Genomic DNA, 57,258 nt, shown 5'->3' on the forward strand with positions numbered 1-57,258 from the left:
CCTCACCGGCCGAACGGACGACGAAACCGATCTCGACGCCCTGTTCGGCGCCCTCGCCGACTCGCGACGCCGAACGATCCTCACCGTTCTCGGGAACCAGTACCATCCGCTCTCGACCGAGACCCTCGCTCGAGACGTCGCGGCTCGCGAGGCGGAGACCGCCGAGCGCGACGTGTCTCAGGAACGCGTCAAACAGGTGCTGACCTCGCTCGTCCACGTTCACCTGCCACACCTGAACGACGCCGATCTCGTCGGCTACGATCACGAGACGAACAGCGTCTCCTACGAAGGGCACCCGACCCTGCGCACCGAGTGGCTCGGCAGCGATCCCGACCGCCTGCAGACGGCCACCGAGTCGGCTCCTGACGAATCGATCGAAACCGACTCGAGCGACGATGTTCGGACGCTGCGAGGACGAGAGTCGATCGTCACGACCGGTCAGTCGCTCTGTGAATCGGCCGAGGAGGAACTGTTCATGATGTTCACGACGACGGGGCTGCTCGAGGAAGGCTGTTTCCGTCGGGTCGAAGACGCACTCGATCGCGGCGTCGACGTCTACGTCGGGTCGCGGGATCCGCGCGTTCGCGAGATCGTACGCGACCGCGCGCCGGAGGCCGTCCTCTGGGAGCCACAGTTGGACTGGCTCAACCTGCCGCCGAACGGCGAGTCCGTCGGTCGGCTGGTGTTTGCGGACCGCAAAGCGGTCCTGCTGGGGACGCTCGGAACGCCGGCAGCCGACGACGAGTACGACGAAACCGCACTCATCGGTGAGGGACCGGACAACGGGTTCGTCGTCCTCATGCGACAGCTGCTCGGCTCGCGACTCGACCACCTGGATACCCCCAGCGAGACCGGTCAGTCGGAGATTCCGCTGTAACGCGACGGTACGGAACGATCGCAACGAACGACCGCGTGCCGACCGCCGACGGTTCGGATTACTCTCGATCCCCCGCTTTGGCCCTCCCATCCGCGTCCATTTTGTATCGGTCCAATTGACGCCGACCACGGTCCGTCGAGACAACAACACTTACCCAGTCGGTCCTCGCACGCACGCATATGACCCAAAGCGACTGGGGAGACTGGCTCGTTCGTGACGTCGAAGACGCTTCGCCCGACGGAGTAGCCGTCTGGTATCTCGGCTGTAACGGCTTCGTTCTCAAGGGAAGCGAGGGAACGACGGTCTACATCGATCCCTACGTCGGACTGGGCGATCCGCCGCGAACCGTCCGGATGATTCCCGTTCCGTTCGATCCCGCGGACGTCACGGACGCCGACGCCGTTCTCGCGACGCACGAACACACCGACCACGTTCACGGCGAGAGCCAGGCACCGATTCTCGAGCAGACCGGAGCCACCTTCTACGCACCCGACGACAGCCTCGCCGTCGCCCGGGACGACGAGGAGTGGACCGCAGAGTGGGATCTCACGGACGAGCAGTTCGCCGAAGTCGACGAGGGCGACAGCCTCGAAATCGGTGAGTTCACGGTCCACGTCGAGGACGCCAACGATCCCGACGCGACCCACCCCGTGAGCTACGTCTTCGAGCACGACGCCGGGACCTTTTTCCACGGCGGCGATACGAAGCCGTCCGACGAGTTCGAACGGATCGGCGACGAATACGATATCGACCTCGGCGTCCTCGCTTTCGGCACCGTCGGCCGAATTCCCGACAAGGAGACCCGCGAGCCCAAACGGACCCGCTGGTACAACGACGAGAACCAGATCGTCGAAGCCGCGTCGGCGCTGGGACTCGAGCGACTCCTCCCGAGTCACTGGGATATGTGGCGCGGACTGACCTCGGACCCGAAGGTGCTCCACCACCACGCGAAGAGTTTCGAGTACCCGACGCGACTCGATCTGGTCGAGATCGGCGACCGCGTCGATCTCTAGACGCGCTATGTGAACCAGATCTGATACTGTCCGTATCATTTATAGTAATGGTGTGGTAACGTTGGCCTCATGAGTAGCACCGCCGACACGGACGACGTGATCGAGGTCGATGCTGACGGGTTATCCGTCCGGAAAACGTTCGCGGCGGACGAGTTTCCCGTCCCTGCGATCCGCTTCGAGATCGAATCCGAACGTGACGAACAGGTTGCATTTCGACTCTCCGAATCGATCCCCGAATCGTTCCCGATGGACAAAGTCGGGTTCCACCCCGAGTACAACAGCGACGACTGGACCGCCTTTCAGGACAACCACGTCGAGTTCACCGGCACGCTCGAGTCCGGCGAAGAACTCGTCACGGTCTACGGCATCCGTATCGACGACGAGAGCGATGCCGATCAGTTCCTGACCGAGCCGGAGGTCGTCGAGGTCAGTTCCGACGGCGACGATGGCGGAACGGAGGCCGAAGAGGTCGCTGACGACGTCATCGGAAACATCGTCTCGGAGGACCGAAATCAGGCCGTCAAGGATATGATCGCCGGCGAATCCGAGTCCGTTCCCGGACTCGAGGACGACGAATCGGCCGAGGCCGACGGAGACGACGGCGACGTCGAGGCCGCTGCCGACGCGGACGACCTCGAGGACGAAGCCGACGGACTCGATCTCGACCTCGGCGACGTCGATCCCGAACCGGAGCCGGTCGACGAGGAAGCCGACACGGACGAAGACGACACGCCGGACATCGATCTCGGCTTCGAAGAGGACGAGATACCGGAACCCGACGACGCTGACGACGAGGAGACCGACCTCGAGATCGATCTCGGCGTCGACGACGACGACGAGGACGTTGCTGGAGACGAACCCGAACTCGAGGACGAGGAGGAGACGGACGCCGAACCCGAGATCGAACTCGATCTCGAAGCCGCTGCAGCCACCGTCGAGGAAGACGAACCGGACATCGACGACGGTGCAGACGAAGCGGACGACGACAGTGTAGACGAAGACGAACCGCCGCTGGCTGAGTCGAGCGAGGACGTCGAGGCCGATGCCGAGACGCCGTCGGCCGACGATAGCGACCTCGTCGACGCGGAACCCGACTCGTCCGTCGAACCCGAACTCGAGCACGACGAACCGACGACCGAAGGGACGGACGTCGACGAGCCATCGAACGCGGTCGACGAATCGGCCGCCGATGCCGAGGTAGACACCGCAGATGCCGCAGACGACGTTCAGGACGGCGAAGCGAGCACGACAGACGCCGATTCGGAAACGGACACCTCGGAGACCGCGTTCGATGGCTCTGTCGCTGCCCGACTCGCGACGGAGATCCGCGAGGATGACGTCGACGACGACGATCTCGAGGCGCTCCGCGCCGAACTCGATCTCGAGCCGTCGGGTCCAGACGTTGCCAAAGTCGACCACCTGCAGCGCCGCGTCGAGGAGGTCACCGCCTACACCGACGCACTCGAGCAGTTCCTCGAGGAGAACGGGACCGGGAAACAGCTCATCGAGGAGCTCACGGCTGATATCAGTCGCCTCGAAGACGACTTCTCGTCGATGGATGATCGGCTGGATGAGACGGCATCGGGCGTCGACGCCGTCGAAGCCGACGTGAGCGATCTCTCCGAGTGGAACGCCGACCTCGAGACCGGGATCGGCGCCGTCGAAACGGACGTCGACGAACTCGGGGACGAGCTCGACGACGTCACGGAGGACGTTTCGGCTGTCGAAGCGGAGGTCGAGACGGTCGCGGACGACGTGACCGATCTCGAGGAAGACGTCGACGACGTCGAAGCCGACGTTGCAGACGTAGCCGAGGACCTCGACGATGTGGCCGACGACGTCGAAGACGTGGAAGACGACGTCGAGTCGATCGAAGGCGACCTCGAGGACGTTCAGGCCGAAGTTTCCGACATTCAGGAGTGGCGCGATCAGCTCGGTTCGATGTTCACGGACTGAGACGGTCTGCTGTATCTGGATACCGGTGTGACCGCAGGACGGTTTGCGGTCTTCGGAACTGACTGACGGTCGTCCGTATGAACGACGCCGATTTTCGGGGACGGTCTCGACCCATATTCTCACTCTCGTTTTCGAAACGCAACGCGTTTATCCGTCGCCGGTCGAGGATTCGTCGATGGGCGAGACGATACCGATCGCTGTTCCACGCAAGGGGCGACCGCTCGAGTCGGTGCTCGACCGGTTCGCGCGTCGACTCGATGTGGCCGATCTCGCGGACGATATCACGTCGACGCTTCGTCACGAGAAGGCACTCACGAAGGGGACGGTCGACCCCGAAGACGACGCCGAGGAACACGTCTACCATCGTCTCGCAGCGTACAGCACCGTCGAAGATCCGACCGAGCCCGAGTACACGCTCTTGCGAGACGATCGAGCCGGGAAACCCCGACGGATCGTCTTCGACAGCGTCACGATCCCACTCAAAGGGATCGACGGCGTCCCGGACGATACGGAAATCCAGCTCGTCGGTCGCGAGGAACCGTTTCGAGCCCTGCGAACCCACGAGTTCGCGCTCGGGTTCGATAGCGCCGATCTCGTCTTAGAGGAGGTCGTCGAACTCCGTCCGGAACCGCTCGACCGAATCGCCGACATCAACGCCCGAATCGATCCGTCCGATACCGACGTTCGCGTCGTCACCGGTCTCGGCGATACCGTCTATCACACGCTGATGGCCACCCCTGAGGTGTCACCATCGACGGGATCGCTCGACCGGGACTTTCTCGAAGCGTACGACGGCCCGCTCTGCATCGAACCGCGGTACGAACGGCTCGTGCAGGCCGTCCTCGGCACGCGGACGCTCGACGGCGTCGACTTCGCGTATCCCGAGGAGGGCCGCGAGGAGGAGGCCGCGATCGCCGACACCGGGTTAGGTGTCTATCTGACCGTGACGGGATCGACGGCTCGAGAGCACGGGCTGTTGCTGGGCGAACAACTGTTCCCGAGCGAGACCGTGCTCTTAGAGAGTACGCCGGAAGTCAGCGAGACGGTCGACGGCGTTCGCGCGCTGTTGAACGGAGCCGACCTCGAGACAGCGCTCGCGGTCGAACAGTAGAACACGCTTCGAAACGGACTTTTTCGCGGAATAACGGTTAATTCGACTTAGCTAACACCACCGACGAGTCACGGACTGCTCGAAAGTGGCACGACGTACGCTTCGATGATGTTTCTAATCGACGTCCCCTTGTACGTCGTGAGTCCGGCCATCGTTCTGCAGATCCAGACCACTATCAGGTAACCGTTCATGTCTTCTCAGTGTCTTAATATCGATTAAGCCTAAGTGCCACGGACGACTAGAGACGAATATGAGCGAACGAGCGGTCCCGACAAACCAACGAACGGCCACCCAGGACCGCATCGAGTCGGAACTCCTCGAGGGAACGCTCGACCTCGAGCGGGAAGCGAACCGACTGTCGGTGATGGGTGAGCCCACTCGGTTTACTATTCTCTATCTGCTCTCCGAAGAGGGTCAGGTGCGAAGTGGCGAACTAGCGGAGCTGCTTGACCGTCGACAGAACGACCTGTATCACCATCTCAACACGCTTGAAGACGCAGGACTGGTAGGAAAGTTCCGTGACGGCGGGAGTCGCGTCTACGAACTGTCGCCGCTCGCGGAGGGGTTCGTTCCGCGAATTTTCGACGCGGTCAACGCTCGCGCCGAAGCCGTCTGAGATCGGCACAACCGGGGCGGTTCGATACTGATCCGCCAATCGAGATTCGATCCGAGACGAGACCGACTCCAAACGTCGGTACACGGTACCTCCATTATTCGTCGAGAAGCCCCAGAGTGGTCCCTATCGTCCGATTTCGAACACCCGATCGTTGAACAGCTCACCACCAATTGGATATAGCGAAATACAGTTTAATAGGCTACTTTCGAGCATAGGGAAGTACTACAATAGTAGTAAATACTGGCGCCAATGCAGTCAATCGCCCGAGAATTGTCGCGAGAGAGTTTGGGTCTCGGTGATGCTTGTGGGCTACTCCGCGGTCGGTCGATAGCGCTCTCCGCGATTTATCGATTGACGGCGTAGATGTGCTCGAGGTACGTCTCTCGGACACGATCACCCCAGTTGTGGGTGTAGGTGTCGATCACGTCACCGGCGACGTCTCCCCGGAGATACTGGACGATACCTCGGTCCCCGGTTCGGTCCCGCAGGTGGGTTGTGAAAAAGTGCCGGAAGTAGTGAGGGGTAACGTTCTCCTGGGTTCCGCCACCCGTGCGATACCAGCCGCGTTCTCGAGCGTGTTTCTCGACGATATAGCGGACGTCCGACGGAGTCAGGCGCTCACCCCACGATTCGCCGGTATCGAGAAAGAGCGGGTCGGCGGCAGAAACTGGGTCCGGGCGGATCGCCAGCCACTCGAGGAGCGCCCGCCGGAGTTCGTCGTCGACGGGAACGACCGTGTCCCGCTTTCGTTTGTTCGACGCCGTTCGCTCCTCGCCGTTGACGGTCGCACCACGAGCGGGCGCCGCGGCGACGAACACCGACGAGGGTCGCCGCTCGAGGCCGACGCGAGGGTCCCACTCGCGGTCAATTTCTGGCATCTCGAGGTTCAGATCCTGCAAATCGAGGTTACAGCACTCGCCGACGCGCATCCCCGTTTTCAACAGTGTGACGACGACGGCCCGCTCGAGCGGGTGATCGATTTCGGCGACGAACGATCGCATCTCTGGGACCGAAATGTCCCGTCTCGTCGGGTTCGTGTCGATCGATTCGGACAGCTCCTCCATCACCAGGGCCATCGGATTGTCGTCGAAGACGCCAACTCGGTTCATGTAGTCGTAAAACCGGTTGAGATACGAGGCGTAGGTCGCGATCGTGCTCGGTTCGAACCCCCCTCGGAGGGAGTGAATCCAGGCCATACACTCCCGTCGCTGGGCCGATCCCACCCGATCGACGTCGAAGCGCTCGCTCACAAACGCCTCGAACCGTCGGAGGACGCGCTCGTAGGCCTCGAGCGTCCGTTCGCTCTTGCCGTGATAGCGCTGGTCGTCGAGGAAGTACGCGATCGGATCCGTGACGTCCGACGGGACGTCGGTCCCGCGTTCAGTCGCCATCGACACCACCGTCGACGGCAGTGTATCCGCCGTGGCGTCCGCTGTATCGAACCCGGTTGTTCGCCTGGAGATTCTCGAGTGTTTCGTCGAGTCGCGATTCGATGTCGTCCGACACCGCTTCGAGGAGTTCATCCCACGAGTACGTGTCAGACTCGAGTAGTTTGAGGATCCGTGTTTCGAGGCCGTTACCCCCAGGGTCTGGGTCCGGAGAATGGGGTTCCTCTCGGTCGGTGTCGAACCCCGCTCGACCGGCCTGGACCATCGTCCGAACGAACTCGGCCTGATTCATCCCCAGATCGTCGGCGTGAGACTGCCATTCAGATTTCTGGTAGGACGGGACGTAGGTTTTGACGGTGGTTCGCTCGGTGTCCGCCGAATCGCTCATACGACACCAATCAAACGCGGTGATAATCAATCTACCCATTATTCGAGCTAAGTGTTTTTATCTCTTTTCGTGGACCGAGTTTTGCGCCAAATATAGGCCTATTTTTTCGGATTGGATTTTGAAAGAGGACACAATTTGAGATTGAAACTGGGTGGTTTTGGGACCACAGTTTGAGATATTAGATATAGTTGCGGCAGCTGGAGTTGACTATTGGGCGAGCAAACTCGAGAATAGAGGCCTGATTAGCGCGCCAAAATAACTATCACACACATGGTAGCTCGTGTGTTTTCGAGTGGTAAATAGCGCGGAAACAGTCGTGAAAATTACCGAATTGTTCCAAATATAGCTGTGAGAAAAATATGTTCGGGTTTGTCTCTCGATCAAGCGAGAACGGTGGGGTGTTTTCGCGGTGAATTTCGGCGAGCGATCGCGACCCAATTCAGCCCGCTGATGGGGCCGGAATCTCACTCGAGATTTCGAGACCATCACTGAACCGAAACCAGAGATACCACTAGTCGAGCACTTCGTCGTGGCGGGCTGATGTCGGCACGGGCGGAGCCGCCACATCCGCCGCTCGGTCGGTCGTGGCGCTCGAGGGCATTCGGTTCACGAGAGTCATTCGAACGAGACTGAACCGGTTCGACGCTCAGGAGGCGTCGATCAGCCTGTACTTGGACGGTCAGAGCCGCCTCGAGTCGTATCTCCAACCCGTAGCGAGCCAGCGGTGTCGGTTCACGACGTTACGCGGTAGATGGGGTGTGCACTGCTAGCTCGGGACGAACCCATCTCACCTCGTTCGTCGGGGAGTGACTGCGACTTGGCCTCAGCTGAGCCCGTTCTCGAGGTTACGTAGGGCGTCGAAACGCAGTTCCATACTACACGGTTCAGAAATAGATAAAATCGCCTCAGCGGCCATATAGCGGCGTTGGGAGTGACTGGTGCGATACAGCACCGATACGGGACGGCAGATCACGTAATCTGGTGGTGTTCGAGAATCAGTTCAATCTCCATCGATGGCTCCGTCGAACTAACGGAGCACGCTAAGATCATCGCGGAGTCACGCAGGGTCGTGCTGACTACCTGGAACGGTGTTCTGGGCGCCTCGAGGCGTCCTCGGTGATTGTCTACCACTACCGACGGGGAACAGGTTCGCGGACGAACAGACGCGGTCTCGGGCCGCCTGAAACGGGGTCTCCCCTATCGACTGTGAGACACCGAAACGATTCGTCGATCGAAACTCGTCACAATCTCGGAGACATATTCACTCTCTTTGCGAGCAGACGGCAGTGGTTCGTGTGATAACACGGTGGAGAACGCGATAGGCGAGTGCGACCAGTGAGCCAGTGTCGGTCGTTTCACTATCGGTCTCGGCCCGGGTCTCGAGAAGAGAATAGTGCCATCGCGGTTCCGGTTCCGTACCACGTATCCGGACGAGATCTTCCCACCGTGTCTCGACGTGGTATACTACGCTTCAGGGAGACAGCCACAGTGTCGGTAGCAGCCCGTTCGTGTACGGAGTGTGGTCCGGACGAGAGTGCTATCGCCACGTACCCGCTCGAGGCTGTCAGCTGCCAGGAATCGTCGTCGTGTATCGAGGCAACCGTTCTTGGAATACAGTCCGTCTCTGACGACCGATACAGTCACTGATTGTTTTATGGTACCATATCACTCTTCTCGTGCCAGGCGGTAGCTACACGACTAGTGAACCATATAATGCTATATCGAAATGGGGCCCGGTAGCTCAACTGGAACAGCCCACAGCGACTCGAAAAACGGATTCAGTCCCGGAGTAACGATGGGGACCGACAGCCTCCGTTTTACGGGACCTCCGATTAGCGGACGATAGCTGGCCTACTGAGGAGATGGGCGTTTTCGACCCAAATTAAATAGTCTCTCTTGTGGTTTGATAGCATAGTATCGATATGTCTCTCCCTTATCTAGCACTCCAGTGGACGCCCCATACGCCGATACTCTTCGCGTCGTTTGTGATCTGTAGCGCCCTCGCGATCGCTGGCTGGTGGTACCGCGATCAGCCGGCCACACGCCCGTTCGCGATTATGATGTCCGGCTGTGCGTTCTACGCCGGGACGACCGTCATCGAGTACTCGATCGTCGCTCTCGAACCGAGCCTGTTCTGGTGGCGCGTCCAGTATCTCGGCTGGGTGCTCATTCCGCCGGCGACGCTCGTGTTCGTCCTCGAGTACACCGGACGAAACCGCTGGATAACACCGAAACTGTTCGTCGCGCTGGCGATCGTGCCGACTATTACGCTCGTGCTCGCGTTCACTCCGCTGGCTCCCGATCTCATCGTCCAGAACCCGCAGGTGGTCGACGAGGGTGGTATCGCGTACATGGACTACGACGTCGGTCCGTGGTACACCATCGACGGACTGTACAGTGACGCCGTGATGACGATCGGCTTCGTTCTCCTGGTGCGAACGTACCTTCGGACCACGATGGGACAGCGGAGTCAGATTGGAGGACTCGTGATCGCTCTCGCACCGTACGCAACGCTCATACCCTTTTATTACTACGTCGGGCCGACCGTGTTCGACTTCGGAGCGACGTACGAACTCGAACCGTTCCTGTACGCGTTCACCGGCTCCATCTTCGCGTGGGTCCTGTTCAAGTATCGATTTCTCGACACCGTCCCCGTTCCGTTCGACATGATGCTCGAGACGACGCCGAACGGGGTCTTAATCGTCGGGACGGAGCGTCACGTCGTAGAGTGCAACCGGACTGCGCGCGAGTACTTAGACGTAGCCGGCCCGATCGCCGGACGACCGCTGAGAACGCTCTCCGAAGCGGCCGAACGGGTCGACGCCATCATTGCGAACGGGGGAGAGTCGGAGTTGCGAATCGGCAATAGCGTGTACGCCGTCTCGACGACGCGACTCGTCGACCTCCGGGGTGTCGAGTACGGACATCACGTGGTCATCCAGAACGTTACCAAGCGCGTACAGTACGACCAGCTACTGGAACGTCACAACGAACAGCTCGAGACGCTGAACCAGATGCTTCGCCACGATATCCGCAACGACACGATGGTCGCGCTCGGCTGGACCGAGATCCTCGACGAAATGGTCGAAGAGTCGTCGCTCGAAGCGGACGCGGCACCCATTCTCGATCGCATCGATACCTCCGTCAGACACATCGCAGACCTCACGGAGATCGCGTCGGAGCTGTCACAACCGCTCGAGCAACCGGATGAGGACTGGACCCGCTCGATATCGCTCCAACGGGTACTCCGAGAGGAGGTCGAGAAGGCGGCCGAGGCGTTTCCACATGCTGAGTTCACGCTCGAGGAACCACCGGACGTCGAGGTTACCGCGGACATGGCCCTCGCGTCCGCGGTCAGCAACATGCTTCGAAACGCAGTACTCCACAACGACAAGGAGGTGCCGACGGTCCACATCTCTGTCGCCATCGACGACGGTCGTGCGTGCGTTCGAATCGCGGATAACGGCCCGGGAATTCCAGCGGAGTTACAGGATCGGATCTTCGACCGAGGCGTAAAGGGCGAACACAGCGGCGGCAGCGGACTGGGATTGCATCTGGTACAGACGTTTCTGAGTTGGTACGGCGGATCGGTCGAGATGGAGGACAACGAACCGGAGGGAACGGTGTTCAAGATCGAGCTCCCGATCGCCGCGTAACCGGGTTCGTCACGCGCGCGATGCCGTGTCACCGCGAGTGTCTCTCGCTCCGTTTCGAGTCGCCTCGCGTCGGTGTCGAGTCGTTCCGCGGGGAGTTAACAGCGACCGGACAGATAGAGGAATATGGCTTCGTCATCACTCGTCGACGTCGATTTCTCCGAGGGAATCGCGACCGTCACGCTGAACCGACCGGAGAAACTCAACGCCGTCACCCTCGAGTCACTCTCCGCCGTGCGAGACGCGCTCGTCGACCTGCCCGAAGACGAGATCGGTGGACTCGTCATCACGGGTGCCGGCGACGTGACCTGTGCCGGAATGGACCGGGAGATCGTCGCCGACCCCGCCTACGACGAGAAGTACGCGGACGAGATCGGTGCGTTGACCGCCGAAATCTACGAGTTCCTCGTCTCGAGACCGTATCCGACCGCGGTCGCGGCCCGCGGTGCCCTCATCGGGATCGGGTTCATCCTCTCCTTGCGGTGTGATTTCCTCGTGCTCGGGGAGGAGACCAAACTCGCGCTGCCTGAGGTGCAGTTCGGTATCGCCCCAACGGGATCGATGCCGTACCTCGAGGCGATTGCAGGAACCAGAGTCACGAAAGAGATCGCTCTCACGGGCGAGCCGGTCGCCCCCGAACGGGCGCAAGAACTAGGTATCGCAAACCGGGTCGTTCCGAACGACGAGGTCGAAGAGGGAGCGCGGGAACTCGTCGGCAAAATTGCCGAGAACGATGCTGACGCCGTCCGAGAGCTCAAGAGTGCAACGTCGAGTCCCGAGTAGCACGTGCACGCCGGCACAACGAGTCGACCGACGTTCAGAGGACGTTTCGAGACCGCAGGAACGATACCTGTCTGTACATCCGGCAGCCGAGACAGAATCCGGTCGTGGCCGCGAGCCCCGCGAGGAGTGCGACCACCGCGGCGATCGCGTAGCCGACTGTCGGGAGCCCGACGACGAGGAGCACCGACGCGAGGCCGGCGCCGACGGCGCCGAGCAGCTTCGCGAACCGGTGCGGTGCTGCGGGTTCGGGTTCGTCCGGACGACCCAGTATGGGGATCACGACGTGCTCCCAGCACAGGCGGTAGGGATCAAGTCGCCACCGTGAGACCACTGCTAGTCCGAGAATCGCTGCCACGGCGTAGACGAGCACCGGTTGCGTAAATACGACACCGATCAGCAACAGCGTCGCCGTGATCGATTGGCCGAACCGCGGTGCTCGCGGGTCGACGTACGCGATACTCGAGTTCGACGACTGTGAGTCCGTCGTCTCGCTCGAGGAAGGAGAGTGGTGTTCGGTGGCCATAGCTCGTGTATGGGCCCAATGTGCAAGAAGGTGTGGACGCGACCAGTTGCAGTCGAAGACTGAGTCGGCCAGAAATCGATCGTCGCTCGATCAGTGAGTCGCTGCTCGGACGTCGTCGACGCGATACAGGTCCTCTTGCAGTCCGTCGCCCTCACACTCCTCGTTCGGGCACTCGAAGTGCCACCCGTCCTGAGTCGCATCGCCTTCCCGGAACCGGTCGCCACATACCTGGCAGAAAAGCTGTCCCTTTTTGCACGTATCGCGGTGTAGTTCGAGGGCGAGCTCCGTCTGGAAGGACTGGTTACAGTTGCGACAGGTGTGCATATTTCGTCTGACGCGAGCATCCATCAAAACTGCTTGGGTTTGTTTCTTACGTCCGAAACGGACGTGATTCGGCTTCACTGTGCCGATTTACCCGAGGTAGTCCGGGAAGAAAGAACGACCAATCGACCTGTTTACTCAGTCTCGGGTACTCCGTTTCCTGTCACGTCTACGCACAGCAACGTCGTGCGACTCGGTTGCACGACACAGTATCAGGAAAGTGCCAACTACGAATTATCCGAAGGAGGTCGTTCCCGAAATATCGGTTCAGGGAGCGACTCGAGTCAGTCGTCTTGACCGAGAATGCCGCGTTCGGTCATCTTTCGGGGGTCGAGGACCTCGTCGGCTTCCGCCTCGCTGAGGTAACCCTTCTCGAGGACGACCTCGCGAACCGTCTTATCCTCCTTGAGTGCGGTTTTGGCGACTTCGCTGGCCTTGTCGTATCCGATGTGGACGTTCAGCGAGGTGGCCATCGCCATCGACTGTTCGACGCGCTCCGCACAGTACTCCTCGTTGGCCTCGAGCGGGCCGACGAAGCGCTCGGCGAACACCTGACTCGAGTTCGAGATCAGTTCCGCGGACTCGAGGAAGTTGTGCGCGAGGACGGGCTTGTAGAGGTTGAGGTCGATCTGGCCCTCGGCGGCGCCGGCGGCAACGGCGGCGTCGTTGCCGACGACCTGCTTGTGGACCTGATTGACGGCCTCGGCGACGACCGGGTTGATCTTGCCGGGCATGATCGACGAGCCGGGCTGGTTCTCGGGCTGTTCGATCTCGCCGAGTCCGTTTCGCGGACCGGAGGCCAGCAGCCGCAGGTCGTTGGCGATCTTGTTCAGCGAGCCCGCAATCACTCGGAGCGCGCCGTGGGCCTCGCTCATCGCGTCGTGGGCGGCCTGGGCCTCGAAGTGGTTGTCGGCCTCGCGGAACTGGACGCCGGTCTCTTTGGTGATGTACTCGGCGGCGCGGCCGGGGAACTCCTCGTGCGTATTGAGGCCGGTCCCGGTCGCGGTGCCGCCCAGCGCGAGTTCGGCGAGGTGTTCGCGGACGTTGTCGACGCGACCGAGTCCCTTCTCGACCTGCGTGCGGTAGCCGCCGAACTCCTGGCCGAGGGTGACCGGCGTCGCGTCCTGGAGGTGCGTGCGGCCGGTCTTGACGACGTCATCGAACTCCTCCTCTTTGCGCTCGAGCGCCTCGCGGAGCGTGTCGAGTGCCGGAATGACGTCCTTCTCGACGGCCTCGAGGCTCGCAACGTGCATCGCGGTCGGAATGACGTCGTTGGACGACTGACCGTAGTTGACGTGGTCGTTGGGGTGGACGACGCGGTCGCCGATCTCGCTGCCCATGAGTTCGGCGGCGCGGTTGGCGATAACCTCGTTGGCGTTCATGTTCGAGGAGGTACCCGAGCCGGTCTGGAAGACGTCGACCGGGAACTGATCGTCGTGTTCGCCGGCGATGACCTCGTCGGCGGCCTCGATGATCGCCTCGGCGACGTCGTCCTCGACCAGGCCGAGGTCGCGGTTGGCCTGTGCGGCACCCTTCTTGACGACGCCGAGCGCGCGGACGAATCGTCGACTGAAGGAGATGCCCGAAATGGGGAAGTTCTGAATGGCCCGCTGGGTCTGTGCGCCCCAGTAAGCGTCCTTGGGAACCTGCATCTCGCCGAGACTGTCCTCCTCGATCCGGTAGTCCGTGTCTTCGTCTCCCATAGGGAGAGCGTCGCTGTGAGCGTGGTAAAATCCACCGAAACGACGCCGGCGACGGGTGGGAAAACGAGACCGCGTCAGGTGAAGTCTACCGACAGACCCAGCTCGTCGTCGCGGGCGCGTTCGCGGAGCGCCGACTGCAGGCGTTTGCGACTGGCCTGCTGGACGCCGCGTGCGTCCTCGAGGTCGACGTCGTAGATCGTCGGCGTCGCCCAGAAGAGCGTCCGCGAACTCGCCGTGTCGACAACCAGCGACGCCAGCCCGAGTCGACGCTGGAAGATGGATCGTTGCGTCGAGACCGTCTGGATCCGATAGTAGGGGATCACGGTGGTTCGGCGACTCCAGAAGCCGCGGCGGACGACGAGGTGATCCTCGCCGACGTAGTAGCCGAGGTGGACGTACTTCAGGTGCGCCGCAGGGGGCACCGCCGCGAAGACGACCGCGGCGAGGTACCAGCGCTCGAGGCCAGTCACTTGCGCAATGGCGAAGAAAATCGCGACGATAGCGGCGGCGATCATCGAGTACCGGGCGAGGTAGCGGCGGCGAGCCATCGTCGGCGGGCTCCGGAATTTCGGCGTCTCGACGTCGGTCAGGTTTTCGGTAAAGCGGTGAACGCGACCCTGTTTGGCCAGCGGCACGGCCGACTGACTGCCGCCGTTGCTGTCGGGGCCGTAGCCGGCCGTCTCGACCCAGAGCCCGGCGTAGCCGATGAGCCGCTGGAGCGGGTTGGCCGTCACCGTCACCGACTGTACCTTCTCGACGGGGATCGAACCGCTGTAGCGCTGGAGAAGCCCTCGTTCGTAGACGAAGTCTTCGTCGGCGCGGCCGAGCTGGAAGTCGTAGTAGGTCGCGAACGTGTAGGCGACGCTCAGCATGTACGTGATGATGATCCCGTTGATCATCGAGACGAGCGTCAGAATGCCGTAGTTAGTAGTCGTCCCCTCGCCGATCGATTCGGGACCGCCGACCGGCTGAGCGATCGTCACGAGCAGTTGAATGAACGTGTCCGTCGCGATGAAAAACAGCCCCAGCACGGCCGCCGCGGCCGCGGGTCGGAACGACGTAAAGGAGTAGAGCAGGAGCTCCCGCGACTCGAGGTCGAACAGTCGCTGGCGGCGCGGGCGCTCGTACCCCGGCGCGCGATCATCTCGACTCTCGGTCGGGTCCGAGGACGGAACGGTCGGGTCCGAATCGACGGACCGCTCCGTGTCGGACGGTGTTCCCGTTTCGTCGGTCTCGTTCGGAGCTTCGCCCATTTCGTCGACCGATTCTCGCCCCTCGGCCGTCGACGACTCGCGCTTGCGCCGACGGTCTTTCGCGTCGGCCGTTCGGCGTCGAATCTGCTCCTGGAGCCGGTTCGCTTCGGACTCGCTGACGAAGTTCAACGTGGCTTCGGTGGCGCCGCCACCGGCGGTTTCGATCGAGAGGGTCGCGAGGCCGAACAGCCGCTGGAAAACGCCCTGACGAACGTCGACGTTCTGAATGCGGCCGTACGGAATTTCCCGGGACCGACGCGCGAAGACGCCCGAGGCGACGTCGAACGTGTCCGGCGTGATGCCGTACTCGAACCGGTAGTAGTAGCCGACTCCGTAGGCGACGCCGGCGGCGAAGCCGAGCGGTGCGGCCACGGGGAACCAGGTCGGACTGATTGGATCGATGATCCCGCCTAGAACGAGGACGAGCACCATCGGGACCCACAGCCAGATGAAGCCGTACTGGAGGCCGTACGCGACCGCACTCAGTGGATGAAGTCGATTCATGGTCGGTCAGACCGCGTCGTCGGCTTCGCTCTCGACGGCGAGTTCGCGAAGCGTATCCTGCAGATCCCGGGCACGATCGGGCGTCAGTCCCGGAATCCGAACGTCTGCGTTTCGCGAACCCGCGGTGTAGACGACGACGCTCGAGAGCCCGAGCGCGCGTTCGATCGGTCCGAACTGCGTGTCGACGTGCTGGACGCGGACGAACGGGACCGCGGTCTCGACGAACGTGATGACGCCGCGCTCCAAATAGAGCGCGTCGTTCTGGAGTTCGAACTTCCATACCTGATAGAGACGGACGGCGTAGACGATCCCGAGTAGCAGTGCGAGCGCGGCGACGCCGGCGATAGCGACCGTGGGAACGTCCGTGATCCACTGGTCGACGAGCGCGAGGACGACGCCGAGGACGACTGCCGTGATCGCTCCCTGCGCGATCCAGAGCAGCCTGATGCGGGGGTGAAGCGATTCCATACGCATATCCTATCAGGTAGGGAGGATAAAGCTGCGGTTCCGGCTGCGGTGAGCGAGACGCTGACTCGCCGACCGAACCACCCCGTTCACCCTTCGTACTCGTCGTACTCCTCGGGCGTGTACGTCGAGAGCTCGAGGGCGTGGATGTCGGTCGTCATGTGGTCGCCGAGGGCGTCGTAGACCTGCTGGTGTTGCTGGACCAGCGGGACGCCGTCGAACGCCGGCGAGATCACGGTCGCCGCGAGATGGTCGTCATCGTGCTTGTCGCGTGCGTGCGTGACCGTGGCGTCTGCGTCCTCGAGGTTCGATTCGATGAGCTCCTCGATATCGTCAAGATCCATAGTCGTGGGTTGGGCGCTCGAGGCAAAAACGCCGCGGTCCGACTTCCCCGTCTCACCCCGGTCGGCTGACGCCGTCGAATTTATAGTGGCATGGTTCGCTGGCTGTGGTATGTCACTGGCAGCCGAAACTCGCCGTGCCGCCGACGGGCATCCCTTTCTTCGCACAGCACTGCGAGCGGGGATCGTGAACTACACCGCCGCTGCCCGGTTTCTCGAGATCGACGGCGAGGTCGACGCGGTCGCGACGGCGCTGCGGCGGTACGCCGAGGAACTGCCGGCGTACGAACGCGACGCTCGCGACGTACGGGTCAGGATGGAGAGCGGAATTGGTTCGGTCGACGCCGGATCGGACGACGCGCTGATCGCCGTCGGCGGGGAATCGTTCGGCCCCAGCGGCGGCGATCGGACGGCGATCGTCGCGACGGGGGACACCGACGCGGCCGCCCTCGCTGCGGTCCTGCAGGGACTGAATCTCGAGGCGATCACCCCCACTGTGGCCGCCGTGGGCGGTGATTCGATGGTCGTCGTCGTCGACCGACTCGAGGGAGCGGACGCGTTACGAGCGATCGAGGGTGCGCTCGAGGCTGTTCCGTCGAGCGGCGAGTGATTGGATCGAGGCTCGAGCCGCCACCGGGGGTGGACGACGGTCATCTCGCCTTCAAGAGCGAGACGATGAACCTGACTGGCGAGTACACCGCCTCCGACTCGACAGAAGGGGAACCCACGGCGTTAGCCGTGGATAGATGACACGCTTTAACTTTCGGCCGCGGGAAGTGAGCGTCATGACCCTGCACGTGACGAACACGTTAACGGGCGACCGCGAGCCGTTCGAGCCACAGGATCCCGAGAACGTTCTCCTCTACTACTGTGGCCTGACGGTTTCGGATCCGCCACATCTGGGCCACGCGCGGTCGTGGGTCCACGTCGACGTCATGCACCGGTGGCTCGAGTACCTCGGGTACGACGTGCGTCACGTCGAGAACTTCACCGACGTCAACGAGAAGATCGTCGCCCGCGTGGGCGAAGACGACCTCGGCGAGGACGAAGCGGAAGTCGCGGAGAGCTACGTCGAGCACACGCTCGAGGATATGCGCTCGCTCAATCTCCTGCGGGCGGAGGTCTATCCCCGCGTCTCCGAGCACGTCCCAGAGATCGTCGAGCTCGTCGAGACGCTTATCGAGAAGGGCTACGCCTACGAGTCGAACGGCTCGGTCTACTTCGACGTCACCAGTTTCGACGAGTACGGCAAGCTCTCGAATCAGGAACTCGACGAAATCGAGTCTCAGGGTGACCCCGACGAGCGGACCGAGAAGCGTCATGCCGCGGACTTCGCACTCTGGAAGGCTGGCGGCGTCGACGAGGCGGCGATCGAAGAACACCGCCACGAGGGCGCTTCCGACGCCGGACACGCCTGTGGGACGGCCCAGACCTGGGAGTCCCCGTGGGGCGAGGGTCGCCCGGGCTGGCACATCGAGTGCTCGGCGATGAGCATGACCCACTTAGACGAGACGCTGGACCTCCACGTCGGCGGCCGGGACCTCGTCTTCCCCCACCACGAAAACGAGATCGCGCAATCGGAGGCCGCGACCGACCAGCAGTTCGCGAACTACTGGCTCCACTGCGAACTGTTCCAGATGGACGACGAGAAGATGTCCTCGAGTCTGGGCAACTTCGTCACCGTCGACGAGGCCGTCAACCAGTGGGGGACGAACGTGTTGCGGACCTTCCTCACCGCGGGATCGTACAACAGCAAACAGCTCTACTCCGACGAGACGATCGCCGAGGCCGAGGAGCGCTGGGACCGACTCGAGCGCGCCTACGACTCGGCCCTCGAAGCGGTGGATTCGGCCGCTGCACGAACGAAGGTCGACGACGAGTCGCTGCGGACGGCCGTCGACGACGCGCGCGACTCGTTCGTCGAGGCCATGAACGACGACTTCAACACGCGAGAAGCGCAGTCTGCCTTACTGTCGGTCGCGACCGCGGTGAACTCCCACCTCGAGGACCGTTCTGAGTACGATTACCGAGGGCTCCGGCGGGCCGTCGAGACGCTCGAGGAACTCGGGGCCGTCCTCGGGCTCTCGTTCGTCGGCGAGACGACGGGTACGGCCGATCTCGCGGGTGACGTCGTCGACCTCGTTCTCGACGTCCGCGAGCAGGAGCGGGCCGACGGGAACTACGACCGGGCCGACGAGTTGCGCGACGAACTCGAGGCGCTCGGCATCGAGGTGCAGGATACGGACGACGGGGCGAGCTATCGACTGCCCTCCGGAGAGTAGAAGGGGCTGACCCCTCTCAGTGGCGGTACCGGATCGCTGCTCGTTAGCAAAACAGTTCAAGTATTATGCGGCCCTATACCAGACAATGGGAACTACGGCCTCCTTCGTCGTCGGGGGATTCGACGCGCTTCCCGCGCACGTCGCGATCCTCAACGACGAGGGGGAGATCGTCTACACGAACCAGTCGTGGGACTCGTTTGCGGCTTCTCAGGGACTGGACGCCGACGAGTGCGGCGTCGGGACCGACTACCTTGCAGTCTGTGACGACAGTACGGAAACCGACGGACCGGACGCCGCAGAAGGGATTCGAGCAATCGCCGACGGCGAGCGCGACTCGTTCACGCTCGAGTACCCCTGCCACTCGCCGTCGACGCGGCGGTGGTTTACGATGCAAGCGAGGTCGTATCACCACGACGACGAGCGGTACGTACTCGTCATGCACGCCGATATCACCGAACGGCGGCTACTCGAACAACAGGCCCGGGATCAGGCCGACCGGATGGAGGCGTTCGCGACGCTGCTCTCACACGATCTTCGAAACCCGCTCGCGGTCGCGATAGCGGCGACGGAGTCGCTCGATCTCGAGTCAGAGAGAGAGTCGCTCGAACGCATCGGGACCGGCGAAATCGGCGATTCGACGCTCCGCACGTCCCTCGAACGCATGGAGACGATCATCGACGATGCGCTGGTGCTCGTCAAGACGGACCGCGTCGAACACCCGGAACTGGTTCGCCTCGACGACGCCGTCGAGAGTGCGTGGTCGAACGTTCGAACGAACGACGCGACGGTGTCGGTCCTCGGTTCGATCGCCGTTCGGGCGGACCCGTCGCTTCTGGCGCACGCCTTCGAGAACCTGTTTCGAAACGCGACGGAGCACGGGGGAAAGAGCCCGAGCATCGAAGTCGGACCGCTCGAGCGTGCGTCCAACGGCGAGTCGGCGACGGAGCCGGCTTCATCCCCGTATCGGGGGTCTGGGAGCGAGAGGGCGGAGGAACGGAAAATCATCGACGGATTTTACGTCGAAGACGACGGACCCGGGATACCGTCCGAGTACCGGGAGCAGATCTTCGAGTCCGGCTATACGACCGACAACGACGGCACCGGGTTCGGACTCGCGATCGTCGCCCGCGTCGTCGACGCCCACGGCTGGTCTATCGCGGTATCGGACGCCGATCACGGTGGGACGCGGTTCGAAATCCGTGACGTGGTGGCGCTCGCCCTGCCGTCCGACGACACGTCCCACGAAAGCGGGTGATTACGGCGCAGGGATCCCCGAGCGGCCCGATTTCTGGCCCTCCCACGCCGTGACGATGACCACGAGCTTTTTGTCCGAGAACACGGTCGACCCGACTAGTATGAATCGACGACAGTTCGTTGCCGCGGCTGCGGTCGGTGCCGCGGGTGCATTTGCGGGTTGTGTCAGCGATATTCTCGACGACGTCACGACGTTCGAGGCGTCACCGATCCGCGTCTCGGCGGACGCCGCAGACGACGCCGGGTACGAGTATCGAGGCACCGAAGAACGGGTCGAAGAGCGGGAGTTCGGCGGTGAGACCGTCGAAACGACGAACTATATCAGCCAGTACGTCCGGACCATCGACGTTCCGTTCGCCGGTCTCAGTTCGGAGGTGGACGCCGGTGTCTTCGCGCTCGTCTCGACGCCACAGGTCGCCGTCGCGGGAGAGAGCTTCAACCCCGTCGGCGACATGAGCGAAGCGGAGCTCGCTGAGTACGTCCAGGAGGAGTACGACGAACTCGAGATCGACAGTAACGTCGGCGGACGAGCGATCGAAGCGGAGGAGCTCGAGTCGACGATCTCGCTCGAGACGTACGACGGGACGGCGACGCTACAGGGCGAAACGGGCATCGACGTCTACGTCGACATCGCCCAACTCAGTTACGACGAGGATCACCTCGTGATCATCGGAGTCTATCCCGACGACGACGATGTTCCACTGGACGACGAGCGAGAGCGTGTCGATACACTGGTCGCCGGCATCGAGCACGGCGACGACGTCGAGGTCGATATCGTCGAGAGCGATACCGACGGCGACGAAACCGAATCAGATGACGGTGGCGAAGACGATGCTGAAACAGACGATAGCGACGGAAACGATGGCGAGGCGGACGACGCCGATGAAGACGGTGCTGATGCGGACGACACCGGCGAAGGCGATGCGGACGAGAACGGGGAGGACGAGTAGCTCGAGACGACCAGCACACACAGTCCAACGCACGTCGGTTCACCACCGTACTGATCCTGATCCCGCCCGTTCTTCCGAGTCGATTATCGCGAAAAAACGGCTTACAGCCCGAACGCCGCAGCGAGCGAGAGCCCGCTCGCGAGCGCCCCGAGCAGGTAGCCGCCGATCGCGCCGCCGTTGAGCAGCGGGAGTCCCGCGTGTGGTCGGCCCTTGAGGACCATGTACATGAGGACGAGAAGGCCCGCGATGGTACCGACCAGCGCGCCGAGGGCGGGAACGTTCAGCGCGATGCCGGGGACGTCGATCGTTCCGACGTCGAGGAAGTAGGCGGCACTCGCGACGAGAATCGTCGGGATAACGGCGTCGCCGAGCCCGATGAAGAGCGCGTCGCGCTCCTGTTCTGCTTCGGATAGCTCGTCAGTGTCAGTTACGGACTCGCTGTCGTCGGGATTCGGGGTCGCATCGTCCGCGCTCGACTCGCTGACGGCGTCGGCGTTCGAGCCGTCTACCTGGGCCGAGTTATCACCGTCGTCGGCATCGTCGTCCTCGAGCACGCCGTCGGTGCTGCCCGACGCGAGATACGAGTAGGAGAGGCTCGTCGGGATGACGAGCACGACGGGGATCTTGAGGTCCATCACGCCCTCGGCCAGATCGAGCATGTGTTCGGTGCGGTAGACGCTGATGGCGTCGTAGACGGCGAGGACGGCGAGCAGCAGGATTGCCGGCAGGAGGCCGAAACTGATCCCGAAGAGCGCGGCGGCGCCGGCCCCCATGACGACCCCGGTGGTGTCGATGACGTACCACTCCGGGTAGAACAGGAGGGCCGCACCGACGACGAGCGCGGCGAAAGCGGCGAGAGCGTTGACCCCGCCGACGGTGACGACCGGCGGCACGAGTTCGGCGAAGACGAACCAGGCGAGCATCACGCTGACGCCGACGATCAGGGCCTTGATCAACCACTGCACGTCGTACTTGAACGTCACGAGCATGAGCGCGGTCGCACCGAGAATAATGCCGAAGTAGACCGCGCTGTTCGTCGGATCGTCGGGATCCTCGACGGCCTGATGGCCGGCCTCCTGGAATGGCTCGACCAGGGCCAGTGCACCGAGCTGGACACCGAGAAAGAGCGCCACAGTAAAGCCGACGGCGAGGTAGACGCGTATCCGATGGTTCATGAAGCGGCGTTTACACCCTGCTCCTATGGGTGTTTTCGTTTCCACTCGAGGCGAACGAATCGATCCGTGCGGAGCTGAACCGTGATCGAGACAGTCCGGAACGGGTCACGAGACGACACGAGTGACGGCCCTCGAGCCGCGACTCCGAGCCAGTTCGGCCTATCGAGCGTAGAGCGTCGAGCCGACGAGCGACGGCAGGTGGACGCCGCTGTCCGGCGTCACCGCGATGTACGGACGGTCGACGGGACCGAAGACGTCGACGACGCGACCGACCGTCTCGAGCGAGTCGTTCAGAACCATCGTGCCGATTTCGTTCCGGATCGCGTCGCTCGAGTCGGATGCGTCGCCGTCGGTGCCGTCCGTTCGCAACACGGCGAGTCCCTGTGCGGTTCGGACGACGGAGCCAACCCGGCGCATCAGTCTCGCATCGCGGCGACGTACGCCGCCACGGCCTGGACGAGGTCGTTCTTCGTCGAATCGTCGGCCCCGCGGACGACGACCCGGCCTCGGTCTGCCCAGTGTTCCCGGGAGTAGGCTTTGTCCCGCTCGATCGTGGCGTCGTACCCGATCTGCTGGACGGACTTGGCGATTTCGTCGACCGTCGGCTCTTCGACTGCGAGATCCTGGGACACGCGCCGGCCCTCGGCCCGTGAGAGGCCCGCATCGAGATAGGCGGGCCAGATGACGTTCTCGACCATACGTTCGTCTCGAACAGCCGACGAGTAAACACTTTTCAAAACGGGACGGCCGCGAGAAGGTTATCGACGGCCCAGGAGGAAACCGGCGACGGCGACCACTGCGGCGACTGCGACGGGGATCCCGAAGCCGGGAATGGAGTCGTCGTCGCTCGTGTCCGTGTCTTCGTCCCCTTCAGCGGTATCGTCACTTCCGTCTTCTTCCAGTCCCTCGCTCGCGGCCTCGTAGGCGTCGGGGTGAACCGCCTCGACGATATCGACGACGGCGTAGACGACCTGCGGTGCGGGCTGGTTGAGCTGGTTCGCGTCGACGGCGACGACGTTCCCCTCCTGGTAGGCCGTCGTCGCTTCGGCGATGTCAGGCATGAGAACCTCCGGTTCGGCGTCGTCGGAGTGGATAATCCAGTCGGGGTCCTCGTCGACGAGCGTCTCCTCGGAGAGCGGTTCGTACCCCGAGATGCCCGCTCGTTCGGCGATGTTCTCGACGCCGGCGGTCGTCAGCACCTCGTGGACGAACGTCTCGGTTCCGGCCGTCGTTCCGTCCTCGCCCATCGCGTAGTACGCGAGCGGTCGGTCGGCGTCCTCGAGGGCCGCATCGACGACGTCGAGGCGCTCGTCCATCCAGTCGACGGTCTCTTCGGCGCCCTCGCACTCGCCGGTGAGTTCGCCGGTTCGGAGGACGTTATCACGGACGTCACCGATCGACTCCGCTTCGTCGAAGTGGTAGACGTCGAGTCCGGCCTCGCGCAGCGTCTCGATATCGTCGTCGAACGTCGCGTTTGCGGCCAGAACGACGTCTGGCTCGAGATCGATCACGCGCTCGTGGATGATCTCGTAGCCGTCGGTGATAGCCTCGCGGTCGCCCATCTCGAGGTCGGCGGTCGCCTCGTTGTCGGGCATGCCGACGAGTCGGTCTTCGGCGCCGATTTCGAAGACGGTCTGCGCGTCGCTCGGCTGGAGCGCGACGACCGATTCGGGCGGTTCCTCGAGGGTGATCGTCTCACCAGTCGCGTCGGTCAGTTCGATTGGATACTCACAGTCCGTCTCGTCGGATTGAGCGGCGGGAGCGGCGCTCCCTGCGACCGCGGGAGCGAACAGCGAGAGGGTGAGTACCGCGGCGATGAGAATAACGATTTTCTGTCGCATCAACCGATACGTCGAGGCTCTTCAACAAATATTTGTCTAAGCCAACCGAGGTTGCATTGTATGGGACGCGCGATCCGGACCGTTTCGTGGTCGGCGGGGCTACTCGTTCTCCTCGTCGCCGTCGTGGTCGCCAGCGCGGCCCTCGGAGCGGTCAGGATCGAGCCGTCAGTAGTCACGATGGCGATTCTCAATAGGGTCGTCCTCCCCTCGGGGATAACGGCCGGCAGTTCGGTGATCCCGGGAACGGGCATCGCCGTTCCGCTGCCGAACGTTCAGTATACGTCTGTCTTCTCGTTCGACGTGCCGAGTTCCCACCAGACTATCGTCACGGACATCCGACTGCCGCGGATTGCCCTCGCAGCAACGGTGGGCTTCTCGCTCGCAGCCGCGGGGACGGTTATGCAGGGGTTCTTCCGCAACCCGCTCGCCGATCCGTCGATCATCGGCGTCTCCTCGGGTGCCGCCGCGGGCGCCGTCGCGGCCATCGCGTTTCCGGCACTGGTCCCGTTCGGCGGCCTCCATCTCGCGGCGTTCGTCGGCGCGCTGGGAACGGCGTTTCTCGTCTACGCGATCGCGACCGAGGGCGGACGAACGCCGGTCGCAACGTTGCTGCTGGCCGGCGTCGCCATTCAGGCGTTCCTCGGGGCGATGATCTCGTACATGCTCGTCTACAGCGGCGACAACCTCAGACAGGCCGTCGTCTGGATGATGGGTCACCTCAGCAACAGCAACTGGGGCGATGTCGCGTTCGCGTTACCGGTGACGGTCGTCGGCGTAGCCATCCTGCTCACCTACACCCGTGAGATGAACGTCCTCCTGCTGGGCGAGGAGGATGCCCACCATCTCGGCGTCAACGTCGAGCGGACCAAACTCCTCCTGCTCGCGCTCGCGAGCATCGTCACCGCGGCCGGCGTCGCCGTCGCGGGCGTCATCGGATTTGTCGGTCTCGTCGTTCCCCATATGATGCGACTGCTCGTCGGCCCCGATCACCGGATCCTGCTACCGACCAGCGCCCTCGCCGGAGCCTCGTTTCTGATCGCAACGGATACGATCGCCCGTCTCGGAACGCTCTCGCTGCCCTTTGGCATCGCCGTCGACACGCCGGTCGTTCCCGTGGGCATCATCACGGCCGCGCTCGGCGCCCCGTTCTTCCTCTTCTTGCTCACCCGTCGGGAGGTGCACTCGGTATGAGTCCGTTCTCGAGTTCCTCGAGGACGGAGACGGACGAGGCGGACGAAACAGCAGCCGTCTCAGAAACGGAAGCGAAACCCGGCCCAGAACCGTTCGAACCCGCAACGATCTCCGTCTCGAACCTGTCGCTCTCCTTCGGCGAACTCTCCGTCCTCGAGGACGTCTCGCTGACGATCGAGCCCGGTGAGTTCGTCGGCTTCGTCGGGCCGAACGGTGCGGGGAAGACGACGCTTCTCCGGGCGATCAGCGGCGCGCTCGAGCCGGATTCGGGAACGGTGACCATCGGCGACACCGACGTTCATCGGGCGTCCGCGAAGGCCTCGAGTCGGCTGGTTTCGGTCGTCCCACAGGATACAGCGCTGTCGTTTTCGTTCCCTATTCGGGACGTCGTCGAGATGGGGCGCCATCCTCACCGTTCGCGCTTTTCCTCACCGACGCGCGAGGACCGAGCGGCGGTCGAACAGGCCCTCGAGCGGACGCGAACGGCCGACCTTGCGGACCGACCGATCGACGAAGTGAGTGGCGGCCAGCGCCAGCGCGTGGTGCTCGCGCGCGCGATCGCTCAAGAGACGCCGGCCATGCTGCTCGACGAACCGACCGGGAGTCTGGACGTGAACCACCAGCTCGAGACGCTCGAGTTGGTTCGGGAGTTAGTCGGGGAGGGACGAGCCGTCTGCGCGGCGATTCACGACCTCGATCTGGCGGCGCGGTACTGCGACCGGCTCGTGATGCTCGCCGACGGCCAACTCTACCGGAGCGGCCCGCCCGCGGACGTCCTGACCGGCGAGTCGCTGTCAGACGTGTTCGACGCGACGGCGACGGTCACGACGAATCCGATCACGGGAACGGAGACTGTGACGGCGCTGCCGAGCGGATTCGGCCTCGATCTCGAGGCAGTGACCGAGGACGGCGACGGAACGACCGGGACGGTTCGAAACGACGGTGAGGGAGCCACCACCAGAATCCACGTCCTCGGAACCGGGTCGACCGCCGCGGCGGTGCTCGCGCGCCTCGAGACGGCGGCTGCCGACCTCCAGGTGTCCGTCGGACCCGTTACCGCGGGCGACACGGCAGCGGAAACCGCCCGCTCGCTCGCGGTCGATCGGCTCGAGGTACCACCGTTCGAATCGCTCTCGCCGGCGACGCTGACGGCGTTCGAGGATCGGGTTCGAGCGTCCGACGTGACGGTCGTCACCGAGCGCGCGCTCGAGTCCGGCAGTGCGGGGATGAGGCGGTTGCTCGAGTCGGTCGACGCGACGGCCGACTCGATCGTCATCGCGACCCGACCGGCAGACGAGACGGCGCGAACGGCGATCGACGCCGCGTCTCGAGCGACGTCCGACCCGTTCGACGGGCGGGAGCGGCCGACCCAAGCGACGCCGGAGACGATTCTCGAGGCCATCGCCGACGAGACGCCCGGACCGTCCGGCGCGGCCTCGAGTGCGGACTGACGAGGGAGCACCGACGAGCGGAGAAGAGCGCACTCAGCTACAGTAGCGCAGCGAGGACGACCGAGGCAACGAGAATCGCGGCCGACCGGCCGCGAGCCCTCCGGCCAGGCCGACGTCGACCAGCGCCGTCGGGATCCGACCGAGGACCGTTCCGAGACCGTCACCCAGAAGCGTGACGCCCAAGACGATCACCAGTGCGTGAATCCGTCGGTCACCGTGCCAAGCCGGTGCGCCGCTGGGGAGCGTGAAACGAGTGAGGGCCATTGACGAGCTCGGTAGGCCACTTCAGAGAATAAGGGTTGTCCCGGTCGACGCCGCGTCTGCGGATGGTCGAGCGACTGAGTCAGTAGCCGAGGAGCCGAAGAATGATCCCGAGAATGATCCCCGAGATACCGACGAGGATTCCCACGCCGGGAATAATGGGAATCGGGATGAGACCGATGCCGAGAATGATCGCGAGGATGATGACGATCGTCGAAATCCGAACCATACAGGAACGTGCCGGCAACCGCGTGTAGCCGTTGTGCTTGCTTGTGCACTAGGAGAAAAACGGACGACGAGCGGCGTTCGGTCCGAATGTCATCGATCGCGATGCATCCGTCACCGCACTAGATCGGTGCCGTATCCGACTACCGGAGGTGTTTTATGGCGATAGAAGAGAGACCTGGTAGGCGGCACGGTCAGGCAGCCACCTTTCGACTACGCGTGGTTTCCACGTGTACGCGCGTTGACTGACCTACCCCGTCTCTCTAACACCTTCGAGCGACTGCTATCCTCTTGGAAGTCGCCGAACTAACGGCGGCGGTCACGCGCGTTCGGGTGGTCGAATAACCCTCAGCGATAGCGACACCATCGTCGGTCCGACCGCAACTGGACGGTTTTTTACCCCTCCGCCTCCGAGTGCCCGCCAATGAGCGAGTACGATTACGACGAGCTCGGACTCGTCGCCGGGCTGGAGATCCACCAGCAACTCGATACGGCGACGAAGCTGTTCTGCCAGTGTCCGACCGAGCTTCGCGAACCCGAGGAGTCGACGCGGAGGTTCACGCGCTATCTACACCCCACGCGCAGCGAACTCGGCGAGATCGATCAGGCCGCCCTCGAGGAGAGCAAGGTCGACCGGGAGTTCGAGTACCTCGCGTACGACTCGACCTGTCTGGTCGAGGAGGACGACGAGCCGCCACACGAGTTGGACGAGGAGGCGCTCGAGACGGTCCTCGAGATCGCCCAACTGATGGATATGAAGCCGGTCGATCAGGCCAACGTCATGCGAAAGCTCGTCGTCGACGGCTCGAACACGTCGGGCTTTCAGCGCTCGACGCTAATCGCGACCGAAGGCGAAATCGAGACCGACGACGGTGCCGTCGGGATCGAGGACCTCCTGCTCGAGGAGGAGAGCGCCCAGCGCGTCGCAGAGACCGACGACGGCGTTCGGTACAGCTTGGATCGGCTCGGAATCCCGCTGGTCGAGATCGGCACGAAGCCGGATATCTCGAGCCCCGAGCAGGCGCTCGAGGCCGCCGAACGGATCGGGATGCTCCTGCGCTCGACGGGGAAGGTCAAGCGCGGACTCGGGACGATCCGCCAGGACGTCAACGTCTCCATCGCGGAGGGCGCTCGCGTCGAGATCAAGGGCGTCCAGAGCCTCGACGACATCGACGACATCGTGCGCAACGAGGTCGCTCGCCAGGCCAAACTCGTCGAGATTCGCGAGGAACTCGCAGAGCGCGAGGCGTCGATCGGCGAGACGCAGGACGTGACCGAGGTCTTCGAGGGGACGGACAGCGGCGTCATCGGCGGGGCGCTCGATTCCGGCGGCTCCGTGATGGCCGTTCCGCTGTACGGCTTCGACGGCATCGTGGGCCGGGAGGTCGCACCGGACCGTCGGCTCGGCACCGAGTTCTCCGACTACGCGAAACGCCACGGCGCGGGCGGGATCTTCCACACGGACGAACTGCCGGCCTACGGGGTCACCGAAGACGAGGTTGCGGACCTGCGAGCGGCGGTTGGGGCTGGATCCGCGGACGCCGTCGCGATCGTCGCCGCCGACACCGACGTCGCCGAGGGCTCGATCGAGGCCGTCGCCGAGCGCGCCGGCGTCGCACTCGAGGGCGTCCCCGAGGAGACCCGCGGGGCGAACGACGACGGGACGACGCGCTACCTGCGGCCGCTGCCGGGTGCAGCGCGGATGTACCCCGAGACCGACGTCCCGCCGGTCGAGCCCGATCCGAGCGACGTGCCGGAGCCGGAGCTGCTGACGGAGAAGGTCGAGCGCTATCAGGACGAGTACGACCTCGGGGCGGGGCTCGCAGAGCAGGTCGCCTACGGCCGACGGATGCCGCTGTTCGAAGAACTCGTCGCGGAGGGCATCGACCCGACGCTTGCGGCGTCGACGCTCGAGTCGACGCTGACCGAACTCCGCCGTGATGCTGTGGCTGTCGAGGTGCTCACTGAGACGCATCTCCGAGACGTTTTGGGGATGGTCGACGATGGCGACCTACCCAACGAGGGTGTCGGGGATCTCCTCACGGCGCTGGCCGAAGATCCCGATCGAACCGCAGCGGAGGCGGCCGACGCCGAAGACCTGGGTGGGGCCGACGACGAAGAAGTCCGCGAAGCGATCGCCGAAGTCGTCGAGCGAAACGAAGCGCAGGTCGAAGAAGAAGGGATGCAGGCGTTCTCCGGGCTGATGGGTGAGTGCATGGGCGCGCTGCGCGGGAAGGCGGACGGCGATCTCGTGAGCGAGTTACTCCGCGAGGAGATCCAGAAACGAGCCTGAACCGACGCTCTACGATCTAGCTCTTCAGTTCGTTCGGTTCGGCTCTCTACTCACTCTCTGTTCGTTCGTAAATTCCCGCATTCAGCCGGGTTCCGCCTGTCTTCGTCTCGAGTCGCCCGCGTCGATTAGCCGTCGACCAGTTCCTCGAGCAGCGTCTCGAGGCTGTAGCTCTGGAGCGCGTCGCGTTCTTCGACCGCCGAGATGACGAACGTTGAGTCGGTCCGGTCGACGCCCTCGAGTTGCTCGAACTCGGCGATCAGGCGCTCGACCATCTCGCTGCTGCTCAGTCGCGCGATGACGATGAAGTCGGTCTTCCCCATCGTGAAGTAGACGTTCGTGACGCCCTCGACGGTCAGTAGCCGGTCCGAAAACGTCTCGTAGGAGCCCTGGTAGTCGGCGTGGACTTCGACGAGGACGGTCACGCCGAGCCCGAGTTCCTCGAGATCGACCTCGTAGCGATCGTTCGTGATGATCCCTTCCTCCCGCAGGTTGCTCAGTCGGTAGTGAATCGTCGAGACGGGGATGCCGGTCGCTTCGTGAAGCCGTTCCGGACTTCCGGTCTCGAGTTCGGAAATGGCCTTGAGGAGTCGCACGTCGCGTTCGTCCATGCACGACCGGTCGGCCGCGTGCGGAATATATCCTTCGTCTGATGTACTTGAAGCCATCTACAAGATAGCTGTTCAGTATGGTGGCCAATTCGGATTAGATCTATATGTGTGGTTTTACGTTCGTCCGTTCGTCGCCTTTTGTAGAAGAGTCTAAATAGGGCTATCCGTTCCGAACTGAAAATGACTGCACTCGCACCTCTTCGATCTGAGTACCGTGAACTGGTGCTCTTTTCGATGCTTGCACTCTGCTGGGGAAGCTCGTTCGTCGCGATCGAGATCGGTCTCGAGTACGTACCGCCGCTCCTGTTCGCCGGACTCCGCTACGCGCTGGCCGGCGTGATCGTCCTCGGATACGCGGCCGTCGTAACCGATCGGATTCGTCCGTCTGGGCCGTCCGAATGGCTCGTGATCGGTGTCGCCGGCGTCTTTGTCTTCGCGCTCTATCACGGCCTGTTGTACCTGGGAGAGCTGTACGTCTCCGGCGCGGTCGCCGCGACGATCGTCAGCACGGCACCGATCCTGACGGTCGCGTTCGCCGGCGTGTTGCTCCCGAGCGAACGACTCAACCTCCTCGGCGTCGTCGGCTTCGTCCTCGGTCTGGTCGGCGTCGTGCTCGTCGTCCAGCCGTCCTCGGCGGCGCTCGGCGGCAATATGGTGTTCGGCGCGATGCTGGTTTTCGCCTCCGCCGTCGCGTTCGCGCTCGGCAGCGTCCTCGTCCGTCCGATCGAATCGAACCTGCCGCTCGAGACGCTTCAGGCCTGGTCGATGCTGCTCGGCTCTGGTGTCTTGCTCGGCTGGGCGTTCCTGCGGGGGGAGTCGGTGGCCGCGATCCAGCTGACCACGACGGCGCTGGTGTCGTATCTCTACCTGACGCTCGTCTCCGGCGTCTTCGCGTTCCTGCTCTACTTCGAGCTGCTCGACCGGAGCGGGGCGATTCAGGTGAACCTCGTCGGCTACGCCGAGCCGGCGGTCGCGATCGGCGTGAGCTGGATCGTCCTCGGCTCGGTGGTCGACTCGCTGACCGTCGTCGGCCTGCTGACGATTCTCGCCGGCTTCGTCGTCATCAAACGAGAGGCGTTCCGCACGATGCTCCGGTCGCGACTCGAGGGCCGGAGCACACCGGTGATCACGCTGGATCGCCGGTCCACCGCACGAACGGACGGCGGAACCGACTGCTCCGAAGTGAGAACTGATGGTGGGACCGATTGTGTCGATGCGAGAACGGGCGACGGCAACGAGGGTTACCGTCGAAACGGAACCGAGTGACAACGTCGAATCGGAACCGAGTAGCGATGAACCTCGATTCTCGTCGGTTCGACGCCGACCGACTGCTGCTCCCCGCCGCCGTCGCGTGCCACGATATGACTTGCCAGAAACATTTATAATGGAGATCGTGGCCCAAGTACATGATCCAATGACAGCATCCACCACCACGACGTCGACTGACGTGACGGCCGTGTGCCACGTGCGCGCGCCGCTGTTGCTCGAGCCGGTCGACAGACAGATCGAAACCCTCCAGGCCTGTGACTCCGAGGGGACGATCGACGATCTGTTGCTCCGTAGCTGGCCGAAAGAGATCGCGCTGACGGACAACAGTCCCTACCAGGAGGCCCTCGACAGCTTCGAGCGATTCGAAACGTGGGCTGCCGATCGGGGTGTGAGCGTTCGGCCCCCGTTCAAGGAACGCACCACGACGTCGCAGGTGACCAGCGAGACGACTGATCTCCTCGTAACGCCGCTGCTCTGTCTCGAACTCTACGCGGACGACGAACTGATCGGCGTCTTCCCCCACACCGACGAGGAAACCGAGGAAACGCTCACGACGGACGAGGTGATCGCCTCGCTTCGGACGGGCGAACTTCCGACGCCGCTGGGCGGTACTCCGGAAAGCCATCCGTCGGCATCGACCGCGACTGCGGCCAACGCGAAGGATTGTCCCGACTGCGGTGAGTCGCTCATCGACGGCCAGGGACTGTTCGCGTGTCCGGACTGCAACTGGACCGGCACCGTCACCCGAACAGGGCAGTACGTCCAACGGGTCGCGGACGCTCGAGCGACCGAGTCGGCGAGTACGTCTACGAATCCACAGTAGGTCGAACAACTGCAATACGTCCCCTCGAGAAACGCGACGGTCTCCTGCTAGCGAGTCGATCTTCCTCCGTGCAATCGATATCGACCGGGTCTTCGATTACGCCAGATCACCGCTGTACTCGGCCGTGAACGACACCGCCGTCCCGTCTCGAGCCACCTCGAGCGAGTCGGCGTCGGTGCCGAGCGACGACTCGAGTCGGTCGACGTCGACCCGATCGTCGTCGGCGTACGTGACGACGGCACTGGCACTGGCGTCGCTATCCTCGACCGATAGCTGTTGGTGGACGCCGAACGCGCCCTCGAACGCGCCGAACTCGAACTCGAGGCTTTCGGCGTCGTCTTCCGGCTGGTCGTCCGCGAGTGCATCGGCGGCGAACTCGTCGTCTGCGGTATACAATCCGAGCGTGATTCCGGTCGTTTCGCCGGCGCGAAGGAGCGCCTCGAACTCGTTGTCGGTCGCGTGTTTCGGCGCTCGATTACCGCTTGCGGTCTCGACCGTCCGTTCGACGGCTGCGACCGCGTCAAACTCGTCGTCGTCGGGATTCGGATAGGAGAAGGCGTACACCTCGTCGGTGATCCCGATCGCTTCGCCGGTCTCCGCGTCGGTGTAGACCGCGTACGATTCCTCGGCAGTTTCGCGACGGTATCCGTCGTCCTCGAGGTCGATAGCGAGACCGTCGCGGTCGTACTCGCCGACCAGCGTGTAGACGCCGTCGGCGAAGACGAGTTCGCCCTCGCCGCTAGGAGTCTCGTCGTTGGCGCTGTACGACGTCGATGCCCGGGAGTTGGCGAGCTGCGAGAGACCGAACGAACACAGCAGCGCGACGACGATGGGGTTCCCGATCAACAGGTCCGTGGGCTCGTCGCCCGCTTCGGCGCCCTCGTCGTCGATGATGGTGGACATCGTCTCGAAATCGATCGCGCCGTAGAAGTAGGTCGGGCGGTTGGTTTCGGCGAGAACCGAAGCGTACGACGGGAGATCACCGTCCAGTTCGGTCGTCCCCTCCGTCCCGTCGTCGTCGGTTCCACCGTCGTCCGACGAGTCCGAACAGCCCGCGAGCGTTGCCATCCCCGTACCGGCGAGAAACAGTGCCTGTCGTCGAGTGACCTCGATCATCCTGTAGTGGTGTCCACCAGGAGTATATGACTGTGGTGGCCGAGGGACGGAGGTTTCTCGTACGTATCCGTCAGGGTACTCGTTGCCGCCGGTTCCGCTTCATTTGCTGTGATTCCGGTTGTTGCCGTCGTTCCAGCCGTTACTGTCGTTCCGGCCGCTCCGTCGCTCGGCGGAGCAGCCCGAGGAGCGTGTTGGCTTCGCCTTCGGTCAGATCCGCCCGCCCGTAGACGCGTCGAAGCATTCGCATCGTCTTCTCGCGTTTCTCCTCGGGATGGTTGAGCTCCTCGAGGAGCGCCGCCCACTGGTCGTAGACGCGATCGATGGTCGGTTCGGCGGCCCGGGATCGCTCGAGATCGGGGAGCTGCGTTTCCGCGTCGGAGAGCGTGAGCGACCGGAGTTCATAGAGCGTGATGGTCGCGGCCTGCCCGAGGTTGAGGACGGGATACTCCGCGCTGGCCGGAATCGAGCAGATTTCGTCGATCCGGGCGAGTTCTTCGTTGGTCAGGCCGACGCGTTCGCGACCGAAGACGAGCGCGGTCTGCGCTTCGACGGTTGCCAGCCGATCGGTGAGTTCGGCGGGCGTAGAGAACGGGAACCGAACGTGACTGTGGTCGTCCTCGTTGGTCACTGCGGTACAGCCGACCGTGTGGTAGTTTTCGACGAGGTGATCGAACGTGATCCCGGTCGCGTTCGGGAGGATGTCCTCGCGAGCGTGCCCGGCGTAGCCGTAGGCCTCGCCGTCGGGATCGAGTTCGGGCGGATCGACCAGCAGGAGATCCTCGAAGCCGAAGTTCTTCATCGCTCGAGCGATGGTGCCGACGTTCCCCGGCGTCTGGGCGTCGACGACGGCGACTGCTGGTGGCGTGCGGCGACTGACACTGTTGGGTTCAGACGACTCCTCGCTCATACGCTGTCAGCGGATATCGACTCGAGAAACGGGTTACCCTTTCGGTTCCGCGTTCACCAGTTCGGTTCATTCAGCTCCATATCCGTCTGTTCGGTTCCGGCTGAGTTCAGGGAAGCTCCCGAGCATCGACGTCCGAGAACCGATGCGGCGAAGTCGCGAGTCTGCCGAACGAAGAGCGAATTACGGTTCAGTCGGTGAATTGAGGAAGTCGTGAAACGAGATCGAGAAAAACGGCCAACGCGAGAGTCGGGCGAACGGGATGGCAGACGAACATGGCAGACGAGCGAATGAGAGGCGACGACACAGAACGGTCCGGGAGAACCAACGGTTATCGACTTCTTTCACTCACTTCTCTACTCTGTGCTAGTTCTAGACTAGACAACTAGTCTAGGGGTAGTGTGGAAACTGTAGAAAGCATACAGCATGAAAGACTTTCTCGATCACGAGCGGAGTGACGGATTCCGCCGAATAATCCCTCCAGTTCGTGTCGAGAGCTTCTGTAGCCGCCGTTTCGCTGTTTCTCTCGAGACGAAACCCATATAATGGGAGGAGGGACACACCCCCTTCGCGTTTGTAAGGCCGTCCACGTGTGGGGGGTCTGTATTGTGACACACCTTCTCCGCGGATGTAAAAATAGGGTGACGGGCCACTAAAAAAGATCAAATCGAGTGATTAGCTCGAGACCCACCCACCCATTCAGCGTTACATACGCGACGGGGGTGTGTGTCCCGATAACTGGTCATCTCGGCGTCAGACGCTTCGATATTGCTTCGAACTGTCGGCTTTTGCTGTGGGAGAACGGACGTTTTTCGACTGCGTTTGTTCGTCCACACATCTGACTGCGTCGATCGTCCGTGATCTCGAGATGCCCCAATACGTGATCGGAGGGATGTTCTCGAGCGAGACCGCGGCCGGATCGAACGACGGCAGCGCCGCTCGCGAATCGTTGAATGACAGCTAGCGCCACTCTCGAATCGTTGAACGACTGCGCGCTCGGGGTCCTCCTCCCGTCGGCACGTTACATACGCGAGGGGGGTGGGGGTGTTTCGCATTCCCGGCTCGTCGCGTGCGTGGGTTAGATACGCGATGCCGGCAAACTAGCCATTTCTCACTATACGCCTGTATATTCGATTTCGGGTCCCTGAGGCCTCCTATTTACATCCGCGAGCGAAGTCCATAGCTTTATTTCAATCCAGTCGGAAGAGTCTGGGTATTGCAATGTCCGCCAACGACGATCGTGATCCCCTCTTTCGGTACGACGATCCGGTCTTTGCCGACGAGCGGTTGCTCGAGATCACGCACCTTCCCGGGCCGGACCGGATCGTCGGCCGAGACGAGCAGATGCAGCGGGTTGCGGACGCCCTGAACCCGGCTATCTTCGGGAGCGAGCCCAATCATCTGTTCATTTTCGGCAAGACCGGAACCGGCAAATCACTCATCTCGCGGTCGGTGACTCAGCGGGTCATCTCGGAAGCGCAACGCGACGACACCACCGTCAAGTACGCGTTCATCGACTGCGGCGAGCAGAACACCGAGGCGTCGATCATCAAGACGATCGCCCAACTCGTCAACGAACCCGACGAGAGCGGCGTGAGCGTCCCCGACCGCGGTCTCGGTACCGGCGACTACTACAAGCGCCTCTGGCAGGCCGTCGATCACTGCACCGACGTCACCATCGTCATCTTGGACGAAATCGACATGCTCGAGGACGACGAAGTGCTCCGAAAACTCTCGCGTGCGGGCGAGAATCGGCGTATCTCGGACTCGAGCATCGGGATCATCGGCATCTCGAACAAGATCGACTTCCCGGATCACCTCTCCGAGCGGGTGAAATCGAGCCTCTCGCGGGACGAACTCGTCTTCTCGCCGTACGACGCCAACCAGCTGGTCGAGATTCTCGAGAAACGGCGCGACGCGTTCCACGACGGGGTGCTCTCCGACGACGTGATCCCCCTGACGGCTGCACTCGCGGCCCAGGAACACGGCGACGCGCGGAAGGCGATCGACATCCTCCGCAACGCCGGTCGCATCGCGAAGAAACAGGATGCGACGCGGGTCACCGCGGATCACGTGCGCGACGCCAAGGAGAAGACCGAAGCCGACCGATTCAACGAACTGATCGAGGGCTCGCCACAGCAGGCGAAGGCGATCCTCTACTCGCTGACGCTGCTCACCGAGAACAGTTCCGAGAAGGAGTTCCCGACGAAGATCATCTACAACCAGTACAAATCGATCGCCCGCCAGCTCGATTTCGACGTGCTCTCGGAGCGTCGGGTCCAGGAGATTCTCCAGGAACAGAACTTCCTCAACGTAATCCAGTCCGAACGCGAGGGTCGCGGACGCGGTCGCGGTGCCCACGCCAAACACCGGCTACTCGAGAACCCCTCGATCGTCAGAAAGGTGCTCCTGCGCGATTCGCGGCTGGCCGTCCTCGAAGCGGACGACCAGGAGGAGTAGTTGACTACGGACGCTCGAGGAAACATCTCGTCGCTTCGATACCGAGACGCGGAACCCGTTTTCAGTCGCTTCGATACCGAGACGCGGAACCCGTTTTCAGTCGCTTCGATACCGAGACGCGGAACCCGTTTTCAGTCGCTTCGATACCGAGACGCGGAACCCGTTTTCAGTTGCTCCGACACTGAGAACCGGATCGCGACTTCGGTCGTTTCAACGACGGATGTGGCGCACGATCGATCCATCTCGTATCTTCTAGGACATATCCAGACATCAACTTCTGAATAATACGCTTATACGATACCGAGAGAACGTTTAACACATGTTGACTGTCTTCGGCTACTATGTCCAATATTACGAGCCAGCTACAGGATACGGTGATGAAAAATCAGTCAGCAGTGGCCATCTCCGGGAGCGAGCAGACGACGTTTTCGAAGCTCTGGTCGCAAACTGATGCGTTCGCCGGTGGTCTCCAGGACCGCGATATCGATGCCGGCGACGCCGTTGCGATCCGTCTCTCGAACCCTCGAGCGTTCCTCGTCGCGTTCTACGGGACGCTCAGAAACGGTTGTGTTCCGGTGACGGTGCCGACCGAGTACGGCAGTCCCGATATCACCACCGTCCTGCGGGAGACCGAAGCGAATGCGTACGTCACCGACGAGACGCCGTTTCTGGGTATTCTGAACCGAGTCGGCACGGTACGCGTCGCAATCACGGTCGATATCGATGCCCGAATGGGGATCGACCTTCCGTCGTTTCTCGACAACGACGGGATGAACAGCGCGGGGTCACGAACCGGCATCGACGTCGTCCGTCAGTCGGACGACGACCGCGGGCTGATCGCCTACGTCGGATACGACGGTGGGGAGCCACTCGGCGTGGCCTACAGCCACTCGGCGCTGACCGCCGCTGCCGACCTCGGCGGATCGATCGTCGAGGAAGGCGCAAATCCCCGTCATCTTGGACTGCTCCCCCTGTCGAACCCGATCGAACTCATGTACGGTGCGAACGCCGCGATACTCGAGGGCGGAGAGTACCACCCGCACACGGATCAGGATCCAGAAGCGGCTCGTTCGTTGCTGGCCGCCGACGATGCAGATCGAGCGTTCTGCTCGCCCCGACAGTACGAGACGCTCCGCGAACTCGAAGCCGACGTCGACGACTCCGTCGCCGTTCTCGAGACGACGGGACTATCGCTGACACGGCCGGACGAGGCCGTCGACGACCGGACGGGAACGCCAGTCCGATACCGGGGGCGTCCGGAAACTGGACTGACACACGCCGTCGAACTTGACGAAGACGACCCCGACTCGCTCGGTGAGCCGTTGCCGGGGATCGAGACGCGAACGCTCGAGGACGGGACCGACGGCGAACTGTCCGTTAGCGGCCCGACGACGATGGACGGGTACGTCGCCCGACCGGCGCTGACCGACGAAACGATCGCGTCGGTCGACGGGACGCGGTGGATTCGAACCGGCTCCTTTGACGGCGACGAGACCGGAGTGAGTCGGGCGGGTGATCAGACGGAATCGAACTACGATCGTTCGAGGACGTAACGATAGTAGCACCGAGCGTCGACGTGGACGGGTTCCGCAATCGCGGTACCTATCAGGCTTCACTCCTCAGTCCGCGTATGAACAGTGTCGACGCGGCGGGGCTGGGGATCGGCGACGACTACCCGCCCCGGATCATGGGCGTGTTGAACGTCAGCGAGGAGTCCCCATACGATCCGAGCGTCTTCGACGACCCCGGTGACGCCGCTCGATACGTCGACGAGGAACTCATCGATCAGGGGGCCGACATCGTCGATATCGGTCTCGAGTCGGCGAACAAGCGGTTCGACGTCCTCTCCGCGGAAGAAGAACTCGAGCGGCTACACATCGCGTGCGAGACCATCGAGAGCGTCTCCGGAGACGCGATTTACTCAATCGAAACGCGGTACGCCGAGGTGGCCGACGAAGCGCTTTCTCGCGGGTTCGATATGGTTAACGACATCGCGGGCTTCGCCGATCCCGAGATGCCCGTCGTCTGCGAGGAGTACGACGTCGCCGTCGCGAAGATGGCGAGTCCGCCGAATCTCGAGCGCCCGGGTGCGGTCGAGGAGACCGACTGGGCCACCCGAAAGTCGCCCGAGTGGGCGACTAACGCTGACTACGTCGACCAGGTGTACGAAGCCCTGAAACAGAACGGACTAACGGACAAGACAATCGTTGATCCGGCGTTCGGCGGCTGGAGCGAGGCACAGACGCTCGAGGACGATCGGGAGACGTTCCGCCGACTGCGCGAGTTCCGAGCGCTCGGACGGCCCATGTTGGTCTCGATCAATCGGAAGAATTTCCTCGGCGAACTCGCGGGACGCGAGACCGAGGACCGACTGCCGGTTAGTCTCGCGGCGACGTCGCTGGCCGTCGAACGCGGCGCACACGTGATTCGGACTCATGACGTCGCCGAAACGCGCGACGCGGCGCTGATCGGAAACGCGTTCACCGAGCGCTCGAGCGACAGCCGCGGTGAGCTGTCGGTCTCTCGGCTGGATGTCCACTCGAGTCGCGATCTTCGGGCCCACCTGGCGGAGCGCGATATCGAATCGACGGTCGCCGACGACTGGTCGGCACTGGCCGTCGAGATCACCGGACTCGGTGCCGACGATCGTGTTCGGTTCACGTCGATCGTCGCCGAGTACAACGCCGATGTGTACGGTGTTGACAATGGTCAGTTGCTGGTTCTGGGATCGACGACCGCAATTTCAGACGTATCAGACCGTCTACGCGACGAAAACGGCGACCTGAGCGCTCTAGCCGGCTCGCTAGCGGCGATGCTGAGGTAAGAGAAAGCTTATGCCGGAGGCTTCGAAAAGGGGTACTGGACGCCGGGCGGCCTCCCGGGTAGGGGTACTTTGGAGGCGACCCCCGGCCCACAACACGGAATTATTGTGGAACTTCGACGACGAGTGACAACTCGAGCGCAGTAGCCGTGAGTTTTCCAGTGCCTTCGTACGCGACAGCGGTTGCTCGAGCAATCCCGAATACAGATACGACTCCCCACCGCATCTCGAGTATGGAGTTCGACGAGTGGGAGCCAGTGTACGAGGCGATCCTGGCCGATTTCGGTTACGATCGTACCGGCGACGAACGAGCGCGCGACGTGTTGGCCTCGCTGACCGACGAATTCGATCTCGAGCGACTTTCTGCCGCTCGCGACGCGACGGTCGCGGTTGCCGGCGCCGGACCCTCACTCGAGGACGAGGCGTCGCTCGAGCGAGCACGCGATGCCGACGTTGTCTTCGCGGCCTCGACGGCGGTCGACACGCTCGCCGAACACGGGATCGACGTCGACTGCATGGTGACCGATCTGGACAAAAATCCCGACACCGTCCGTCGACTGACCGACGCGGGAATTCCGGTGGCAGTCCACGCACACGGCGATAACGTTCCGGCGGTTCGTGACGTCGTTCCTGACTGCAGCGACGAGTTCGTACTTCCCACGACGCAGGCGGCACCCCGGAGTTCCGTCGAAAATTTCGGCGGGTTCACCGACGGTGACCGGGCAGCCTTCCTCGCCGACCATCTTGGCGCGTCTCGCCTCGTCTTCGTCGGCTGGGACCTCGATGATCCCACCGTCGATCCGGCGAAAGCCCGAAAGCTCGAGTGGGCCGAACGATTGCTCTACTGGCTCGAGTCCCGTCGGGACGAGCGCTTTGCGGTGCTGGACGGTCGACGGGACGCGATCGAGACCAGTGTGCTCCCGGTTAAGTGACGAACCGCTCGATCGACGGCGCGGTGGGTCGGATACAACGCCGTTCGAGGCGATGTGGGCCGCGACGTCACTCGAGGTGATACTTTACGATATCGTCGCGGCCACAGGCCGGACAGCTCGGGCCGCCAGTCTCGAGCGTCGTTCCGCACCGCCGGCACTCCTCGATGACCGTTCGCCCCTCGCTTCGGAGGAGGACCGACTCGAGTGCGCGCCGCATTCGTGACGATGCCGATGCCCGGTTGGAGTGTCTCTCACTTCGCATATCCAATCAGTCGCTCATATTGGGTTTCGTTATACTCTCCATACCAAGAATAACATTAAATCTGATAATTATTCCCTACCGACGCTATCGAGTAAGACTGTCGTAATGAGGCGATTACGGCGTGCCGTCCGTGATATTGGATCGGCAGCTATCGAGATATAACGTCTCGTTCCAGTTTCGATAGCAGTGTCTGACGGACTGATAACTGCTCGGATCAGTTCCGATTTGGCCGACGATCTCGTTCCGCTCGAGGTGCCGACAGCGAGCGGCCATCGTAGCACTACCGAACGTGGCCCGAATTCTCTCGGCATCGCCCAACAGGTCGACGGTGAGTCGCCACAGTGTCGCCAGCCCAATGAACGTCCCCTCGTAGCGTTCGACCGTCTCGGTACTCCGTGAGGACCGCGTTCGATGGTCGTCTCGGCCGCCGGAACGACGATATCCCGTCCCGAACGCATCACAATAATGGTAATAACGGTTAAGACGAACAGGTGGCCACCGTAGTACGTGGACATCCGACTCATCGTGACGGTGCCCGTTGTGGCGTACTTCACCGTGCTAGGACTGTTCGCCGTAGCTCAGTCGACGGTGGGGGCGACGTTTACGGAAGGGCAGCCCGCGTTTCTGCTCGTCGTCGGCCTGCTCGGCCCGCTCCTCGCGTTTGCTTTGATCTGGCTCAAGAACTACGTCTACGGTGCACCCGTGCTCGTCGCGACGCTGGTCCCCAACGCCTGGTTCGTCTGCTACTTCTTTCTCGTCCACGACAACCCGGCGAACGTGTTCGCGGTCTCCGGCGACGGTGCCGCGGCCTATCTGGCGTCGGTCGTCGGGGTCGTCGCCAACTCGATCATCCTCGCCGGCGTCGGCTGCTGGCTCTGGTACCGGGAGAGTCCGCAGTTCCGCGATGCCGTCGACCGGATCGTTCGCCCGCCGGCGTCCGAGAACTGACGAGGTGTCGGTGGACGCGAGACGCTGGACGCGCTGTTCTTGGATGGAAGTCACTGGATGCGCTATTCCTGGATGGAAGCACTGGATGCGGTGTCGTTGGGCGCGAATCGCCGAACGTGGATTCCGGATCGCCGTCTCAAAAGAGCGCGTCGAGTTCGCCGCCCGTGTCGACGAGCGACGCGAACCCGTCTTCGGCGCTGGCCCGGACCTCCTCGGTCGTCTCCTTGGCTTCGATTCCGACCTGCTGGAGCTGATCGATACGGGGGACGTCCGTCACACCTGAGAGGAGGACGATCGCACCAACCTCGTCGCCGCCGGTGATCGGGTAGTCGCCGCCGCGGATCTCCATGCTCCCCGTCTCGTCCTCGAGCCATTGGCGACCGCGTTCGACGCCCTTGCGGTTCAACTTCCGTGGCGGTCCGGTCGCGACGACCAGGCCGCGATCCGCGCTGCCGACGTCACACGAGAGGGTGAGCCGCCCGAGCGTCGCCTTGCGGACGAGACTGGTCAGTCGATTGGTCGCGCTGCCATCGTCGAAGCCGTCGTCGCTCCCGGTGAACGACGAGAGGAGGCCGCCGCCGTCCGTTTCGACCGTTTCGGTCGCGTAGCCGATCGTCGAGATACCGCCGCCGGAGAGCGTGTTGATAATCTCGGAGGAGTCGACCACGCTCTCGGCGACGTGGTCGCTGTGGCCGACCTCTCCGGCGGCGAACAGCAGACCGAATCGCTCGACGATCTCGCGGTTGATTCGGTCGTATCCGCCCTCGACGGACTCGCCGGCGCTGCGCCAGACCTCGTTGTCGAAGACGAGCAGGTTGTCGACTTCGCGAACGAACGTCCGGAACGAGCGGGCGGCGTTGAGCGTGTAGATGCCGCCCTCGTCCGTCGCCGGCAGGACGCCGAGCCCGTAGACGGGCTGCGTGTCGATTCGCTTGAGGTGTTTCGCGAGGACCGGAGCGCCTCCGGAGCCGGTGCCGCCGCCCATGCCGGCGACGACGAGGAACGCGTCGACCTCGTGGGTCGGAATCCGATCGATCGCGTGCTGAATCTCGTCGATATCCGTCTCCGCGACCTCGGCACCGAGTTCGTTGTCCGCACCGACGCCGTGGCCGTTGACGCGCGCCTGTCCGATGCAGACGCGGTGACTCTGGGGGACGTGCTCGAGACCTTGCAGGTCCGTCGTCGCGGTGTTGACCGCGAGTCCGCTCTCGATGAAACCGCCGTCGATCGCGTCGTCGTACGCCAGAAATTGGTCGACTACTTTCCCGCCTGCCTGACCGAATCCGATGAGTGCGAGTTTCATAGCTGTCTCTCGTGGCCGTTCCTCGAGACGCGACCGATCGATCCTGCCAGACCAGTCGGCCGCGATGTGGGAACGGAAACCACGTGCGGTTCGATACCACGACACCCGATTGTTATGGCTGGCATATACGGGAATGAAAGATAGTCAGGATCTCGTTACTGTCTTAGTACTGAACACTTCTGTCGTTGTTTGTTTGGCACTTTTTCCGGTTACCCGGTAATTGGCCGTCAACAATCACGATACGCCGTCCGCGGGACGGAATCTACCCAACCCGTCGGCAAACGCACGACCAGGTGACCGACTCGACTCAGGGCCGAAGCGTCCGGTTTCTGGTACTCGCTGACCGATCGTACCTCCCTCGTCGGGTCGAAGTCGGTTGATCCGCCCGATAGAGACAGCCGTTCGTCAAGATGTCGTTTCGAGAGTAAGTCCTATACGCTGTGGTGGCGTAGCCCGGGGCGTATGGAAGACGTCGCTCCGTCGACGACCCGACGGGGACTCCTTGCAGGCGGTGGTATCGCCGCCGTGAGTTCTCTCGCTGGCTGTTTCGATCGACTCTGGTCGCAGGCGGAAACCCCCGGTCCCGACCAGATTTCGATGTCGATCAAAGCCGTGCCGGCGGACGACGATCCGATCGCTGCGACGATCGCGAGCAGGCTCCGGGAGAACTACAGCGACGCAGGTATCGACGCGTCTCACGAACCCGTTGCCAAAGCCGAACTGTATCGGGACGTCCTGCTCGAGGGAGAGTACGACGTATTCGTTGCCAGACACCCCGGGTACGACGATCCAGATGACCTGTACGGACTGTTACACTCGCGATTCGTCGGGGAACAAGGGTGGCAAAACCCCTTTCGGTTCACCGAGTTGGCGGCTGACAACCACCTCGAAACCCAGCGGGAAGCGACCGAGGACGACCGGCCCGCAGAACTCGTCGAACTGCTCGACCACCTGCTGCAGTCGGTGCCGTTTACGGCCGTTGCACATCCGTACCGAATAACCGGGACCCGTGAGAGCTTCGAGGTCCCTTCCCCGCCGCGGGATGCGTTAGGATACGTCGAACTCTGCGCTCACGAGGCCAACGGACCGCGGGACGGACCGCTAGAGGTCGGCGTGTTCGGCGAAGGGCTCACCGAGCGGCTGAACCCGCTGGCCGTCGATCGGAACCGAATCGAGGGGCTCTTGGATCTGCTGTACGATCCGCTGGCACGGCGAATCGACGGATCGTACGTCCCCTGGTTGGCCGAGAGCGCCGAGTGGGACGAAGGGGGCGGACTTCGAGCCCGTATTACCCTCCGAGAGGGGCTCGAGTGGCACGACGGCGAACCGATCGACGCCGACGACGTGGCGTTTACGCTCGACCTCATCGAGGATACGTCCCTGGGTGAGGTCGAGGGCGGGATCCCTGCACCGCGGTTTCGTGGACAGCAAACCCTCGTCGAATCGACCGACGTCGTCGACTCGCGGACGATCGAACTCTACTTCGTCAACACGACACGGGCGGTCGCCGCGCGAGCCCTGACGATTCCGCTCTTTCCCGAGCATATCTGGGCCGAGCGGTCGGAACTGCTCACCGACCGGCAGACGGTGGCGGTCACCCACGACAACGAGAACCCGGTCGGCTCCGGACTGTTCGCATTTGTGGACGCTTCGACGGACGAAGAGGTCGTCCTCGAGCCGTTCGACGCCCACGTCCTCCGCGGGACGTCGGACAGGCCGTCGGTGCTCGAGGGGTTCTCACGATTCGAGGGGATTCGGTTTCAGGTCGCGCCGAACTCGGGTGCGATGCGGGACTTGCTCATCGACGGCGATATCGACGTGACGGCGAGTGAGATCCCGCCGGGGAGCGTCGAAGAGATCAGGGATGCATCCGATGTCTCGACAACGATGGAGACGACCGATGCGTTCTACATGGTTGGCTTCAACAGCCAGCACGCCGAACTCGGCAACCCGAACTTCCGACGCGTCTGTGCGAGATTGATCGACCGCCAACATATCGTCTCCGAGATCTTCGAGGGGTTTGCCACCCAAGCGAAGGGAACGCCGTCACTCGTCGGTATCCATGACGACGCGTGGGAGTACGACGACGACAAGTTCGCCGATCCCGAGCCCGATATCCTGTCATTTCCCGGCACCGACGGGTCGGTCGACACGTCACAGAGCCAGCCGCTGTTTCAGGACATCGGCTACAACTACGACGGCGGTCAACTGCTCAAGTGACTCGCTCAGCGATAGTGATCCCCACCACACCGTAGCGATCGGGCCGGCGATTCGCTGATCGCAGCGAGAGGCCACCGGTTGTGGATCGCACGAACGCACCAAACGATCGGAGGGGACGAGCAACAGTCACGATGGACCACCAGCAACAGTCACAGTTGATCGAACGGGTAACGATCACGATGGACCTGCACGATCGAACTGACAGCTCTCAACACTACTGGTGACACCCCGTGACACGTCGACCGGAACCGCCGTACTGAGGTCGATTTTTCCCCGTTCGAACGGTGTGTGGATAACTGTGAAAGAGTTAATGGCTCGGGGCCAATACTCTCTATAAGTATACTGAATGGCTCTCATCGACGTCTTGCTCGAGCTCACACTCGTCGTGGTAGCGATGCTCGTCACTGCGACGCTCGTCATCGTCGGACCGCGAAATGCGGTCGCCGCGCTGCGGGAGTTTCGATGGCGACTCGAGACCTGTCTCTTGCCGTTCGCCGCGCTCGCCGTCGTGCTCCTCCTGCGGTGGTCGACACAGGACGTCGTGCAGCGACTCGAGCGGAACGTGCTTCGAAACAACATCACGGCCTACCTGTTCGAGTTCGATCGGGCGGTGTTCGGCACGGATCCGGTCGTCGTCCTCCAGTCGTTCCAGACCGACGTTCTGACGTCGTTTTTCGTCTTCATCTACATCTACGGCTACGCGTTCTTGCTGTTGTTCCCGTTCGTCGCCTACTTCGCACTCAAGGAGATGGAGGAGCTGTCGATGCTGGTGCTCTCGTTCACCGCGAACTACGCGATCGGGCTGCTCTTCTACACGCTCTTTATCGCGTTCGGGCCGCGAAACGTCGACCCACTGCTGTTTGAGGGGCTGCTGTACGAAGCGTTTCCACAGTCCCGGACGCTCACCAACGAGATCAACCAGAACACGAACGTCTTCCCGTCGCTACACACGTCGCTCGCGATGACCGTCTTCTTTCTGGCGTGGGTGACTCGGGAGAAGTATCCGGTGTGGCTGCCCATCTCCGGCTTCCTCGCCATCAGCGTCTCGCTCTCGACGATGTATCTGGGCATTCACTGGTTCGCCGACGTCGTCGCCGGGACCCTGCTCGCACTCATCAGCGTCTACATCGGCGTCAATTACACGATCGACGGGATCGTCGCATCGGTCCGCCGATTCTTCGGGACGCGACTCGAGTCGCCCAACACCGACAAGGAGTAGCCGGCCGTCAGCGATTCTACCGCCACGTTGCCCCCGATCGACGCGAGCGACGGCAGTCCCGGCTCGCCGCAATCCGGATACTTTCGGTGCTCGGTGTCCCGAGTACGGTATGGCCGTCTACTGGCACCGTCGCGATCTTCGCGGGGTCGACAACCGCGGACTCGCCCGCGCCGTCACCGTCGACGACGGACCGATCGTTCCCGTCTTCGTCTTCGATCCAACTGTCCTCGAACACGCCTCGTCGATCAGAGTCGCGTCTCTGCTCGAGGCGCTCGAGGGGCTCCGAGCGTGGTACCGTGAGCGAGACGCCGATCTGCTCGTCGTTCGGGGTGAATCGAGCGACGCGATTCCGCGGCTCGCGGCCGAACGAGAGGCCGAGGCGGTCGTCTGGAGCGAGGGATACAGCGGACTCGCAGCCGACCGCGATCGAGCGGTCACGGCGGCGCTCGAGGACGATGCCGTTAGCTGTGAGACCGTCCACGACGCGATCCATCACGAGCCGGGATCGATCACGCCGAACGAGGGCGACCACTACTCGGTCTTTTCGTACTTCTGGAAGAAGTGGCGCGACCGGGAGAAACGCGATCCGGTAGCCCCACCGACCGCGGACGATCTGGCGACCGTCTCGGGCGAGCCGCTCCCGTCGTCTTCTGAACTCGGATTTGACGACCCCGAATCCGAGTCGAGTGCGACCGCAGCGGGAGAGCCACTGCCCGAACTCCCCACGGTGACCCGCGACGCAGCACGCGATCGACTCGAGTCGTTCTGTGGGAACGATATTTATCGGTACGAGGACGAACGAGATCTCCCCGCGGCAAACGCCACCTCGCGGCTCTCCGTTCATCTGAAGTGGGGGACGATCGGGATTCGGGAGGTGTACGCGGCGACTGAACGGGCTCGAGAACGCGCGGAGACGGACGAGCAGCGATCGAGCGTCACGGCGTTTCAGCGTCAACTCGCCTGGCGGGAGTTCTACGCGCATGTCCTCGCGTTCAATCCCGAAACCGTCACCGAGGATTTCAGCGGCTACGAGAACGAGATCCCGTGGCGCAACGATCTCGAGGAACTCGCGGCCTGGAAAGCCGGCGAAACGGGGTACCCCATCGTCGACGCGGGGATGCGGCAGCTACAGGCGGAGGGGTGGATGCACAACCGCGTCCGGATGCTCGTCGCCGCCTTCCTGACGAAGGATCTGCTGATAGACTGGCGAGAGGGGTACGACTGGTTCCGTCGAACGCTGGTCGATCACGACACGGCGAACGACGTGGGCGGCTGGCAGTGGGCGGCGTCGACCGGCACCGACGCGCAGCCGTACTTCCGGGTGTTCAACCCCACCAAACAAGGACGCGAATACGATCCGGAGGCCGAGTACATCCGCGAGTACGTTCCCGAACTCGCCGACGCGAGCGCCGACGAGATTCACGGCTGGCAGGGGCTCGAGCCGGCCGATCGCGAACGCGTTGCGCCGGCGTACCCGGCACCGATCGTCGACCACGCCGATCGTCGGGAGGAGGCCATCGAGGCGTTCGAACGAGCGCGCGAGACGAGCGCTGAGTAATCCCAACGGGTGACGCATCGAAGACAGACACTGCCCGTATTCCGTCGGTACGGTGGCTATCGGACGCCTTTTTCACGTGGCTACGTTCGACACTAGCCTTATCCGCTCGAGCGAGGATGCTACGGATATGTCCTCCGCATCCGATCCGCCGTCGCCGCCGGAGCGCACGTCGGTGCCGACCCAGGCCGTCATCGAGGCGATCGCCGCCCGCGAAGGAGTCGACGTGACCGACGTCGAGCCGCCGGCGTACGAGCCGCTGTACACTGTCGTCGACCCCGCTGCGCTGGACAGGCTGTTTCGGACGCCGTCGGCGATCTGTCCCGACGCGCGCGTAAGTTTCGAGTACGAGGGGTACGACGTCGTCGTTCACAGCGACGGGCGCGTCGACGTTTCCGAGCGATCGGCCACCGGCGAGACGGAGTTCTCGATCGGCCGGTCGCTCGAGGAGTAACGCTCCCGTCTCGGTCACTCGGCCCAGTAGGCCTCCCCGGGCTGTTCTCGGAACACCGCCCGCTCGAGGAGATCGACGGCTTTCTCGAGGCCCTCGCGTGAACTCGTCAGCGAGTCCTCGTGCTCGATACTGAGCGCGCCGTCGTAGCCGACCATCCGGAGCGTCGAGACGATGTCTTTCCAGTGTGATTCGCCGTGGCCGTACCCAACTGACCGAAAGAGCCACGACCGATTCGGCTCGTCGTCGTACGCCGTGGTGTCGAGGACGCCTTTCTCGCGGGCCTGTTCCTCGTAGACTTTGGTATCCTTCGCGTGGAAGTGATGAATCGCGTCGCGCTCGCCGAGATACCGGATCGCGTCGGTGATCGTGATCCCCTGCCAGTAGAGGTGGGAGGGATCGACGTTCGCGCCGATCCGATCGCCGGTTTCCTCCCGCAGCCGGGCCATCCCGTGGGGTTCGTAGACCAGCATGTTCGGGTGCATTTCGATGGCGATATCGACGCCGTGCTCGTCGGCGTAGGCGGTCATCTCCGTCCAGTAGTCGATGGCCTGCTCCCACTGATACTCGTGGGCGTCGGCGTGTTCGGGCGGCCAGGGGGCCGTGATCCAGTTCGGAACCTCGTCGTTCGGTCCACCGGCGGGCAGTCCAGAGAAACAGGTGACGACGCCGACGTCGAGCTGGGCGGCCAACTCGATCGCCTCGCGGAGCTCGGTGTCGGCCTCCGCGGCCCGCTCGTCGTCCGGGTGTAACGGGTTGTTGTGGGTCGCGAGGGCGCTGATTCGCATGTCGTACTCCTCGAGCAGGTTCCTCACCTCCTGTTGGGCACTGTCGTCGTCGAGGTGCTCCGCTCGCGGCAGATGGTCCTGACCGGGGTGACCGCCGACGCCGGGTTCGATCGCGTCGACGCCGATCTCGGCGAGATACGAGAGTGCGCCCTCGAGCGATTCGTCGGCCAACGGTGGAGTGTGAACGCCGATATCCATACGGACCGACGGTCAACGGGCGGTGAAATAAAACGAGGGCCGGCGAACGAACGACGGCCGGCAACCGTGCGTGGTCGATGATCCGTCGACGCGACCGGTTCGGCTTCTGTGCCGGTGTCCGTCGAGCCGCAGTCGGAGCCGAGCTACAGCCGTGGCGGGCCGGACGGTCGCGGCCGTCGACTCGTCGACGACCGCGGCATCGCCCGCACGAGCGACGCTGCCGGTTCGTAGGAGACGCGCTCGGTCGAGGACTTCCTCGCGACCAGCTTCCAGAAGCCGGGCGAGTAGAACGTAATCTCACACCGGCCTCGAGCGTCGGTTCGTTCGCGTTTCGATCCCGCTTCGATAATCGCCCCTTCGATCGGCCGGTTCCCGCTATCGCGGACGCGAACGGTGATCGGTCGTCCGACCGGCACCTCGTGACGGCTGATCTCGAGGACGAGCGGCCGTTCGACTCTCATGCGGCTCGGTACCACGGGAACGACGAAAAGTGTGTACTTGCAAGTGAGTGCCGTTCGACTCGGTCGAATACGTCCGAGAAGAGGGTGCGTTACTCGCCGACGGTAATCGTGTGTCCCTCGTCGCTCGAGCGATAGATCGCGTCGATAATCTGCTGGACGGCGAGCGCTTGTTCGACGCTCCGGTCGTCCGGTTCGTCGCGCTCGATGCGGTCGAAAAAGACCTCCTGTTCTCGCGAGTGGGTGTCGATCTCGCGCGTCTCGATCGAGGTGTCTTCGAGGTGATCGGGCCCGACGTTGCTCGCGGAGTGAAACGTGAGATCGCCCTCGAGGAGATCGAACCGCGCGGCCGACTTCGTGCCGCGGACGACGAACTCGTGGGTCGGCAGGCGATTTGTCGCCCACGCGACCTCGAGCGAGATCGTTCGATCCTCCTTACACCGCATGAACGCGCTGGCCGAGTCGTCGACGTCGAATCCGGCCGGGCCGGCGTCCTCGCCCCACATTTCGAGGTAGGCGTACTCCTCGTCCGAGCCGAACTCCCCGCGGGCGACGCCGTTGACCTCGTTTACGTCGGGGTAGTCGAGCAAGAAGAGGGCGAGATCGATCGCGTGGACGCCCAGATCGATGAGTGCGCCGCCGCCGGCGATCTGTCGTCGAGTGAACCAGGAGCCTCGGCCCGGAATTCCGCGGCGCCGGACGTAGTTCGCCTCGATGTGGCTTATCTCGCCCAAATCGCCCTGCTCGATCCGGTTGCGAACGATCTGCACCGTGTTGGCGAACCGGTTGTTGAAGCCGACCATACAGTGGCCGCCGGAGTCGTTCGCGGCGTCGGCGATCCGCGTCGCGCTCTCAAAGGAGTGAGCGAGCGGTTTCTCGAGGAGGACGTGGAGGTCGCGGTCGAAGGCGTCGACGGCGTACTCCTCGTGGTACTTATTCGGCGTCGTGATGATCACGGCGTCGATGGTGTCGTACAGTTCGTGATGGTCCTCGTAGACGTCGACGTCGTACCGGCGAGCGAATCGCGACCGCGCCTCGGCGGCGACGTCCATGCCCCCCACGAGCGAGACGCCGTGGTCGACGAGTCGCTCCGCGTGGTACTGGCCGATGTTTCCCAGCCCGACGATACCGGTTCTGATGTCGTTTCGATTCGGTTTCATTTGAGTGCAGTCACCACAGTCGTCGTCTGTTCTCGTACTGATACAGGTAATACCGCTATATCGAATTGGGGGCTGGTTCCCCTTTGTTCCGTCGCCAAACGACGCTCAGTGCGAGTCGGTCGGTTCGAAGAGATTGTACGCTCGAGCGTGTGTACCGACGGTAATTAGCTGTCCGCCTCCGTCGCGGTCGTTCCCGACTCCCGTTCGGACTGATCGGTGATGTCGTGTGTGAGCGCGTCGCCGGTCTCCGTGTCGAAGAGGTGGATCTTCGATCGATCGAGGACGACGTCGACGTCCTGTTCCGCCTCGATATCGGTGTCCGGCGTGACGCTCATCAGCAACTGGCCCGACGACGACGCCGGATCCTCGTCCATCGTTCGTTCCGCGTCCTCTGCGAGCAGCAGATAGACGAACACCTCGTCGCCCATCGGCTCGAGGACGTCACTTCGGGCGTCGATCTGCGCCGTCGGCTGGCTCAACGAGTCGGCGTACGCCGACAGGTGGACGTCCTCCGGTCGCACGCCGAGGGTGACCGCGTCGCCGACCGACGCGTTCGGAACGGTCGCGGGGTCCAGTTCGATGTGGAAGTTCGGCGTCTGGATTCCGTTTTCGTCGAGTTCGCCCTCCGCGAAGTTCATCGAGGGCGAGCCGATGAAGCCAGCGACGAACAGGTTCGTCGGCTCGTTGTAACAGACCAGCGGCGGGGCGATCTGCTGGAGTTTGCCGTCGTTGAGGACGGCGATCCGGTTCGACATCGTCATCGCTTCGGCCTGGTCGTGCGTGACGTAGATGATCGTCGCGTTGAGCTCTCGGTGGAGCCGCTGGAGCTCCGTCCGCATGTGCACTCTGAGCTTCGCGTCGAGGTTCGCCAGCGGCTCGTCCATCAGGAACACGTCCGGATTTCGGACGATCGCGCGGGCGATCCCGACGCGCTGTTGCTGGCCGCCGGACATCTCCGCGGGCATCCGGTCTAACATGCCCTCGAGCTGGACGATGTCTGCGGCCTGCTCGACGCGACGCCGGACCTCCTCGTCGTCGTACTTTCGGAGCCGGAGCCCGAAGGAGATGTTCTCGTAGACGTCCATATGCGGGAACAGGGCGATGTTCTGGAAGACCATCGCGACCCCGCGATCCTTCGGGGCGAGTTTCGTGACGTTGTCGCCACCGATGTACACTTCACCCTCGGTCGGCTGGGTGAGCCCTGCCACTGTCTCCATCGTGGTCGACTTGCCACAGCCCGAGGGACCGACGAAGGTGACGAACTCGCCGTCTTCGACCTCGAGACTGATCCCGTCGACTGCCGTTTCCTCTCCGTACCGTTTCGTGATGTTTTCGAGTCGTACTTGTGCCATTGTCTTACTCCTTGAGTGCTCCCGCGGTGAGTCCGCTGACGATCTTTTCCTGGGCGACGACCACGAGAATCGCGACGGGGATGACCCCGATGATACTCGCGGCCGCCATCAGATTGTACATCACCTCGTACTGGCCCTGATAGGCGAGAATGCCCTCGAGGATCGGCGCCCAGTTCTGGGGCTGGCCGTCGGTCATCAGGAACGAGAAGAAGAACTCGTTGTAGACCGCGATGAACGTCAACACGCCCGCGGTCGCGACGCCGGGTGCCGACAGCGGGATGATGACCCGGAACAGCGCCCCGAGACGGGTCGTTCCCTCGACGCGGGCCGCGTCCTCTAACCCGTCCGGAATCTGGGCGTAGAACGTTGTCAGGATGAAGATCGCCAGCGGCATGAAGATGGCCGACAGCGGCAACACCATCGCCCCCGGCGTGTTGTAGAGGGTGCCGTCGCCGGTGATCGGCTCGAGTATAAAGAAGCTCGTGTTGAACAGGTCGTTCAGCGGGATGAAGAACGCGGCTGGCGGGAAAAAGGAAATGACCAGCACGAGCAGTAGCAGAGGTGTCTTGCCCGGGAACTCGAGTCGCCCGAAGGCGTAGCCAGCGAGGCTCCCGACGAGCAAGACGAGGATCGTCGAGGCCGTTGCGATGACGAAGCTGTTGAAGACGTACCAGTGGAACGGGATTACCTGGAACACCTCGATGAAGGCGCCGGGATTGAACCCGTTCGGCGTGAAGATGATGTCCTGTAACTGGCCTTCAGGTGTCAGCGCGACCATGAGTAGCCAGTAGAACGGGAACAGCGTCGTAAAGAGGAAGAAGATCGCCGCGACGTAGAACATCCCCCTGTAGACGCGCTCGGGGTTCTCGATCGAGTTCGCGGCCCACTGCTGGAAGGGGCCGCGATCGAGTTCCGCGTCCTGGCTGCCCTCGAAGATGGCCCCCCGGTCGCTTTCGGTCGTCTCGCGACCGCCGTCGGCGCGGAGTCCCGACGAGGTTCGGAACCGCTCGGCCCGCGAATCGGTTGCTGTCGTTCGGTCCTCCCGTCCGTCAGTGTCGTCCGAATGTGAGTTCTCTCGAGTGTCCGTCATTAGTACAGTCCCCCCTCGGTGTCGCGGAAGAACACCACGTACAGCGAGATGATCAGGCCGATGACCAGCGCGGTCGCGAACGCGACGGCGGCCGCGGTCGCGTAGATGCGGGTCCCGCCGAACATCGCCTCGACGACGAGACAGGTCAGCGACGGCACGGTGGTACAGCCAGCTGTCGATTCGATCAGCCCGTAGACCCGCATCGCGTCCATCGTCCGGAACAACATCGCGACCAGCAGGGCCGGCATCACGAGCGGGAGCGTGATCATTTTGAACCGCTGCCACGGCGACGCCCCGGCGACCCGGGCGACGTCGTACAGGCTTCGGTCGACGCTCTGGAGACCGGCCAGGATCAACAGCGCCATGAACGCCGAGGATTTCCAGATGTCGGCGACCAGGATGATGATGAACGCGTCCTGACTGTCGGCGAGCGGGTTCGCCCCGAAGATCCCGAGCCACTGCATGAGGTCGCTGCCGAAGCCGACCTCGGGCTGGAACATCAGGAAGAAGATCATCCCCTGGATGACGATGGGCACGGCCCAGGGTAGGATGATCGCGACCCGAACCCAGCGCCGACCGCGGAACTCCTGATCTAAGACGTAAGCCTGCCCGAAGCCGATCACCGTCTCGAAGATGACGCTGATGACCGCAAAGGCGATCGTGACGAACAGCGCCTGCTGGAGGAACGGCGTCCCCATCTCGAGAAACGGGAACGACCCCGACACCGTCACGTCGAGGAACTGCCTCGCGAGTCGCGCGTTCCCGGTGAGGATGTCGACGTAGTTGTCGATGCCGACGAAGCCGCCGAGCGGCTCTGCCCCTCGCGTCTGATCCTCGCGCAGCGACGTGATGAACGTCGAGATGAGCGGGTAGAACGCGATCAGCGTCAGGAGGGCGAACGCTGGGATCAACAGCAGGTAGGCGTAGGCCGCCTCGCTCAGGCTTTCCATCCAGTTGATGACGGCGTTTCCGGTTCGATCCCGGTCGGTCGGTCTCTCACCGCCGGTGATGGCGTCGGTATCAGTCGCCATTTTGGGCTGCCACCTCCCGTTCGCTTCCCTCGAGACGGTCCGCGAGATCGCCCATCGCCTCGTCGGGCGCTTTTGCGCCGCGGAACGCCGCGTTCACTTCCTGATAGATCAGCGCCGACTGCTCGGGCCAGACGTCAGTAACCGGACGCGGGATCGCGGTCTCGCTGGCCCGTTCGATCTGGTCCGTGTACCGCGCCATCGGTCCGATCTCGTCCTCGTCGGCCGCCGTCACCAGTTCGGTAATCGGTGGCAGGAAGCCGGCGAGTTCCAGGATCGTCAGCATCACCTCCTCGTCGGTGAAGGCTTCGAGGACCTGCACTGCCTCTTCGCGGCGATCCGTGTACGGACTCAGAACGAGGTTCCAGCCGCCGAGCGCAGAGGTCGTCCCGCCGACACCGTCGAACTCGGCGTCGTCTGCCGAGACCGCGTACGGCATCGTCGTAACGCCGAGGTCCTCGCCGAACGCCTCCTCCGAGCCGGTCTCGGCCATCGCGAACGTCCAGTTCCGGTGGGCAACCGCGTTGCCGCCCTGGAAGGGACCCAGCGACTCCTGTTCCGACCACTGGACGATCGCGGACGGGCAGATTTCGTCGTACTCCTCGAGGGCGTTCGGATCGTCCTCGTCGATGAACGTCCGCATCATCCGAATCGCGTCCACGACGTGGTCGTCGTCGACGGTGATCGGCCGGTCGCCGGCGACGAACAGGTTGTCGGCCCCGCCGAAGTACGCGCCGCCCCAGGACGTCATCACCTCGTTGAACGAACAACAGGACAGTCCCTCGTAGGCGTCCGCCTGCGTCGTAAAGCCGTAGTCGACGTCGCCTTCGGCCATCGCGTCGCTGACGGCCGTCGAGAACTCTTCCCACGAGGGTGGTTCGTCGGCCCAGTCGCCGGTATCGTGGCCGGCGTCCTCGATGAGATCCTGTCGATACAGCATGAATCCGAGGTCCGGGAACATCGGGAGCGCGTGTAGTTCGTCCGTCTCCGGATGTCTGGCGGTCTCGACGATGGCCTGGAGGTACTCGTTTTCGATCCGCTCCAGCACGTCGTCCGAGAGCTGTTCGTCCAGATTGGTCGTCTGTTCCCGAAGGATGAACGGAATCGTCCAGCCGCTGTCCATCATGTGGATGTCGGGTGGGGCACGACCCGCCTGCAGCGCGGACTGGGCCCCTTGCATCCGCTGGTCGGAGTCGCTGACGACCGTCTGGATCTCGACGTGAATGTCCTCGTCCAACCCGGCGTCCCAGAGCGCCTGCTGGACCGAGGGTTCGTCTCCGTCACTGTACATGATTCCCTCCACGTCCGTGGCGGCGGTCATCACCACGGTCCCCGGTTCGCGAGCCCCACCGAGGCAGCCGGCGATGGCGACCGCCCCGGCCGCACTCGTCGCTGACGCGGCCTTCAGAAACGACCGACGTCTCAGGCGGGAACGATCTGATCGACCGGCGGTATCGCGTCCCATGACCAGTGATCCGTCCACGTTATCGGACTTATATATTGGCAATAAATGGTGTAATAAAGCGTGAGTGTCGGGATCTCGTTTCGGTTACGACGCCCTTGTTACTGACACTGAAAATCCACGATTCTCGGATCGACGGGCCGTCGGCGTCGACGGGTTCCCAATCGGCCATTGGTGTGCGGCGGCCGGCGAGGACCGTCGAACAGTCGAACTCCGCCTCGCGTGACGTCGCCCACCGACGAGTGGAGAGCCATCGAACGACGGCGACCGACGGGCGGAGAGTCACTGCACGGTGACCGACGGCTGAAGGTCTGCAACACGTCGGCTCCCGTCGCCGTGCGACCGCAAACTGGCGTCGAGCGACTCGACGACCGCCGAACGCCGGTGAAAGGCGTCACTCTCGATACCGTTCGGTCGTCTGACCGGCCGTGGCGACCGCGTTGGCCGTCGCTACTCGGCTCGGTCACCCTCACCCGTATCCTCGAGAACTCAGTATTCGAAGATTGGCTACCGCCAGCACCTCCTGGAACGCTGCTATCTCGCCGTTACTAGCACCTGACTGATAGCTTCTCGGACCGCGGCCCTCGCGGTCGGCGTTGGCACGATCGACCGCGGCCGGTCACTCGTCGTCGATCGCCGGCGGTTCGTTGCGGCCGATGTGGATCTCGTGGGCTTCGACGTCCTCTAAGGCGGCGACGCGGCCACCGACGGTAACCTCCTCGCCCGACTCGGTCTCGAGCGTGAGTGCGGCGACCTCCTCGCTGACCTCGAAGGAGACGTCGAGAATCCGTCCGCGGACGACGCGCGGGCCGCCGACTTCGACGTCCCGCCCCTCGATCGTCGCGTAGAACTCGCCGCCCTCGTCGATGACGTCCTTGACGCAGCGTCGGATCGAGGCGTACTTTCGGGGGTAGTGTCGCGCGGTCCCGTCCTCGCCGAGAGTCCGTTCGGCCGTCGTCCAGAGGACGGTGCCGAAAAAGCCCGAGACCAGGAAGCCGAGCGCCGAACGGTTG

General features: G+C 63.1%; 52 protein-coding genes (1 of these 52 only partly in view). 25 read left to right on the forward strand and 27 right to left on the reverse strand.

What is annotated here, in order from left to right; all coding sequences use genetic code 11:
- The 5 genes from ACSFDB_RS20380 to ACSFDB_RS20400 form a co-directional block, all read left to right on the forward strand.
- Window positions 1-877: DUF7344 domain-containing protein (locus tag ACSFDB_RS20380; protein ID WP_440772730.1), on the forward strand; the 877-nt coding region annotated here is incomplete at its 5' end.
- 179 nt (window positions 878-1,056) lie between these two features.
- Entirely contained in the window at window positions 1,057-1,890 is an 834-nt protein-coding gene (locus ACSFDB_RS20385; protein ID WP_440772731.1) for an MBL fold metallo-hydrolase, read from the forward strand.
- 69 nt (window positions 1,891-1,959) lie between these two features.
- Window positions 1,960-3,846, forward strand: coding sequence for an AAA family ATPase (locus ACSFDB_RS20390; protein ID WP_440772732.1), 1,887 nt, complete (start codon window positions 1,960-1,962; stop codon window positions 3,844-3,846).
- 175 nt (window positions 3,847-4,021) lie between these two features.
- The gene (locus ACSFDB_RS20395) at window positions 4,022-4,957 is read left to right on the forward strand and encodes a phosphoribosyltransferase HisG-related protein (protein ID WP_440772733.1); all 936 of its coding nucleotides are present in this window, start codon (window positions 4,022-4,024) and stop codon (window positions 4,955-4,957) included.
- Window positions 4,958-5,207: 250 nt separating this feature from the next.
- Window positions 5,208-5,573: an ArsR/SmtB family transcription factor gene (locus ACSFDB_RS20400; protein WP_440772734.1), complete on the forward strand. Its 366-nt coding sequence runs from the start codon at window positions 5,208-5,210 to the stop codon at window positions 5,571-5,573.
- A 344-nt stretch (window positions 5,574-5,917) separates the two neighbouring features.
- Here the strand turns inward: ACSFDB_RS20400 and ACSFDB_RS20405 are convergent, their stop codons facing one another.
- Both ACSFDB_RS20405 and ACSFDB_RS20410 read right to left on the reverse strand, forming a co-directional pair.
- A complete protein-coding gene (locus ACSFDB_RS20405) occupies window positions 5,918-6,964 on the reverse strand; it encodes a tyrosine-type recombinase/integrase (protein WP_440772735.1) in 1,047 nt (348 codons plus the stop codon).
- A complete protein-coding gene (locus ACSFDB_RS20410; protein WP_440772736.1) occupies window positions 6,954-7,349 on the reverse strand; it encodes a DUF5805 domain-containing protein in 396 nt (131 codons plus the stop codon). Before ACSFDB_RS20410 ends, ACSFDB_RS20405 begins: the two co-directional genes overlap by 11 nt.
- Before the next feature lie 1,922 nt (window positions 7,350-9,271).
- Between ACSFDB_RS20410 and ACSFDB_RS20415 the strand changes: the two genes are divergently transcribed.
- Together ACSFDB_RS20415 and ACSFDB_RS20420 are read left to right on the forward strand one after the other, a co-directional pair.
- Complete coding sequence (locus ACSFDB_RS20415; RefSeq protein ID WP_440772737.1) at window positions 9,272-11,005, forward strand: sensor histidine kinase; 1,734 nt, start codon at window positions 9,272-9,274, stop codon at window positions 11,003-11,005.
- 123 nt (window positions 11,006-11,128) lie between these two features.
- Complete coding sequence (locus ACSFDB_RS20420) at window positions 11,129-11,785, forward strand: enoyl-CoA hydratase/isomerase family protein (RefSeq protein ID WP_440772738.1); 657 nt, start codon at window positions 11,129-11,131, stop codon at window positions 11,783-11,785.
- 34 nt (window positions 11,786-11,819) lie between these two features.
- Here the strand turns inward: ACSFDB_RS20420 and ACSFDB_RS20425 are convergent, their stop codons facing one another.
- From ACSFDB_RS20425 to ACSFDB_RS20450, 6 genes are all read right to left on the reverse strand, one after another.
- The gene (locus tag ACSFDB_RS20425; RefSeq protein ID WP_440772739.1) at window positions 11,820-12,308 is read right to left on the reverse strand and encodes a DUF4395 domain-containing protein; all 489 of its coding nucleotides are present in this window, start codon (window positions 12,306-12,308) and stop codon (window positions 11,820-11,822) included.
- 90 nt (window positions 12,309-12,398) lie between these two features.
- Complete coding sequence (locus ACSFDB_RS20430) at window positions 12,399-12,632, reverse strand: transcriptional regulator (protein WP_090306337.1); 234 nt, start codon at window positions 12,630-12,632, stop codon at window positions 12,399-12,401.
- Window positions 12,633-12,913: 281 nt separating this feature from the next.
- Window positions 12,914-14,332: a class II fumarate hydratase gene (locus ACSFDB_RS20435; RefSeq protein WP_440772740.1), complete on the reverse strand. Its 1,419-nt coding sequence runs from the start codon at window positions 14,330-14,332 to the stop codon at window positions 12,914-12,916.
- A 74-nt stretch (window positions 14,333-14,406) separates the two neighbouring features.
- Window positions 14,407-16,089, reverse strand: a complete 1,683-nt coding sequence (locus tag ACSFDB_RS20440; protein WP_440772741.1) for a PH domain-containing protein — start codon at window positions 16,087-16,089, stop codon at window positions 14,407-14,409.
- Between the two features lie 6 nt (window positions 16,090-16,095).
- Window positions 16,096-16,557, reverse strand: a complete 462-nt coding sequence (locus ACSFDB_RS20445) for a PH domain-containing protein (RefSeq protein ID WP_090307661.1) — start codon at window positions 16,555-16,557, stop codon at window positions 16,096-16,098.
- Window positions 16,558-16,643: 86 nt separating this feature from the next.
- A complete protein-coding gene (locus ACSFDB_RS20450; RefSeq protein WP_440765086.1) occupies window positions 16,644-16,898 on the reverse strand; it encodes a BolA family protein in 255 nt (84 codons plus the stop codon).
- Window positions 16,899-17,007: 109 nt separating this feature from the next.
- Here ACSFDB_RS20450 and ACSFDB_RS20455 point away from each other — a divergent pair, with 109 nt between their 5' ends.
- From ACSFDB_RS20455 to ACSFDB_RS20470, 4 genes are all read left to right on the forward strand, one after another.
- Complete coding sequence (locus tag ACSFDB_RS20455; protein WP_440772742.1) at window positions 17,008-17,505, forward strand: DUF7523 family protein; 498 nt, start codon at window positions 17,008-17,010, stop codon at window positions 17,503-17,505.
- A 175-nt stretch (window positions 17,506-17,680) separates the two neighbouring features.
- Complete coding sequence (cysS, locus tag ACSFDB_RS20460; protein WP_440772781.1) at window positions 17,681-19,177, forward strand: cysteine--tRNA ligase; 1,497 nt, start codon at window positions 17,681-17,683, stop codon at window positions 19,175-19,177.
- An 85-nt stretch (window positions 19,178-19,262) separates the two neighbouring features.
- Window positions 19,263-20,432, forward strand: coding sequence for a PAS domain-containing sensor histidine kinase (locus ACSFDB_RS20465; protein ID WP_440772743.1), 1,170 nt, complete (start codon window positions 19,263-19,265; stop codon window positions 20,430-20,432).
- Window positions 20,433-20,532: 100 nt separating this feature from the next.
- Window positions 20,533-21,381: a DUF6517 family protein gene (locus ACSFDB_RS20470; RefSeq protein WP_440772744.1), complete on the forward strand. Its 849-nt coding sequence runs from the start codon at window positions 20,533-20,535 to the stop codon at window positions 21,379-21,381.
- Window positions 21,382-21,482: 101 nt separating this feature from the next.
- On the opposite strand, the gene ACSFDB_RS20475 is transcribed toward ACSFDB_RS20470, so the two are convergent.
- From ACSFDB_RS20475 to ACSFDB_RS20490, 4 genes are all read right to left on the reverse strand, one after another.
- Window positions 21,483-22,556: a presenilin family intramembrane aspartyl protease PSH gene (locus tag ACSFDB_RS20475; protein WP_440772745.1), complete on the reverse strand. Its 1,074-nt coding sequence runs from the start codon at window positions 22,554-22,556 to the stop codon at window positions 21,483-21,485.
- Between the two features lie 159 nt (window positions 22,557-22,715).
- Window positions 22,716-22,973: an H/ACA ribonucleoprotein complex subunit GAR1 gene (locus tag ACSFDB_RS20480; protein ID WP_090306311.1), complete on the reverse strand. Its 258-nt coding sequence runs from the start codon at window positions 22,971-22,973 to the stop codon at window positions 22,716-22,718.
- A complete protein-coding gene (srp19, locus tag ACSFDB_RS20485; protein ID WP_006091404.1) occupies window positions 22,973-23,254 on the reverse strand; it encodes a signal recognition particle subunit SRP19 in 282 nt (93 codons plus the stop codon). Before srp19 ends, ACSFDB_RS20480 begins: the two co-directional genes overlap by 1 nt.
- Window positions 23,255-23,314: 60 nt before the next feature.
- Complete coding sequence (locus tag ACSFDB_RS20490) at window positions 23,315-24,397, reverse strand: PGF-CTERM-anchored ABC transporter substrate-binding protein (protein WP_440772746.1); 1,083 nt, start codon at window positions 24,395-24,397, stop codon at window positions 23,315-23,317.
- Window positions 24,398-24,457: 60 nt separating this feature from the next.
- On the opposite strand from ACSFDB_RS20490, the gene btuC reads away from it, so the two are divergent.
- Both btuC and ACSFDB_RS20500 read left to right on the forward strand, forming a co-directional pair.
- Window positions 24,458-25,588 (forward strand): vitamin B12 ABC transporter permease BtuC, encoded by a 1,131-nt coding sequence (gene btuC, locus ACSFDB_RS20495; protein ID WP_440772747.1) that lies wholly within the window; start codon window positions 24,458-24,460, stop codon window positions 25,586-25,588.
- The gene (locus ACSFDB_RS20500; RefSeq protein ID WP_440772748.1) at window positions 25,585-27,039 is read left to right on the forward strand and encodes a heme ABC transporter ATP-binding protein; all 1,455 of its coding nucleotides are present in this window, start codon (window positions 25,585-25,587) and stop codon (window positions 27,037-27,039) included. The genes btuC and ACSFDB_RS20500 overlap by 4 nt, the downstream gene beginning before the upstream one ends.
- Window positions 27,040-27,072: 33 nt before the next feature.
- Here the strand turns inward: ACSFDB_RS20500 and ACSFDB_RS20505 are convergent, their stop codons facing one another.
- Together ACSFDB_RS20505 and ACSFDB_RS20510 are read right to left on the reverse strand one after the other, a co-directional pair.
- On the reverse strand, window positions 27,073-27,303 hold the full coding sequence (locus tag ACSFDB_RS20505; RefSeq protein WP_440772749.1) for a hypothetical protein: 231 nt from the start codon (window positions 27,301-27,303) through the stop codon (window positions 27,073-27,075).
- Between the two features lie 79 nt (window positions 27,304-27,382).
- Window positions 27,383-27,529, reverse strand: a complete 147-nt coding sequence (locus ACSFDB_RS20510; protein ID WP_440772750.1) for a hypothetical protein — start codon at window positions 27,527-27,529, stop codon at window positions 27,383-27,385.
- Between the two features lie 420 nt (window positions 27,530-27,949).
- Here ACSFDB_RS20510 and gatE point away from each other — a divergent pair, with 420 nt between their 5' ends.
- Window positions 27,950-29,818 carry a Glu-tRNA(Gln) amidotransferase subunit GatE gene (gene gatE / locus ACSFDB_RS20515; protein WP_440772751.1) on the forward strand — a complete coding sequence of 623 codons (1,869 nt, stop codon included), beginning with the start codon at window positions 27,950-27,952 and terminating at the stop codon, window positions 29,816-29,818.
- Between the two features lie 125 nt (window positions 29,819-29,943).
- Here gatE and ACSFDB_RS20520 read toward each other — a convergent pair whose 3' ends face one another.
- Window positions 29,944-30,426, reverse strand: coding sequence for an Lrp/AsnC family transcriptional regulator (locus tag ACSFDB_RS20520; RefSeq protein ID WP_440772752.1), 483 nt, complete (start codon window positions 30,424-30,426; stop codon window positions 29,944-29,946).
- Between the two features lie 180 nt (window positions 30,427-30,606).
- Here ACSFDB_RS20520 and ACSFDB_RS20525 point away from each other — a divergent pair, with 180 nt between their 5' ends.
- Window positions 30,607-31,692 (forward strand): DMT family transporter, encoded by a 1,086-nt coding sequence (locus ACSFDB_RS20525; RefSeq protein WP_440772753.1) that lies wholly within the window; start codon window positions 30,607-30,609, stop codon window positions 31,690-31,692.
- A gap of 148 nt (window positions 31,693-31,840) precedes the next feature.
- On the forward strand, window positions 31,841-32,518 hold the full coding sequence (locus ACSFDB_RS20530; RefSeq protein ID WP_440772754.1) for an HTH domain-containing protein: 678 nt from the start codon (window positions 31,841-31,843) through the stop codon (window positions 32,516-32,518).
- A 96-nt stretch (window positions 32,519-32,614) separates the two neighbouring features.
- On the opposite strand, the gene ACSFDB_RS20535 is transcribed toward ACSFDB_RS20530, so the two are convergent.
- Together ACSFDB_RS20535 and ACSFDB_RS20540 are read right to left on the reverse strand one after the other, a co-directional pair.
- On the reverse strand, window positions 32,615-33,634 hold the full coding sequence (locus tag ACSFDB_RS20535; RefSeq protein WP_440772755.1) for a hypothetical protein: 1,020 nt from the start codon (window positions 33,632-33,634) through the stop codon (window positions 32,615-32,617).
- A 139-nt stretch (window positions 33,635-33,773) separates the two neighbouring features.
- A complete protein-coding gene (locus tag ACSFDB_RS20540) occupies window positions 33,774-34,541 on the reverse strand; it encodes an RNA methyltransferase (protein WP_440772756.1) in 768 nt (255 codons plus the stop codon).
- Between the two features lie 1,218 nt (window positions 34,542-35,759).
- Here ACSFDB_RS20540 and ACSFDB_RS20545 point away from each other — a divergent pair.
- The 4 genes from ACSFDB_RS20545 (at window position 35,760) to ACSFDB_RS20560 (ending at window position 40,751) form a co-directional block, all read left to right on the forward strand.
- Window positions 35,760-36,998: a Cdc6/Cdc18 family protein gene (locus ACSFDB_RS20545; RefSeq protein ID WP_090306277.1), complete on the forward strand. Its 1,239-nt coding sequence runs from the start codon at window positions 35,760-35,762 to the stop codon at window positions 36,996-36,998.
- A gap of 341 nt (window positions 36,999-37,339) precedes the next feature.
- Window positions 37,340-38,551 carry an AMP-binding protein gene (locus ACSFDB_RS20550; RefSeq protein ID WP_440772757.1) on the forward strand — a complete coding sequence of 404 codons (1,212 nt, stop codon included), beginning with the start codon at window positions 37,340-37,342 and terminating at the stop codon, window positions 38,549-38,551.
- 77 nt (window positions 38,552-38,628) lie between these two features.
- Complete coding sequence (folP, locus tag ACSFDB_RS20555; RefSeq protein WP_440772758.1) at window positions 38,629-39,822, forward strand: dihydropteroate synthase; 1,194 nt, start codon at window positions 38,629-38,631, stop codon at window positions 39,820-39,822.
- A 230-nt stretch (window positions 39,823-40,052) separates the two neighbouring features.
- On the forward strand, window positions 40,053-40,751 hold the full coding sequence (locus ACSFDB_RS20560; protein ID WP_440772759.1) for a 6-hydroxymethylpterin diphosphokinase MptE-like protein: 699 nt from the start codon (window positions 40,053-40,055) through the stop codon (window positions 40,749-40,751).
- A gap of 67 nt (window positions 40,752-40,818) precedes the next feature.
- On the opposite strand, the gene ACSFDB_RS20565 is transcribed toward ACSFDB_RS20560, so the two are convergent.
- Window positions 40,819-40,968, reverse strand: coding sequence for a hypothetical protein (locus tag ACSFDB_RS20565; RefSeq protein ID WP_175529283.1), 150 nt, complete (start codon window positions 40,966-40,968; stop codon window positions 40,819-40,821).
- 552 nt (window positions 40,969-41,520) lie between these two features.
- On the opposite strand from ACSFDB_RS20565, the gene ACSFDB_RS20570 reads away from it, so the two are divergent.
- On the forward strand, window positions 41,521-41,961 hold the full coding sequence (locus tag ACSFDB_RS20570) for a hypothetical protein (RefSeq protein ID WP_440772760.1): 441 nt from the start codon (window positions 41,521-41,523) through the stop codon (window positions 41,959-41,961).
- A gap of 136 nt (window positions 41,962-42,097) precedes the next feature.
- On the opposite strand, the gene ACSFDB_RS20575 is transcribed toward ACSFDB_RS20570, so the two are convergent.
- Window positions 42,098-43,264: a tubulin/FtsZ family protein gene (locus ACSFDB_RS20575; protein ID WP_440772761.1), complete on the reverse strand. Its 1,167-nt coding sequence runs from the start codon at window positions 43,262-43,264 to the stop codon at window positions 42,098-42,100.
- 462 nt (window positions 43,265-43,726) lie between these two features.
- Here ACSFDB_RS20575 and ACSFDB_RS20580 point away from each other — a divergent pair, with 462 nt between their 5' ends.
- From ACSFDB_RS20580 to ACSFDB_RS20595, 4 genes are all read left to right on the forward strand, one after another.
- Window positions 43,727-45,484 (forward strand): ABC transporter substrate-binding protein, encoded by a 1,758-nt coding sequence (locus ACSFDB_RS20580; protein ID WP_440772762.1) that lies wholly within the window; start codon window positions 43,727-43,729, stop codon window positions 45,482-45,484.
- A gap of 346 nt (window positions 45,485-45,830) precedes the next feature.
- Window positions 45,831-46,703, forward strand: coding sequence for a phosphatase PAP2 family protein (locus ACSFDB_RS20585; RefSeq protein WP_440772763.1), 873 nt, complete (start codon window positions 45,831-45,833; stop codon window positions 46,701-46,703).
- 109 nt (window positions 46,704-46,812) lie between these two features.
- Window positions 46,813-48,261 (forward strand): cryptochrome/photolyase family protein, encoded by a 1,449-nt coding sequence (locus ACSFDB_RS20590; protein WP_440772764.1) that lies wholly within the window; start codon window positions 46,813-46,815, stop codon window positions 48,259-48,261.
- Between the two features lie 127 nt (window positions 48,262-48,388).
- Window positions 48,389-48,712 carry a HalOD1 output domain-containing protein gene (locus tag ACSFDB_RS20595; RefSeq protein ID WP_440772765.1) on the forward strand — a complete coding sequence of 108 codons (324 nt, stop codon included), beginning with the start codon at window positions 48,389-48,391 and terminating at the stop codon, window positions 48,710-48,712.
- A gap of 14 nt (window positions 48,713-48,726) precedes the next feature.
- Here the strand turns inward: ACSFDB_RS20595 and ACSFDB_RS20600 are convergent, their stop codons facing one another.
- The 8 genes from ACSFDB_RS20600 to trmB all read right to left on the reverse strand — a co-directional run.
- A complete protein-coding gene (locus ACSFDB_RS20600) occupies window positions 48,727-49,695 on the reverse strand; it encodes a sugar phosphate isomerase/epimerase family protein (protein WP_440772766.1) in 969 nt (322 codons plus the stop codon).
- A gap of 143 nt (window positions 49,696-49,838) precedes the next feature.
- Window positions 49,839-50,156, reverse strand: coding sequence for a carboxypeptidase-like regulatory domain-containing protein (locus ACSFDB_RS20605; RefSeq protein WP_440772767.1), 318 nt, complete (start codon window positions 50,154-50,156; stop codon window positions 49,839-49,841).
- An 89-nt stretch (window positions 50,157-50,245) separates the two neighbouring features.
- On the reverse strand, window positions 50,246-51,313 hold the full coding sequence (locus ACSFDB_RS20610) for a Gfo/Idh/MocA family protein (RefSeq protein WP_440772768.1): 1,068 nt from the start codon (window positions 51,311-51,313) through the stop codon (window positions 50,246-50,248).
- A 164-nt stretch (window positions 51,314-51,477) separates the two neighbouring features.
- Window positions 51,478-52,665 (reverse strand): ABC transporter ATP-binding protein, encoded by a 1,188-nt coding sequence (locus ACSFDB_RS20615; RefSeq protein ID WP_440772769.1) that lies wholly within the window; start codon window positions 52,663-52,665, stop codon window positions 51,478-51,480.
- A 4-nt stretch (window positions 52,666-52,669) separates the two neighbouring features.
- A complete protein-coding gene (locus tag ACSFDB_RS20620) occupies window positions 52,670-53,755 on the reverse strand; it encodes a carbohydrate ABC transporter permease (protein ID WP_440772770.1) in 1,086 nt (361 codons plus the stop codon).
- Window positions 53,755-54,786 carry a carbohydrate ABC transporter permease gene (locus ACSFDB_RS20625; RefSeq protein WP_440772771.1) on the reverse strand — a complete coding sequence of 344 codons (1,032 nt, stop codon included), beginning with the start codon at window positions 54,784-54,786 and terminating at the stop codon, window positions 53,755-53,757. The genes ACSFDB_RS20620 and ACSFDB_RS20625 overlap by 1 nt, the downstream gene beginning before the upstream one ends.
- Window positions 54,776-56,248: an extracellular solute-binding protein gene (locus tag ACSFDB_RS20630; protein WP_440772772.1), complete on the reverse strand. Its 1,473-nt coding sequence runs from the start codon at window positions 56,246-56,248 to the stop codon at window positions 54,776-54,778. Before ACSFDB_RS20630 ends, ACSFDB_RS20625 begins: the two co-directional genes overlap by 11 nt.
- A gap of 616 nt (window positions 56,249-56,864) precedes the next feature.
- Window positions 56,865-57,258 carry the final stretch of an HTH-type sugar sensing transcriptional regulator TrmB gene (gene trmB, locus ACSFDB_RS20635; protein WP_090306227.1) on the reverse strand. Its footprint extends 674 nt past the window's final position, so the window shows 394 of its 1,068 coding nt (coding positions 675-1,068); the start codon falls outside the window, past its right edge; it ends in the stop codon at window positions 56,865-56,867.

It is taken from the genome of Natronorubrum amylolyticum, from assembly GCF_052040145.1.
In the GTDB taxonomy this organism is placed as follows: Archaea; Halobacteriota; Halobacteria; order Halobacteriales; family Natrialbaceae; genus Natronorubrum.

Coding starts and splice junctions, on each gene's coding strand:
- ACSFDB_RS20385 (WP_440772731.1), top strand. CDS start 1,057: ATGACCCAAAGCGACTGGGGAGACTGGCTCGTTCGTGACGTCGAAGAC.
- ACSFDB_RS20390 (WP_440772732.1), top strand. CDS start 1,960: ATGAGTAGCACCGCCGACACGGACGACGTGATCGAGGTCGATGCTGAC.
- ACSFDB_RS20395 (WP_440772733.1), top strand. CDS start 4,022: ATGGGCGAGACGATACCGATCGCTGTTCCACGCAAGGGGCGACCGCTC.
- ACSFDB_RS20400 (WP_440772734.1), top strand. CDS start 5,208: ATGAGCGAACGAGCGGTCCCGACAAACCAACGAACGGCCACCCAGGAC.
- ACSFDB_RS20405 (WP_440772735.1), bottom strand. CDS start 6,964: ATGGCGACTGAACGCGGGACCGACGTCCCGTCGGACGTCACGGATCCG.
- ACSFDB_RS20410 (WP_440772736.1), bottom strand. CDS start 7,349: ATGAGCGATTCGGCGGACACCGAGCGAACCACCGTCAAAACCTACGTC.
- ACSFDB_RS20415 (WP_440772737.1), top strand. CDS start 9,272: ATGTCTCTCCCTTATCTAGCACTCCAGTGGACGCCCCATACGCCGATA.
- ACSFDB_RS20420 (WP_440772738.1), top strand. CDS start 11,129: ATGGCTTCGTCATCACTCGTCGACGTCGATTTCTCCGAGGGAATCGCG.
- ACSFDB_RS20425 (WP_440772739.1), bottom strand. CDS start 12,308: ATGGCCACCGAACACCACTCTCCTTCCTCGAGCGAGACGACGGACTCA.
- ACSFDB_RS20430 (WP_090306337.1), bottom strand. CDS start 12,632: ATGCACACCTGTCGCAACTGTAACCAGTCCTTCCAGACGGAGCTCGCC.
- ACSFDB_RS20435 (WP_440772740.1), bottom strand. CDS start 14,332: ATGGGAGACGAAGACACGGACTACCGGATCGAGGAGGACAGTCTCGGC.
- ACSFDB_RS20440 (WP_440772741.1), bottom strand. CDS start 16,089: ATGAATCGACTTCATCCACTGAGTGCGGTCGCGTACGGCCTCCAGTAC.
- ACSFDB_RS20445 (WP_090307661.1), bottom strand. CDS start 16,557: ATGGAATCGCTTCACCCCCGCATCAGGCTGCTCTGGATCGCGCAGGGA.
- ACSFDB_RS20450 (WP_440765086.1), bottom strand. CDS start 16,898: ATGGATCTTGACGATATCGAGGAGCTCATCGAATCGAACCTCGAGGAC.
- ACSFDB_RS20455 (WP_440772742.1), top strand. CDS start 17,008: ATGTCACTGGCAGCCGAAACTCGCCGTGCCGCCGACGGGCATCCCTTT.
- cysS (WP_440772781.1), top strand. CDS start 17,681: ATGACCCTGCACGTGACGAACACGTTAACGGGCGACCGCGAGCCGTTC.
- ACSFDB_RS20465 (WP_440772743.1), top strand. CDS start 19,263: ATGGGAACTACGGCCTCCTTCGTCGTCGGGGGATTCGACGCGCTTCCC.
- ACSFDB_RS20470 (WP_440772744.1), top strand. CDS start 20,533: ATGAATCGACGACAGTTCGTTGCCGCGGCTGCGGTCGGTGCCGCGGGT.
- ACSFDB_RS20475 (WP_440772745.1), bottom strand. CDS start 22,556: ATGAACCATCGGATACGCGTCTACCTCGCCGTCGGCTTTACTGTGGCG.
- ACSFDB_RS20480 (WP_090306311.1), bottom strand. CDS start 22,973: ATGCGCCGGGTTGGCTCCGTCGTCCGAACCGCACAGGGACTCGCCGTG.
- srp19 (WP_006091404.1), bottom strand. CDS start 23,254: ATGGTCGAGAACGTCATCTGGCCCGCCTATCTCGATGCGGGCCTCTCA.
- ACSFDB_RS20490 (WP_440772746.1), bottom strand. CDS start 24,397: ATGCGACAGAAAATCGTTATTCTCATCGCCGCGGTACTCACCCTCTCG.
- btuC (WP_440772747.1), top strand. CDS start 24,458: ATGGGACGCGCGATCCGGACCGTTTCGTGGTCGGCGGGGCTACTCGTT.
- ACSFDB_RS20500 (WP_440772748.1), top strand. CDS start 25,585: ATGAGTCCGTTCTCGAGTTCCTCGAGGACGGAGACGGACGAGGCGGAC.
- ACSFDB_RS20505 (WP_440772749.1), bottom strand. CDS start 27,303: ATGGCCCTCACTCGTTTCACGCTCCCCAGCGGCGCACCGGCTTGGCAC.
- ACSFDB_RS20510 (WP_440772750.1), bottom strand. CDS start 27,529: ATGGTTCGGATTTCGACGATCGTCATCATCCTCGCGATCATTCTCGGC.
- gatE (WP_440772751.1), top strand. CDS start 27,950: ATGAGCGAGTACGATTACGACGAGCTCGGACTCGTCGCCGGGCTGGAG.
- ACSFDB_RS20520 (WP_440772752.1), bottom strand. CDS start 30,426: ATGGACGAACGCGACGTGCGACTCCTCAAGGCCATTTCCGAACTCGAG.
- ACSFDB_RS20525 (WP_440772753.1), top strand. CDS start 30,607: ATGACTGCACTCGCACCTCTTCGATCTGAGTACCGTGAACTGGTGCTC.
- ACSFDB_RS20530 (WP_440772754.1), top strand. CDS start 31,841: ATGACAGCATCCACCACCACGACGTCGACTGACGTGACGGCCGTGTGC.
- ACSFDB_RS20535 (WP_440772755.1), bottom strand. CDS start 33,634: ATGATCGAGGTCACTCGACGACAGGCACTGTTTCTCGCCGGTACGGGG.
- ACSFDB_RS20540 (WP_440772756.1), bottom strand. CDS start 34,541: ATGAGCGAGGAGTCGTCTGAACCCAACAGTGTCAGTCGCCGCACGCCA.
- ACSFDB_RS20545 (WP_090306277.1), top strand. CDS start 35,760: ATGTCCGCCAACGACGATCGTGATCCCCTCTTTCGGTACGACGATCCG.
- ACSFDB_RS20550 (WP_440772757.1), top strand. CDS start 37,340: ATGTCCAATATTACGAGCCAGCTACAGGATACGGTGATGAAAAATCAG.
- folP (WP_440772758.1), top strand. CDS start 38,629: ATGAACAGTGTCGACGCGGCGGGGCTGGGGATCGGCGACGACTACCCG.
- ACSFDB_RS20560 (WP_440772759.1), top strand. CDS start 40,053: ATGGAGTTCGACGAGTGGGAGCCAGTGTACGAGGCGATCCTGGCCGAT.
- ACSFDB_RS20565 (WP_175529283.1), bottom strand. CDS start 40,968: ATGCGGCGCGCACTCGAGTCGGTCCTCCTCCGAAGCGAGGGGCGAACG.
- ACSFDB_RS20575 (WP_440772761.1), bottom strand. CDS start 43,264: ATGAAACTCGCACTCATCGGATTCGGTCAGGCAGGCGGGAAAGTAGTC.
- ACSFDB_RS20580 (WP_440772762.1), top strand. CDS start 43,727: ATGGAAGACGTCGCTCCGTCGACGACCCGACGGGGACTCCTTGCAGGC.
- ACSFDB_RS20585 (WP_440772763.1), top strand. CDS start 45,831: ATGGCTCTCATCGACGTCTTGCTCGAGCTCACACTCGTCGTGGTAGCG.
- ACSFDB_RS20590 (WP_440772764.1), top strand. CDS start 46,813: ATGGCCGTCTACTGGCACCGTCGCGATCTTCGCGGGGTCGACAACCGC.
- ACSFDB_RS20595 (WP_440772765.1), top strand. CDS start 48,389: ATGTCCTCCGCATCCGATCCGCCGTCGCCGCCGGAGCGCACGTCGGTG.
- ACSFDB_RS20600 (WP_440772766.1), bottom strand. CDS start 49,695: ATGGATATCGGCGTTCACACTCCACCGTTGGCCGACGAATCGCTCGAG.
- ACSFDB_RS20605 (WP_440772767.1), bottom strand. CDS start 50,156: ATGAGAGTCGAACGGCCGCTCGTCCTCGAGATCAGCCGTCACGAGGTG.
- ACSFDB_RS20610 (WP_440772768.1), bottom strand. CDS start 51,313: ATGAAACCGAATCGAAACGACATCAGAACCGGTATCGTCGGGCTGGGA.
- ACSFDB_RS20615 (WP_440772769.1), bottom strand. CDS start 52,665: ATGGCACAAGTACGACTCGAAAACATCACGAAACGGTACGGAGAGGAA.
- ACSFDB_RS20620 (WP_440772770.1), bottom strand. CDS start 53,755: ATGACGGACACTCGAGAGAACTCACATTCGGACGACACTGACGGACGG.
- ACSFDB_RS20625 (WP_440772771.1), bottom strand. CDS start 54,786: ATGGCGACTGATACCGACGCCATCACCGGCGGTGAGAGACCGACCGAC.
- ACSFDB_RS20630 (WP_440772772.1), bottom strand. CDS start 56,248: ATGGGACGCGATACCGCCGGTCGATCAGATCGTTCCCGCCTGAGACGT.